Origin of the sequence: Roseburia sp. AM51-8, assembly GCF_003478275.1 — a bacterium.
Lineage (GTDB): Bacteria > Bacillota > Clostridia > Lachnospirales > Lachnospiraceae > Pararoseburia > Pararoseburia lenta.
The window spans coordinates 1-57,671 of the sequence record NZ_QUEY01000007.1 but is presented as its reverse complement, the minus strand read 5'-3'; the positions used below and the strand labels follow the sequence as shown (position 1 = coordinate 57,671).

Genomic DNA, 57,671 nt, shown 5'->3' with positions numbered 1-57,671 from the left:
GGCGATCGAAAAGAGGACGCAGGAAGTGCAGGCATATTTGCAGGAGATACAAAAGTGTCTGTGGTAAACAGAAGAAATAAGAGGTGATCTTGCGATGAGAGTGATGGATCTGACAGAGCGGATCGAAAAAGAGATCCCGCGCGAGCAGGCGCTGGATTGGGACAATGTAGGACTTTTGGTCGGAGATAAGGAACAGGAAATCCACAAGGGCTATGTGGCACTGGATCTGACCGATGCAGTCCTAGAACACGCGATAGATTGTGGGGCAGATATGATCCTGACCCACCATCCGCTGATCTTTGACGGCATCAAGCGTGTGAATGCAGATGATTTTATCGGCAGGCGGATCCTGGCACTGGCACAGCACGGCATTGCTTATTATGCCATGCATACCAATTTTGATGTCTGTGTCATGGGTCAGATCGCGGCAGAGCAGTTAGGGCTTATGGATATCGAGGCTTTGGAAGTCACCTCGCCGGAGGATGGCAGGGGCATCGGTTGTCTGGGCAAATTGACGCAGGCGGTCAGTCTTTATGATCTGGCAGAGCGTGTGCGGGATGCCTTTGGACTCTCCCATGTCAAGGTCTTTGGCGATAAGGATCGGATGGTGCAGAGTATCGCCATGTGTCCGGGTTCCGGCAAGAGTGAGATCGGTCTGGCAATAGAAAAAGGAGCAGATGCCTACATTACCGGGGATATCGACCATCATTCCGGGATCGATGCCGTGGCAGACGGACTTTCTATCATTGATGCCGGACATTATGGGATCGAGCACATTTACATGGAATATATGAAGAACTGGCTTGCAAAGGAGGCGGCAGAATTAGAGGTCGTCACAGAGCCTTTTGCAGAGCCTTTTTGGATCGTTACGAGGTGAGAGATATGCAGAAAATCAATGTATGCGTGCAGGGAAAAACTTACCAATATGAAAAAGGCACGACTTTTTTACACTTGGCGCAGGCGTGGCAGGATCAGTATGAGGATGCGATCATCCTGGCTGTCTTTAACAACAAGTTGATCGAACTGGGACAGGTCATACCGGGGGATGGCGACATTGCTTTTCTTACGACCAAGGATAAGAATGGCAGACGCGCCTATCGCAGAAGTGTTGTCTTTTTGATGCAGCGTGCCTTGCAGCAGCTGTATCCGGATGGGACAGAAATTTTGCATGTGGAACATTCTCTGGGAGCAGGCTATTATTGCCGGATGGAGGGCAGGAAGGTCATAGACTCTGCATGGCTGGAGAATTTGAAAAAGGAAATGCTTGCTCTGGTAGAAAAAAATCTTACGATCGAAAAAAAGACCATGAAGACCGAGGATGCCAGAAAACTTTTTGCCAAGTGCGGTATGCAGGATAAGGAACGCCTGATGCATTATCGCTCCAGTTCCAACTGCAATGTCTATGAATTAGATGGCTGTCTGGATTATTTTTACGGCTACATGGCACCAAATACCGGCATGTTGTCCTACTTTGCCCTTTATCCTTACGAGGAAGGCTTTATTTTGCAGTTCCCGGACAAGGTGACGACAGAGGTTGCGCCTTTTGCTCCGGCAAACAAACTCTTTCATGTCATGCAGGCATCCGAGCAGTGGGGCGCAGATATGGGGATTCCTACCGTTGGCGCTTTAAACGATGCTGTCTGTGCAGGAAAGACCAGAGAAATCATCCTGTCGCAGGAAGCCTACATGGAGCGCTGCATCGGTGCGCTGGCAGAGCGTATCGTGGCAGACCCTGACAAAAAGTTTGTCATGATCGCCGGTCCGTCATCTTCCGGTAAGACGACCTTTTCCCACCGTCTGTCGGCACAACTGCGTGCCCTTGGTGTGACACCGCATCCGATTCCACTGGATGACTACTATCTGGATCGGGATCAGATTCCTTTGGATGAGTTCGGGCAAAAGGATTTTGAGTGCATTGAGGGCTTGGATGTGGGGCAGTTCAATGAGGACATGGTGCGCCTTTTAAAGGGTGAGCGTGTGCTTCTGCCGACCTTTAATTTCAAGACCGGTAAGCGTGAATACAAGGATCACTATATGCAGTTGGGCAAACGCGATATTCTGGTGATCGAGGGCATCCATGGACTGAACGAAAAGATGTCCGAATCTTTGCCGAAAGAGAGCAAGTTCAAGATCTACATAAGTGCCTTGACCCAGTTAAATATCGACGAGCACAACCCGCTCTCGACGACCGACGGCAGATTGATCCGCCGTATCGTAAGGGATGCCAGAACCAGAGGCACCAGCGCAAAAGAGACCATTGCTATGTGGGATTCTGTGCGCCGTGGTGAGGAAAAGAACATTTTTCCATTCCAGGAACAGGCAGATGAGATGTTCAATTCCGCGCTCATCTATGAGATGGCAGTGCTAAAGATCTATGCCATGCCGCAGCTTTTGGCGATCGATCAAGACTGCCCGGAATATGCCGAGGCAAAGCGCCTGATCAAATTGCTGGATTATTTTCTGGGGATGCCAGCGGACGATATCTGCAACAATTCCTTAGTGCGGGAATTTATCGGTGGAAGTTGTTTTAACGTTTAAAATAAGATATACTAATTTCATAAAAAAGAAGTAAGATAAGTAATCGCGGCTGCAAATGCTGAAAGGCAGCAGGTGAGGAAAGTCCGGGCTTCACAGGGCAGGATGCCGGATAACGTCCGGTGGAGGTGACTCCAAGGAAAGTGCAACAGAAATATACCGCTGCGGGATTTCCCGTCAGTAAGGGTGGAAAGGTGGTGTAAGAGACCACCGCTTTGCTGGTAACAGCAAGGGTCCCTGTAAACCCCATCCGAAGCAAGACCGAATGGAAACGTATGTGGCCCGCTAGTTTCAGGTTGGTCGCTTGAGGCGATTGGCGACAGTCGTCCTAGATAGATGATTACTCCAGACATAACCCGGCTCATCGTCTTGCTTCTTTTTTGTTATTTATAAGAGATTACATTTGGGGATTGAGATAATTCCCATTCATGTGTATAATTTCAATATATTATTGTGTAGTTTTTACATTCTTGTAGGATTGAGGGGTACTATGAGAGTTGAACGTAAGAGAATGGGGATATGCTCCTTGCAGAAGGAGCAGTGACAGCAGAACAGATCGACGAGGCCTTAGAGGCTTCCAAGCGTGAGGGATCAAGTTAGGGGAAAGTCTGGTCAGACTGGGCTATGTAACGGAGGATACCATTGCGCAGGCGCTGTCCAACCAATTAAAGATCGAACGAGTGCATCTCGCGGAAGAATTTGTTGACGATAGTTTTGTCAAGATGATTCCGGGGGATGTTTTGCGTCGTTACATTATGATCCCGCTCTGCTATGAAAAGGACAATGTCAACCGTGTGCGGGTGGCAATGTCAGATCCTATGGATATGAGAGCCATGGATGAGTTTCAGATCATTACCGGATTGCAGTTAGACCCTGTGATCGCGACGCGTTATGAGATGGAGACAGCACTTGACCGTTATTATGCGGATGCGGATACGGCAAAGGTGCTGGAGAGGTACAAGCGGGAGCATCAGGAGTTAGAAAAGACAGATGAAGCCAACAATACACAGGTGGACAATTCGCCTGTGGTTCTTTTGGTACGTTCTTTGATGCAGCAGGCGGCAAGACAGCATGCCAGTGATATCCATATCGAAGCCATGGAACGAGTGGTACGTGTCAGATTTCGTATCGATGGTGTCTTATATGAGCGCTTCCGTTATGATATCGAGATGCTGCCGGCGATCGTTGCCCGCATCAAGATCATCAGTGGCATGGATATTTCATAAAAGCGTAAGTCGCAAGATGGACGTGTGTCTATGACTGTGGATCACAATGAATTTGATGTCCGTGTGTCTATTTTGCCGACCGTCTATGGCAAAAAATGTGTTATGCGTCTGGCGCAGACCAATGTTTTGACAAAGGATAAGAGCGAACTCGGACTTCGCGGCAGAGCTATCGAGACATTCAACAATCTTCTTAAAAATCCCAATGGTATATTGCTGGTTATCGGACCGACCGGAAGTGGTAAGACAACGACGCTTTATACTGTATTAAATGAATTAAATACACAGGAAGTGAATATCATCACAGTAGAGGATCCGGTGGAGGCAAATCTTGCAGGGGTCAATCAGGTACAGGTCAATCCTAAGGCTGACCTGACTTTTGCCAATGCCCTGCGTTCTATTTTGCGACAGGATCCGGATATCATCATGATCGGTGAGATCCGTGATGGCGAGACTGCCAAGATCGCCGTGCAGGCATCAATCACAGGACACCTGGTAGTCTCTACTTTGCATACCAACAGTTCGGCGGGAAGTATTGTCCGTCTGATGGATATGGGCGTGGAAAATTATCTTTTGGCGGATGCCATTTTTGGTGTTATCGCCCAGCGCCTGGTCAGAAAACTCTGTCCGTATTGCAGACGACCACGGCTGGCAACGGAAGCCGAGAGGGAAGTGCTTTCCATGGCGGGGGAAGATCCTGTGACCATCTACGAACCTTGTGGATGTGACAAGTGCTCCCAGACGGGTTATAGTGGACGCCTGGGTGTCTATGAGATCCTGCGCGTGACACCACGGATCAAGGAATTGATCCACGATCGCGCCTCGGCAGATCAGTTACGAGATACTGCGGTAGCGGAAGGTATGGTGACTTTGCGCAGCAATGCAAGACAATTAGTGCTTGAGGGCGTTACGTCCATGAATGAAATGCTGCGGATCACCTATGAGAATGAGTAGGTGAGCCTATGACAGAGTATAACTATATTGCATTAGATAAAACAGGAAAACAGCAAAAAGGTAGTCTGGTAGCGGAGACAGAGCGTTTTGCTTTGGAGCAGTTGCGAAGCGAGGGACTGTATCCGACCCAGTTGCGGAAGTCTACCTTACTGACCAAAGATCTGGATCTGCATATCGGCAGTAAGGTATCGACCAGGGATATCAGTGTCTTTTGCCGACAGTTTGCCAGTATGCTGGCAGCAGGTGTGCCTATCTTGGAAGCACTGAGCATGTTGGAACAGCAGTCCGAAAACAAGCATCTGGTGGAAGCACTGGGGGATGTCCGGCAGGATATCATGAAGGGAGAGACACTTGCTGTTGCCATGCGCAGACAGGCAGAGGTATTCCCGGAACGCAAGCCCTATACGACAGAGGATACGGTCACCATACGCGCCATGGGCATGCCTTTGTTTGACCTGTATTAGAGGAAGATTTGTAATTGCGCAAAGAGGTATGTCTGTGATGGCTTTTTGATGAAATTATAAACTGGACAAGTGATTTGTAAACAGATTCTAAAATCTTTATTAAATCATTTGTCCTTTTATTGACTTTGCCCTGCAAAATGATAGAGTTAATTTTAAGGAAATGATAGAGCAGAGATTTTTTAGGAGTTTCTGGCTTGGAACGGAGTTGTCATGAGAGAAAAATTGGCTCGTTTTATGGTGGGGAGAAATGGCGCAGATGCGCTTTCAAAGTTCTTTTTATATGTAGCACTGGTACTTGTGATCATCACGATGTTTTCACACAATGCCATCATTTATCTGCTTGCGATCGCATCCTTAGTGTATAGTTATTTTCGGATGATGTCACGCAATGTATCCAAGAGATATTATGAAAATCAACAGTATCTTCGTATGACGGATAAGATCCGAGACAAGTTCCGCGGTGCGTCTGCCAAGGCAAAGTACCAAAAGAGCAAGGCTGTCTATGAGAGAGAGCAGAAAAAGATCTACAAGATCTACTATTGTCCGTCCTGCAAGCAGAAGATCCGCGTGCCAAAGGGCAAGGGCAAGATTATGATCACCTGCCCGAAGTGTAAGATGGAATTTGTCAAGCGTACCTAGTGAGGTTGTTTCATGTTTGGATATATCAATGTTAATCGGAAAGAATTAAATGCAGAAGATGAAAAGACATATCAGGCATATTACTGTGGACTCTGCCGCCAGTTAAAGAATGAGGCTGGGATCAAAGGACAGATGCTTTTGAATTACGATATGACTTTTCTTTTGATCCTTTTGACCGGTCTGTATGAGTTGGAGCATGAGGAGATATCTTACCGCTGTGCCGTGCATCCGGCGGCAAAAAAGACAGCCTATATCAATGCGGCGACGGAATATGCGGCAGCCATGGATATCGTGCTCAGTTATCACAGTCTGCAGGATGATTATGAGGATGAGGGCAGCCATATCAAGCAGGCTATGGCAAAGGCTCTTTTGAAGGATTATAAACGCATCAGCATCCGTTATCCGAGACAGGTGCAGGCGGTAGAAGAATATATGAAAAAACTTGCTGTGGCTGAGAAGGCAAAGGAGTCCAATATTGACATCGTAGCGGGCTATACCGGCGAGATGCTGGGACAGATCTTTCAGTGGAAGCAGGATGAGTGGTCCAAGGATCTGGAGAGCATGGGCTTTTATATGGGCAAGTTTATCTATCTTCTGGATGCCTATGAGGATCTGAAACAGGATCAGAAAAAGGGCAATTACAATCCGCTAGCCTATGTGCAGATGGAGTCCAAGGAAGAATATGAGACTTTTTGTCGTTCCACGCTTACCTGTCTGATGGCAGAGTGCGCAAAATCTTTTGAACGTATGCCTATTTTGCAGCATGCAGAGATCCTGCGCAATATTTTATATTCCGGTGTCTGGACAAAGTACGAATACCTGAAATTAAAAGAGAAAAAGACGAAATCATAGAGTTGGAGGAAAATATTTATGTCGGATCCATATAGGGTGTTGGGCGTATCGCGAGATGCATCCGAGGATGAGATCAAGAAAGCATATAGAACACTGAGCCGTAAATATCATCCGGATGCCAATGTCAATAATCCGAATAAGGATCAGGCAGAGGAGATGTTCAAAGAAGTACAGCAGGCCTACGATCAGATCATGAAAGAGCGCCAGCAGGGAGCCAGTTTTGGCGGTTACCAGTATGGCTATGGCGGATTTGACGGACAGGGCGCGCAGAGTAGCAGTTATGGTGGCTATGAGCAGACGCAGGAGTTCAACGAGATGCGTGCCGCAGCCAATTATATCAATAGCAGGCATTTCGCAGAGGCAATGCATGTCCTAAATTCCATGCCGGATTCTGCAAGGGGCGGACGCTGGTATTATTATGCCGCGATCGCCAGCGAGGGACTGGGGAATATGGTGGATGCCAAGGAGTTTGCAAGACGTGCAGTTGCCTTAGAACCGGGCAACTTCCAGTACCGCCAGTATCAGCAGCATCTGGAGTATGGCAGTGACTGGTATGAGACACGCGGTTCTGCTTATGAGAGACCATATGCCGGTGTTACACGGTGGTGTTTCAATATGTTCCTTTTGAATATTTTTTGCAATCTCTGTTGCTTTGGACCGAGATGCATGTAAAAAAGCGAAGTCAGGTGCTGACTTCGCTTTTTCTTTTTATTTATTTTCCGTTATATTTCTCTTCACAATATTTACAACGATATACCTCGTGTTCTTCGTCGGTCAGAATAAAGATCTGATCTAATTCCTGTTCGATCGAAGTAATGCATCTTGGGTTCTTGCAGGAGATCACGTTCTTGATCTGACGAGGAAGGGTCAGAACCTTTTTATCTACGATCTTATCGCCTTGAATGACATTGACCGTGATATTGTGATCGATATAACCAAGGATATCAAGATCTAAGGCATCGATCGGACATTCTACTTTGATGATGTCCTTTTTTCCCATTTTGTTGCTTTTGGCATTCATGATGATGGCAACGGTGCAATCAAACTGATCTAAGTGCAGATCATGATAGATCTTCATGCTCATGCCTGCCTGAATGTGATCGAGAACAAATCCCTCGTGAATTCCACTGATATTTAACATGATCCCACCTCCAATAATGTATAGATAAGTGCCATTCGGATATAGACGGCGAATTGTGCCTGCTTAAAATAGGCTGCCCTTGGATCATCATCGACTTCCACAGAAATCTCATTGACTCGTGGCAGTGGATGCAGGACGATCATATCCTCTTTGGCAAGAGCCATCTTATCGGCATTTAAGATATAGAAATCTTTCATGCGCAGATAGTCTTCCTCGTTGAAGAAACGTTCCCTCTGCACGCGGGTCATATAGAGAATGTCGAGTTCCGGCATGGCATCTTCCAGTTTTTCAACCTCTACATATGGAATGTGTTTTTTGTCTAAGACATCTTCACGGATATAACTTGGAACACGCAGTTCCTCCGGTGAGATCAATACAAATTTAATATTGGGATAGCGTACCAGTGCATTGATCAGAGAGTGCACGGTTCGTCCAAATTTTAAGTCGCCACATAAGCCAATGGTCAGATTATCCAGTCTTCCATGTAAAGAACGAATGGTATATAAATCTGCTAATGTCTGTGTGGGATGTTGGTGACCACCATCACCGGCGTTGATAACGGGAATACTGGAATGAGAGGAGGCTACTAAAGGAGCACCTTCCTTGGGATGACGCATTGCACAAATATCTGCGTAACTAGAAATAACACGAATGGTGTCGGAAACACTTTCGCCTTTGGAAGCGGAAGAAGAATCAGCACTGGCAAAACCAAGAGTGGAACCACCAAGGTTGAGCATGGCTGCTTCAAAACTTAAACGAGTACGAGTGCTTGGCTCGTAGAAACAAGTGGCCAGTTTTTTGCCATGACAGGAATCCGCATATTTGTCGGGATGCTGTCTCATGTCATCGGCCAGATCCATTAGTTGCTCGATTTCCTCTGTTGAAAAATCCAGAGGGTTCATAAGATGACGCATAACAAACCTCCGTTTTTGGTATTTTTTCTATCATATAATAGCGGACTGCAAAATTCAACTCATAAGTGATTTTCAGACTATTCAGACGATAAGAAGGGCTGGCGCAGAGGGCGCGTTGGACAGGGCATAGAGGGGGCGGTGGGGCGGCGCCTCTGAACATCTGTCAGGGACGGACACATCCTGACGGCAGTCGAAGCTGTGCAAGAGACAGATGGGCATCAAACAACTGCCTCTTTAAGAGTCACGACGAATTTGCTCCTGATTTTTCACAGCCAGCCCCTGCACCGCCCCACCACTCCCTCTATGCCCTGTCCCCCTCCCCATCCTCCTCCGCGCCAGCCCTTCACACACCAAAGCCAAAGGGACACTCCCCGTGGCAAAAGAAACGTCCCTCTAGCACATTTGGTCTGAATTTGCTATACTAAAGGTTATGAAAAAATCAGTGGAAAGCGGAAAGGAAATAGATATGAAGTGTGTTAGAAATTTACTGGAAAAACTGGATTATAAACTGCTACAGGGAAATCTGGATCAGGAGATTTCAAGCCTTGTTTATGATTCCAGAAAAGTAGAAAAGGATGCCATGTTTGTCTGCGTAAAAGGAGCCGCAGTGGATGGGCATGCGTTTGCGAAAGAAGTGGTGGAAAAAGGAGCCAGTGTCCTTGTGGTCTCAGAAGATGTAGAGGTCGGAGCGGACGCGACGGTCATCAAAGTGGCAGATACCAGAGAGGCACTTGCTTATCTGGCAGCAGCATATTTTGACCACCCGGCAGACACCTTAAAGGTCATCGGTATCACAGGAACCAAGGGAAAGACGACGACCACCTACATGGTCAAGTCCATCATGGAAAATGCAGGTTTTAAAGTTGGTCTGATCGGTACCATCGAAGCCATCATCGGGGATGAAAAGATCCCTGCCAATAATACGACACCGGAATCCTATGTGGTGCAGGAGTATTTCCGCAAGATGCTGGATGCCGGCTGTGATTATGCGGTCATGGAAGTATCTTCCCAGGGACTTATGATGCATCGCGTGGATGGCTTTACCTTTGATGTCGGCATCTTTACCAATATCGAACCGGATCATATCGGACCAAATGAGCATGCATCTTTTGAGGAATATCTGCAGTGCAAGTCCCTGCTTTTCCAGAAGTGCCGTTTGGGTATTGTCAATGCGGATGATGCCCATGTGGAGGCTATTTTAAAGAACCACACCTGTCAGGTGCAGACCTACGGATTTTCAGAAAATGCAGACATTCGTGCAACCGATATGAAATTGGTGCGAAAGGGCGGTCACCTAGGCGTTGCTTATCATGTGAGCGGTCTTTTGGAGGGGGATATCGAGACCAGTGTACCGGGACGCTTTAGTGTTTATAACTCTCTGACGGCAGTGGCTATCTGCAATCATTACGGGGTGGATATGGAAGTCATGAAAAAGGCACTTTTGAATGCTTCTGTCAAAGGACGTATCGAACTGGTGCATGTATCCGATGACTTTACGCTGATGATCGACTACGCCCACAATGCCATGAGTCTGGAAAGCCTGCTTACGACCTTAAAAGAATACGAACCGGGCAGACTGGTATGTCTCTTTGGCTGCGGCGGCAACCGTTCCAAATTGCGTCGGTACGAGATGGGCGAGGTGTCCGGCAAGTTGGCAGATCTTACGATCATCACATCCGATAATCCGCGTTTTGAAGAACCGCAGGCGATCATCGATGACATTAAGACCGGTATCGGCAAAACCGATGGCAAATATATCGAGATCATTGACCGGAAAGAAGCCATCCGCTATGCGATCTCACACGGACAGCCGGGGGATATCATTGTCTTAGCTGGCAAGGGACACGAAGATTATCAGGAGATCAAGGGCAAAAAGTACCCGATGGATGAACGTGTTCTGATCGCGGAAGTATTGGAAGAATTAGGCTGGACAAAATAATTTTTACAGAAGGAAAGACAGATGTTGTATGGTGACGTGATAATCGACATATCACTGGAAAAACTGGATAAGACCTTTCAATATGAGATTCCGGAACATTTGCGGGAAACCGTACAGATTGGAAGTCGTGTCGTGATCCCCTTTGGCAATGGCAAAAGGCGCATTACGGGATATGTGGTCGATATGTCCACGGAGCCAAAGATTGATGCCGGGCGGATCAAACCCATCCTTGGTGTGTCAAAGGACAGCATTGCCGTGGAATCGCAGTTGATTGCGCTGGCTGCCTGGATCCGCCGCAATTATGGATGCACCATGAACCAGGCATTAAAGACGGTCATCCCCATCAAGAAAAAAGAGGCAGGCAAGGAAAAAAAGACGGTCACCTTTCTTCTGACGCAGGAGCAGGCGCGGGACGAACTCTCTACCTTGCTTGCCAGAAAAAGGCATAGTCAGGCAAAGGAGAAACTTTTGCGGACTTTGATGGAAAGGTCTACCCTGCCATGGGAGGACATCACAGGCAAAATGCAGATACCGGCGACCGTCATCCGTGATTTTGAAAAAAATGGCTGGGTGCGGATCGACGCCGAGCGTGCCTATCGAAATCCTGTGCCCATGACTTTGGAAAAGGAAAGACCGATCGTCCTCAGTCCGGCGCAAAGTGAAGCTGTTTCGCGTATCACGCAGGATATGGAAGCAGGCAGGCTGGGAACCTATCTTTTGTATGGGGTAACCGGCAGCGGAAAAACGCAGGTCTATATGGAACTCATTGCAAAGACTCTGGCGGACGGAAAAAGTGCCATTGTCCTGATCCCGGAGATTGCACTGACCTATCAGACCCTGATGCGTTTTTATCAGCGCTTTGGCAATCAGGTGTCGATCATGAATTCCCGCATGTCGCCGGGAGAGCGTTTTGACCAGTACGAGCGGGCAAAAAAAGGAGATATCCGCATTATGATAGGCCCGCGGAGTGCTTTGTTCACACCTTTTTCCGATTTAGGGATTATCATTATAGATGAGGAACACGAACCTTCCTATAAGAGTGAGACCGTTCCAAGGTATCATGCAAGGGAGACGGCGATCGCCAGGGCAAAGATGCAGGGGGCGAGCGTGGTCTTGGGATCCGCGACACCATCGGTGGAGTCTTTCGCCAAGGCAAAAAGTGGGGAATATACCCTTTTGACTTTGCCGGATCGTATATCGGGACGGACGCTGCCGACCTGTGAGATCGTTGACCTGCGTGCGGAACTGCGGCAGGGCAACCGTTCGATCCTATCGCGCAGATTACAGGAACTGATGGCAGACCGTCTGCAGAAAAAAGAGCAGATCATGCTTTTTGTCAACAGGAGAGGGCTGGCAGGCTTCGTTTCTTGCAGAGCCTGTGGGCATGTGATAAAATGTCCCCATTGTGACGTTTCACTGAGTCTGCACCGCGGGGATGTCCTGCGCTGTCACTATTGTGGCTATGAGACGAGAAAACCGGTGGTCTGTCCGTCCTGTGGCTCCAAATATATCGGCGGCTTTAAGGCGGGCACGCAAAAGTTTGAGGAGGTCGTCAGACAGACCTTTCCGATGGCGTGCGTTCTGCGTATGGATACGGATACGACACGCGGAAAGAACGGACATCAGGAGATCCTGGATGCCTTTCGCAGAGGGCAGGCGGATATTTTGATCGGGACGCAGATGATCGTCAAGGGACATGATTTTCCAAACGTGACCCTGGTCGGTGTGCTGGCAGCAGACCTATCGCTCAATTCCAGCGATTTTCACAGTGGAGAGCGTACCTTTCAACTTTTGACACAGGCAGCAGGCAGAGCGGGCAGGGGCGACATTCCGGGCAATGTCGTGATGCAGACCTACCAGCGACCCATTACAGCATCCTTGCTGCAAAAGATCAGGATTACGAGGCATTTTATGAGGAGGAGATCGCCTACCGCGAGTTGATGGACTATCCACCGGCGGCGCATATGCTTTTGATCCTCATCACTTCCGAAAAGGAAGAAGAGGCTGACCGATGTGCCAAGCACTGGCAGACCTGATCGAAGAAAAGGCACCGCAGATCCGGTGCTTGGGTCCATCCGATGCCGTCGTGGCAAAGGTCAGGGATATATACAAAAAAGTGATCTACTGCAAGCACAAGGACTATGAGCAGTTGATCGAGATAAAAGATCGCATTGCGCAGACCATACAGGCGGATGCGGGATTTGCAAAAGTAATGGTCTGGTTCGATTTTGATCCAATGAATCAGGCGTAATTTTATAGAAAGAGGGATAATTTTATGGCAATCAGACAGATTAGAGTACAGGGAGACGACGTTTTGACAAAGGTATGCCGTCCGGTAAAGGAGATCACACCAAGGATCGCGACCTTGATCGAGGATATGATCGATACCATGTATGAATACGATGGTGTAGGTCTTGCAGCACCGCAGGTGGGCGTTCTGCGCAGGATCGCAGTGATCGATGTAGGGGACGGTCCGATCGTTTTAGTCAACCCGGAAGTGCTTGAGACATCCGGTTCGCAGACAGGAGAGGAAGGCTGTTTATCCCTTCCGGGCAAATCCGGTCAGGTTACCCGTCCGAATTATGCCAAGGTGCATGCTTTCAATGAAAATATGGAAGAATATGAGGTGGAGGGCGAAGAACTTTTAGCCAGAGCCCTTTTACATGAGATCGACCATCTGGACGGACATATGTATACCGAAAAGGTAGAAGGCAATCTGCATGATGTAAATTATGAAGAAGAGGAAGCATAGAGGAGAAGGGGAATGAAAGTTGTTTTTATGGGAACACCGGATTTCGCGGTAGCAACGGTGGATGCATGCAAAGGCAGGACACGAGATCGTCATGGTGGTGACGCAGCCGGATAAGCCAAAGGGCAGAGGCAAGGAGATGCAGTTTCCGGCAGTCAAGACCTGGGCAGTGGAACATGATATTCCGGTCTACCAGCCAAAGCGCATCCGCGAGTCGGAGGCAGTGGAAGTCCTGAAAAAACAGGATGCGGATATTTTTATCGTAGCAGCCTTTGGGCAGATCCTTCCAAAGGAAGTCTTGGAGATCCCACCACTTGGCTGTGTCAACGTGCATGCTTCGCTTTTACCAAAATATCGTGGCGCAGCCCGATCCAATGGGCGGTCATGAATGGCGATGAAGTCAGCGGTGTGACGACCATGCAGATGGGGGTCGGCTTGGATGATGGCGACATGCTTTTAAAAGCGGAAGTCAGACTTGCAGCCGATGAGACTGGTGGAAGCCTCTTTGATAAATTGGCGGTCGTCGGTGGAGAACTTTGTGTTAAGACCATGGAAGGGCTTGCAGCAGGCACGATCACACCGGTTTCGCAGGAGGAAGCGGAAGCGACTCATGTCGGCATGATCAAAAAGAGCATGGGAAATCTTGATTTTACAAGAAGTGCTGTCGAACTGGAGCGCCTGGTCAGAGGCCTGAACCCTTGGCCGAGCGCTTATACCCATCTGGGAAATAAGACACTGAAGATCTGGAAGGCACGCGTGGAGAAAAATATCGTCCCGGATGCCGTGCCGGGACAGGTGGTAGCGGCAGATGCTGATGGCATCGCGGTAGTCACCGGGGACGGACTCTTAGTGATGGAAGAGATCCAGTTGGAGGGCAAAAAACGTATGCCTGTCGCAGATTTCCTGCGAGGCCGCGATATTCCGGCGGGCACGATTCTAGGGGAGCAGGAAAGTATGACGCAGGCATAATTGCTGATACACAATATATTTATTTAAGGAGCAAAATTATGTACGGATATTATGGATTTTACTGGGACCCGACCTATTACCTGGTCGTCATCGGCGCCATCATCTGCCTGATCGCATCAGCGCGGGTCAAAGGAACCTTCAACAGATACAACCGCGTGCGCAGTGCCTCCGGTATGACGGGCGCACAGGCGGCAGAGCACATGCTTCGCAGATCCGGTATTTATGATGTGACGGTGCAGCATGTATCCGGCAATCTGACGGATCATTACGATCCGCGCAACAAGACCTTGAACTTATCCGATCCGGTCTATAATTCTACCAGTGTGGCAGCCATCGGCGTGGCGGCGCATGAGTGCGGGCATGCCATCCAGCACCAGCGCAACTACTTTCCATTGACTTTGCGCAGTGCCATTGTCCCGGTAGCAAATTTAGGATCCACCCTGTCCTGGCCACTTATCATCATCGGACTGCTCTTTAACAGCCGTATGGGGCAGACCCTGATCATGGCAGGCGTAATCGCATTTTCTCTGGCAGTTTTGTTCCAGTTGGTGACACTTCCGGTCGAATTTAATGCGTCTGCGAGAGCACTTCGCTTTTTAAATGATACAGGCATGTTATCCCATGAGGAACTCAAAGGAACGAAAAAGGTCTTAAAAGCAGCAGCACTGACCTACGTTGCAAGTGCAGCAGCAGCAATCCTGCAACTCTTACGACTCCTGCTCCTGTTTGGAGGAAATAGACGCGATGACTGATCCAAATCAAAGAGAAATCATTGTCGCCATCTTAGAAGAAGTACTGGAAGAAGGAAAATATTCCCATCTGGTACTGGGGGCGACCTTGGAAAAATATCAATATCTGTCTAAACAGCAGCGTGCTTTTATCACGCGTGTGACGCAGGGGACCATTGAGCGGCTTTTACAGATCGATGCCATTCTAGGACAGTTTGTAAAAAAGCCTAAAGTGCCAAAGATGAAACCGCTCATCCGGACAGTCCTTCGCAGCAGTGTCTACCAGATCGTTTTTATGGATGGTGTGCCGGATGCGGCGGTCTGCAACGAAGCCGTCCGTATCGTGAAAAATCACGGACTGGGCGGACTTTCCGGTTTTGTCAATGGTGTGTTGCGCAATATTTCAAGAAACAAGGATAGCATCACTTACAAGGATCTTTCAGAAGCCTATTCCATGCCACAATGGATCATTGATGCGTGGGAAGAACAGTTTGGCGGGGAGACCACAAAGCAGATCCTAGAGGAATTGTTAGAGGAAAAGAAAACCTGTATCCGTGTCAATACCGGCAATATCTCTGTGGAAGAGTTGACAAAAAATCTGCGGGCGCAGGGGATCACGGTAGAGCCTTGCGAGGAGATCCCATATGCCCTTTATATCAGTGGCTATGACTATCTGCGCGGTATCCCGGAATTTCTTGCCGGAGATTTTTATATCCAGGATTTTTCCTCTATGATGGTGGCACACAGTGCCGGTATTCAGCAAGGGGATCATGTGATCGATGTCTGTGCGGCACCCGGTGGTAAGAGTCTGCACGCGGCAGAACTTTTGGCGGGCACGGGACTTGTGGAAGCAAGGGATCTTTCGGATCACAAGGTTTCCCTTTTGGAAGAAAATATCAGGCGTATGGGGCTTGCCAATATTCGGGCAGAAAAATGGGATGCGACCATCTTAAACGAAGAATCCATCGGGCAGGCGGATGTCGTGATCTGCGATGCGCCTTGCTCCGGGCTTGGTGTTGTGGCAAAAAAGCCGGACATCAAGTACCACATGACAAAAGAGACCCAGAAGGAACTGGCGATATTGCAGCGTCAGATCCTAGATGTGGTCTGCGCTTATGTCAAGGCAGGCGGGACGCTTATGTATTCGACCTGTACGATCTCGTCTCAGGAAAACGAGGATAATGTGACATGGTTTTTAGAGAAGCACCCGGACTTTTCTTTGGAAACAGAAAAACAGTTTTTGCCAAAAGCAGGTAAGCAGGACGGTTTCTTTTTGGCAAAGATGAAAAAGAGATAGGAAGAAAGATGGAAGAAAAAAGAGATATCAAGTCTTTATCATATGAGGAAGTCTTGACCTTTGCAGAAGAACTGGGAGAAAAGAAATTCCGCGGCAAACAGTTGTATGAATGGATGCATGTACATAATGTGGCATCTTATGATGAGATGACAAATCTGCCAAAGAAATTCCGGGAAGTTTTAAAAGAGCAGACGACCTATACGGCATTGGAACAGATCGATTGTCAGATTTCAAGGGAAGACGGTACGCGCAAGTATCTCTTTGCTCTAGCGGACGGCAATATGGTAGAAAGCGTTCTGATGCGCTATCACCATGGAAATTCGGTCTGTGTTTCCTCACAGGTGGGCTGTCGCATGGGCTGCCGCTTTTGTGCATCGACTCTGGATGGGCTGGTCAGAAACCTGACACCATCGGAGATCCTAGATCAGATCTATGCCATTGAGCGGGATACAGGGGAAAAGGTTTCTAATATCGTTGTGATGGGGACCGGAGAACCTATGGATAATTACGACAACCTCATACGTTTTATCCATCTGCTGACCGATAAACATGGTAAAAATCTAAGTCAGCGCAATATCACGGTCTCTACCTGTGGCATCGTGCCAAATATGCGCCGTCTGGCGGAGGAAGGTCTGCAGATCACACTGGCATTATCTCTGCATGCACCAAACCAGAAAAAGCGTCTGGAACTCATGCCGGTTGCCAATAAATACGATATCCATGAGGCGGTGGATGCCTGCCGCTACTATTTTGAAAAGACCGGGCGACGCGTGACCTTTGAGTACAGCCTGGTGGGTGGTGTCAATGACAGCGAGGAAGATGCTGCGGAGTTGTGTGCGCTGACAGAGGGGATCAACTGCCATATCAATCTGATCCCGGTCAACCCGATCAAGGAGCGGGACTATGTGCAGTCGGGCAAGCGGGCGATCGAGACCTTTAAAAACAAACTTGAAATATACGGGAAAAATGTTACTATTAGAAGGGAAATGGGCAGAGATATTGATGGAGCCTGTGGACAATTAAGACATAGACATATTTCCGAGACATAAGAAAGGTAAAATACATGAACTATTCTGTTTTGACGGATATTGGACATATGCGTTCGCAAAATCAGGATGCAGTGTTTGCCACGGAAGAGACCATTGGCTCTTTACCGAATCTCTTTGTGGTCGCCGATGGAATGGGCGGTCACAAGGCAGGAGAATACGCATCCAGCCAGGCAATCGCACTGGCAAAACGTGAGATCGCGTCCGATACGGGATCTGAACCGGTTCAGATTATCAATCAGGGAATTACAGCAGCAAACAAGAGCATATACGAGGAAGCGACACAGGATGAGGACAAATATGGCATGGGTACGACCATGGTTGTAGCAACGCTTTTGGAAGATCATCTTTGTGTGGCAAATGTTGGTGACAGCAGGCTTTATGTATATAGGGACGGACAGTTGAGCCAGATCACGCAGGATCATTCCGTGGTCGGAGAGATGGTGCGCAAGGGCGAGATGCCAAAGGAAGAAGCCAGAAGCCATCCAAAGCGCAATCTGATCACAAGAGCAGTTGGCGCGGAGGCAGAGGTTCGTGTTGATTTCTTTGATGAGACCCTGCAGGCTGGAGATCTGGTACTTATGTGTACGGATGGACTGACATCTATGGTCGAGGAGAGCGAGATCGAAGAGGTCTTGGCGGGATCCGGTCAGGTGGCAGATAAAGTAGCAAAATTGGTCGATCTGGCGAACGATCATGGTGGTAAAGATAACATTACGGTAATAGTAATAGAACCATTTTCTGATGAGGTGTAAAAATGTTGACAAAAGGAAATTATATAGCAGATCGTTATGAGATCTTAGATAAAATCGGTACCGGCGGCATGTCCGATGTCTATAAGGCAAAGGATCATATCTTAGGTAGAGAAGTAGCAGTAAAAGTACTCAAGCAGGAGTTCGCAGAGGATGTTACCTTTGTGACAAAGTTCCGCTCAGAAGCACAGTCAGCGGCAGGATTGGAACATGCCAATATTGTCAACATTTATGATGTCGGCAGTGAAAATGGCATGTACTATATCGTTATGGAATATGTCGAGGGTATCACCCTAAAGACCTATATCGAGAAAAAGGGACAACTCAATTTTAAAGAGGCGATCAGCATCGCCATTCAGGTAGGTCGCGGTATTGAGGCAGCCCACAATAAGGGCATTATCCATAGGGATATCAAGCCACAGAATATCATTATCTCCACGGAAGGTAAGGTCAAGGTTACTGATTTTGGTATCGCGAGGGCCACCACTTCCAACACCATTCATGCGGATGTGATGGGATCTGTGCATTATGCATCACCGGAGCAGGCGAGAAATGGTTATGTGGACGGCAAGAGCGACATCTATTCTCTGGGTATCGTTATGTATGAAATGGTGACCGGACGTGTACCGTTTGACGGAGATACCACCGTTGCCGTAGCCTTGCAGCATTTACAGGAAGAAATGGTCGCACCGAGTGCATATGCACCGGAACTGCCGATCAGTTTAGAAAAGATCATTTTAAAATGTACCATGAAGAGCCCGGATCGCAGATACGCTACGATCGAGGATCTCCTTTTGGATCTGAAAAAAGCACTTGTCAGCCCGAATGAGGATTTTGTGACGATTGGTTCCGCAGATGATGTGGAAAAGACCCGCGTGATCTCACCGGAGGAGCAGGAGCAGATCCGGGAAGGACTTGCCGAGGGCGAGGAAGCCGATGAGGACGAACTTTTAGAGGATGAGGAAGACGAGGAAGAAGATGGTCCGGTCAATCCAAAACTCGATAAGGCGATCACCATTATGGGAATTGCGGCAGCCGTTATCATCATTGCCATTGTGATCTATATTGTGGGCAGTTTCTTTGGACTTTTCCATTTTGGAACCAAGAAGAGCGACAGCGATAAGGACAGCAAGACACAGGCAGAGCAGGTAGAAATGATCGATGTTTTGGGCATGACCGAGGATGAGGCAGTTGCAGCCTTAAAGAAGGCAGGCATTTCTTACGAGATCGTTTATGAGTCTTCCGACGATGCAGAGGAAGGCGAAGTCATCAAGCAGAGTGCTGATGAGGGCGACAAGGTCTCTACTACAGAAAAGGTCAAGATCACCGTTTGCAAAGAGGGAGATCTTGAAATACCAAGCGTGGTAGGCATGAACGGCGATGCAGCCATTCAGACCTTAAAAGATAAAGGATTTAAGGCAAACCGTACCTTTGAATACAGTTCTGATGTAGCAGAGGGGCAGGTTATCAGCCAGACACCGACCGGTGTTGGTAAAAAGGGTGATACTGTGACGATCGTTGTCAGTGCAGGCATCCAGTCCGTACAGGTACCGTCCCTGACCAATAAGACACAGCAGGAAGCAGCCAATGAACTTGCAAGTGTCGGCTTACAGGTTGGAAATGTGACAACCGAATACAGTGATAATTATGCGGCAGGCAGAGTTATCCGTCAGGGTATTACACAGGGCAAGACGGTAGATGCCGGAACCTCAGTTGATCTGGTTATCAGTGACGGCAAAAAACCGGAGTATTACAGTTATTCCGGCAGCGTCAGCAATACACATGATGTACCGGTATCCGTTGTCTTAAAGGATGCGGAAGGCGTTGCCATTGCGTCATGGGATCTGCAGGCAAAACAGTCACTCAATATTAGTGCTAAGGATATCGCGACTTCTTCCGGTACGATCGAGATTACCGGAGACGGTGTGAGCGAGACCAAGACAGTCACATTTACAAAGCAGTAAGGAAAGTATGACAGGCAGGATAGTAAAAGGAATTTCCGGATTCTACTACGTTTTCGTAGCAGGATCCGGAATTTATGAATGTAAGGCAAAAGGTGCCTTCCGAAAACAAGGGTTAAAGCCTCTGGTTGGCGATCAGGTAGAAATCGATGTGCTGGATGAGGCAGAACATCTGGGAAATGTAGTCAGGATCTTACCGCGCAAAAATGCCCTGATCCGTCCGGCAGTTGCCAATGTCGATCAGGCACTTGTTATTTTTGCGACCGATTCTCCAAAACCCAATCTCAACCTTTTGGACCGCTTTTTGGTCATGATGGCTTATCAGGATGTGCCGGTGCAGATCTGCTTTAACAAAGAAGATCTGGGAAGCCGGGCGGACAAGCAGGTCTTAAAGGAGACCTATGAACTGGCAGGCTATCCGGTACATTTTACCCAGGCGATCACCGGGGAGGGCAGAGAGGAGATCAGGACACTCTTGCAGGGCAAGACGACTACGGTGGCAGGACCGTCCGGTGTTGGCAAGTCGTCGCTGATCAATGGATTGCAGGATCATACCCTGATGGAGACCGGTGCCATCAGCCAGAAGATCGGGCGTGGAAAACACACGACCAGACACAGTGAACTGATCCCCATTGGCGGGGATTCCTTTATCATGGATACACCGGGCTTTAGTTCCATGTATGTACCGGAGATCGAGGCAGGGGGGCTATGGGAATGTTTCCCCGAATTTGTGCCACATGAACCGGAATGTCGTTTTCAGGCTGCGCCCATATAGGAGAGCCGGATTGCGGGATCAAAGAGGCGGTAGCACGCAGGCAGATCGCGCAGAGCCGCTATGACAATTACAAGTTATTGTATGAAGAACTCGTTCAGGCAAGAAAATATTAGTGCCTGGCGGAAACAGAGTAAACAGGAGAGAATCATGAATTGTTTGTCACCTTCGATTTTATCTGCAGATTATGGTAAATTGGCAGAGGAGATAGAGAGAATTGATGAGGCGGGAGCACAGTATATCCACATTGATGTCATGGATGGTATGTTTGTGCCAAACATCACACTTGGCGCACCGGTGGTCAAGTCTTTGCGTAAATACACAGACCGCATTTTAGATGTGCACCTGATGATCGAAGAACCTGATCGCTATGTGGAGGATTTTGCCAAGGCAGGAGCCGATATCATTACGGTGCATGCGGAGGCCTGCCGCCATTTGGATCGTACGGTAGCGCATATCAAGGAACTGGGGACCATGGCAGGCGTTGCGATCAATCCGGCAACACCGATCGAGGTTTTGCGCCATGTCATAGATCAGGTAGATATGGTTCTGATCATGACGGTAAATCCGGGCTATGGCGGACAGAAACTGATCCCATATACCCTGGAGAAGGTGACAGAACTGCGTCGCATCTTAGGAGAGCGTGGCATCAAACTTGACATTGAGGTGGATGGTGGCATTACCTTGGATAATGTCGATCAGGCACTTATTGCCGGTGCCAACATCATTGTGGCTGGCAGTGCCGTATTTTCCGGGGATGCAGCAGCCAATGTAGAAGCATTTTTGACGCATATGTAGACCACAGGGACGTTCCTTTTGGCTTATGGAGTGTCCCGAATGGCTTGGTAGTATAGAGGTTACAGCATGAAAAACGAAGAAGTAACACTGATTTTGGCAGGGGGTAATTTATCCCTGCCTTTTTTGGAAAATGTCATAAAAGAATATGCGGGGGCTACGATCATCGCTGCGGACAGAGGTCTGGAAGCCTGCATGAAATTGCAGATTGAGCCGGACTATGTCATAGGAGATTTTGATTCACTGGATGAGCAGGTCAAGGATGCCTTTCTGGCAGACCGTCGCAATGTAACAAAACTCAATCCCATAAAGGATGATACAGATTCGGAAGCGGCGCTGCATCTGGCGTTTGAAAAGACAAAGGGTGATATCTTTCTTTTGGGAGGAACCGGAACCAGACTGGATCATGTGCTTGGCAATATTGCCATTTTAGGACAGGGCTTTGTACAGGATCGCCATATTTTTCTTTTGGATGAACATAACCGGATCCGTCTGATCCAGAAGGAGTGCCGGATCAAAAAGGAAGAACAGTATGGAAAATATGTATCCGTGGTTTCTTTTTGCGGCGTTGCAAGAGGTGTAAGCGAGAGCGGCGTATTCTATCCGCTGGATCATGTAGATCTGCAGCCGTTTACATCCTTAGGCATCAGTAATGAGATCGTGGACGAGGAAGCCGTGATCACGGTGGAGGATGGAACGCTGATTGTGATTGAGTCCAAGGATTGAGCACGGAGACAGGCACAGATAAGGACAAACGGATAGGTGCCTGCCCATTTGTCCTTATCTGCGCCTGTCTCAGAAAGCCAAAAGGGACGCTCCTTATGGCAAAAGGAACGTCCCTGACGTCAGCCGAGTGTGACCTCGACCTGATATTCTTTTTTACCTCTTACATAAGGAATGACATTGCCTGCAAATTCCTGTCCATCGACACGCAGACTGACCACACCTTTTTCTACCTGTTTCGGATTTCTCACCTGAATATGGTAGGTTCCTTCACGGAACTTTCTCGTTAGTTCAAAATCCCCAAAATCATGCGGAATACACGGATTTACCGATAAGCCTCATGGGTTGGCAGAAGCCCTAAGATATGTTGGGATATGTTGACAAAAGTCCAGGCAGCCGTTCCGGTCAGCCAACTGTTCTTTGCTTCTCCAAAGAAGGCGGCATCGCGTCCGGCGATCATCTGTGAGTAAACATAAGGCTCTGTCCGGTGTATCTCACTGAATTCCTCCACATAGGCAGGGCAGGTCTTTTGGTAGATCTCAAAAGCACGGTCGCCCCTGCCGATCACGGTCTCGGAAATGGAAACCCATGGGTTGTTATGACAGAAAATACCCGCATTTTCCTTATATCCCGGTGGATAAGAAGTGATCTCGCCCAGTTCCAGATGATATCTGGTGTAGGCAGGCTGGAGCAGGACGATACCGTATTTGGTGTCCAGTCGTTCCTTGACAGAATCCAGCGCTTCTTTGGCAAGACCTTCCTTGACGCCGACACCGGCGAGTGGACAGAAGCCCTGTGTCTCGATATAGATCTGTCCTTCCTCACATTCATGGGAGCCGACCTTCTGCCCGTGGGCATCATAGGCACGCAGGAACCATTTGCCATCCCAGCCATCCTTTAAGATGGCATCATAGATCTTGGCAACTTCTTTCTCTGCCCGCGTGGCCTCGGACGTATTCCCGGTCAGCCGGCATAACTTGGCATAGGCATTTCCGTATTTGACAAACATGGCTGCAATAAAGACAGATTCCGCTACCGGTCCCTCACTTGGACCAAAGGTCTGGAAGGATTCACCCGGATGTGCGGAAAAGCAGTTTAAATTCAGGCAATCGTTCCAGTCGGCACGCCCGATCAGAGGCAGTCCGTGAGGACCCTTATGGTTTACGATATAGTCAAAAGACCGGTGCAGATGTTCCATGAGTGGCGCGGCAAGACTGACATCATTATCAAATGGCACGGCTTCGTCTAAGATGGAAAAATCGCCTGTCTCGCGGATATAGGCATCTGTTCCAGCGATCAGCCAGAGGGGATCATCATTAAAACCACTGCCAATATCGGAATTTCCTTTTTTGGTCAGCGGCTGATACTGGTGGTAGGCACTGCCGTCGATAAATTGTGTTGCGGCAATGTCTAAGATACGCTCTCTGGCACGCTCCGGTATGAGATGGACAAAACCAAGCAGATCCTGACAGGAATCGCGGAAGCCCATACCGCGTCCGATACCGGATTCGTAGTAGGAGGCAGAGCGTGACATATTAAAGGTCACCATACACTGATACTGGTTCCAGATATTGACCATGCGATCGACTTTTTCATTGGAAGATATGACATGATATTTGGATAGCAGGTCTTCCCAATAGGCAGCCAGGGCGGATAGAGCCTGCTCCACCTGTGCATCGGTCTGGTATTTGGCAAGGATCTCTTTCGCCGGTTTCTTATTGATGATGCCGGGCGCAGACCATTTCTCCGCAAGGGGATTTTCGGCATAGCCCAGAACAAAGATCAGCGATTTTTCCTGACCCGGAGCAAGGGTCAGATCGATCTGGTGGCAGGCAATCGGAGACCAGCCGCTTGCTACGGAATTGGAGCAGGCGCCTTTTTCTACAACTTGTGGATGGTCATTGCCCCGGTAAGCACCAAGAAAGGCATCCCGGCTGGTATCAAATCCGTCGATCGGTGCATTGACCCCATAAAAAGCAAAGTGATCGCGGCGCTCGCGGTACTCGGTCTTATGGTAGATGACCGAATCTTCAATCTCGACTTCGCCGATACTCAAATTTCTCTGGAAGTTCTTCATATCGTCATCCGCATTCCAAAGACACCATTCCACATAAGAAAAGAGGGAAAAAGTCTTAGGCGCATCGCCATCATTTTTTAAATGCAGCCACTGGATCTCACAGTTATCTTCCAAAGGAATAAAGAAGAGAACCGATGCCTGCAGGTTCTTCTTTTTCCCGGTAAAACGGCTATAGCCCAGGCCGTGGCAACATTCGTAAAAATCTAGGTCCGTCTTGGTCGGCTGCCAGCCTGGATTCCAGATGCAGTCCCCATCTTTGATATAAAAGTATTTGCCGTTAGTATCGCAAGGTACGTCGTTATAGCGGTAGCGAGTCAGGCGCAGGAGTCTGGCATCCCGATAAAAGGTATAGCCGCCGCAGGTATTGGATATGAGGGAGAAAAATTCCCGGTTTCCCAGATAATTGATCCAGGGAAGTGGTGTTTTCGGTGTAGTGATCACATATTCCTTATGTTGATCATCAAAGTAACCAAATTTCATAATAACCTCCGATTTTTAACTATAAAATTGAATGAAGGTGGTGCAAAGAATTTAAGAAATACCTGGTAAGCGCTGCACCATACTGAAAACGATTAAGAGACTGAAAATAATGGAATATTTATTCTTGAGTCAGATTATAATGTATAAAACTTGGAAAATCAACAGGAAATCAACGAAAATACTACGAAAACCACAGGCTTTTTATGGGCTTTCCTTATATAAAATAATTACGAAAATGTAGTTTCGTAAAAATGGGCAAAACAAAAGTCCTTAAACTGTGAAACCTTGCCAAAAATAGGTGAAAACATCAAAAAAGGCTTGCAGACCATATCAAATTGATGTACATTCAACTTACGAAAACGATTAAGAAATTTTTCTTCAAAACAAATTACAAAGTCGAGAGGAGAAAGGATGGTATCACTCAAGGATATTGCAAAGGCTTGTCAGGTTTCCGTGGCAACCGTCAGCAAGGCACTCAACGATCACAATGATATCAGTGCTGAGACAAAGGAACGGATTCGGCAGGTGGCAAAAGACATGGGATATTTTCCAAACTCTGCGGCAAAGGCACTCAAGACAAATCGTACTTATAATATCGGTGTTTTGTTTGTCGATGAAGCACGTAGCGGTTTGACACACAATTACTTTTCACATGTGCTTGACAGTTTCAAGCAGACAGCGGAGCAGCAGGGCTATGATATGACTTTTATCAACTGTTGCAAGACCCGTCCCAACCGCATGACCTATCTGGAACATGCCAGATACCGTGGATTTGATGGCGTGGTGATCGCCTGTATCGATTTTAACGACCCGGAAGTGATAGAACTTGTAAAAAGCAACATTCCGGTAGTGACGATCGATCACCTTTTCCACAATCGCATCGCCATCATGTCGGACAATGCAAAGGGCATGGAAGACCTCTTTTCCTATGTATATGAAAGAGGACATCGGAAGATCGCTTATATCCATGGCGCAGATTCCGCAGTTACCCAGAGCCGCTTATCTACCTTTTACCGGATGGGGGAGCAAAAGGGCTTATCCATCCCGGATGCTTACATCAAGGAAGCGGCATACCGCAACGCGGATGAGGCATATGAAAGAACCAGAGAACTTCTGGCATTGGAGGATCGACCGACCTGCATCTTATATCAGGATGATTTCGCCAGTTTCGGCGGTATCAAGGCAATCCGACAGGCTGGACTCAAGATCCCACAGGACATTTCCGTAGCCGGTTATGACGGTATACGGATCGCCTATCAGTTGGAGCCGCAGTTGACGACCTTAAAGCAGGACACGGACAGCATTGGACGGTTGGCAGCAGAGCAGTTGATCAGTCTGATCGAGGAACCAAAGACGACGCTGATCCGTCCATACATTGTCGAAGGCTATGTGGAAAAAGGACAGTCCGTAAGGGACATCAATCATACCTAGTGCACAATTACAGTGGCGATGACTACTGTGGTTAGCAATAAATATTTATATGTAATGTATTTAAAAAGGAGGAAAACGAAATGAAAAAGAGAAAAGTGTTAGCGATGTTGTTGGCATTTGCCATGACGTTTTCGTTGGCAGCCTGTGGAAGTTCTGGGGGGAACGACGATCAGGCAAACAGTGATGCAAACACGGAGAGTGATTCCGATGAGGATGCCATTCCGGATAATGAGATCACAGGTGATCCGAGTGCAAAAGATGCTTTTGTTGTCTGGGCGTGGAACACAGATTTTACGACTTTGCAGGACCTTTTAGTAGAAAAATACCCGGATCTCAAGGATAGACTGGTATTTGTAAACTGCGGTGGTTCCAGTTACTATCAGGACAAGATCGATGCTTTGTTAGACGATCCGAGCAACGAACTTTATCCTGACATGATGCTTTTGGAAGTTGGTTATGTGCAGAAATATGTGCAGTCTGATTATCTGATGAGCCTTAAGGATCTCGGCATCACAGATGCTGATACAGCAGACCAGTTCTCTTACAATATCGAACTTGGTTCTGACAAGGATGGCGTTCAGAAGGCTTCTTTCTGGCAGGCAACACCTGGATGTATCCAGATCCGTGCTGATCTTGCAGAAAAGTACTTGGGAACGACCGATCAGGCAGAACTTGAGAAGACCTTCTCTAGTTGGGATTCTATCTTAGAAGCAGCAAGAAAAGTCAATGATGCTTCCGGCGGAAAAGTAAAACTCTTCTCCGGCTATGATGATCTGAAGTACATCTTCTTAAATGGTGCTCGTACCGTTGGCTGGTATGATGACAATGATGTGATCCAGATGGATCCTGCCATGGAAGAATACATGGAATACTCAAAGACCTTATATGATGAAGATCTTACCTTTAATACTACTATGTGGGGGACAGACTGGGCAGCATTAAAAGATGGCGATGGCGAGAAGTCAGAAGCATGTATCGCATTTGCAGGATGCCCATGGTACACCTATTGGAGCCTGACTGATACATGGGATAAGAACACCATCCTTGTAGACGCACCGGTTCAGTTCTATTGGGGCGGTACCGGACTTGCAGCAACCGCAAAATGTGCTGATACAGACGTTGCAGCAGAGATCATCAAGTCCTGCACTTGTGACAAGGACTTCATGACAAGCATTTATGAAGCAAATGGTGACTTTGTAAACAACCAGAAGGCTATCTCTGATATCGTAGCAAACAATTTAAAGGGTGCTTCTACCTTTAGCCTTTACGGCGACCAGAACATTCCGGAATTCTTCTCGACAAGAGGACAGAATGTAGATGTATCTTTGGTTACAGCAGAAGATATGACGATCAATGAGACCCTGTTCCCGGCAGCAGTTACCGCATATGCGACCGGCGAATCTGATAAGGACACTGCCATCAAGGACTTCAAGGCAGCCGTACATGACACATATTCTTATTTGAAAGTAGAGTAATAAAAATCCTTTGCCCGGAGCAGGACTTGGGCTCCGGGCAATCATTTTAAATGAGGTGAAAACCATATGAAAGCAGGAAAAAAAGAAACAAAACCAAAGACGGTCAGTTATGGGAAGTATGGTTATCTCTTTATTGCACCGTTCTTTATCGTATATCTGGTTTTCTCCCTGTGGCCGCTGATCAATACCTTCTATTACAGCATGTTTGAGTACACCACCAGAAATCTGCGGACAACGATCACTTTTACAGGACTTCAGAATTATCTGAATGTGCTGGGTATTGCAGATGGTGAACAGGGATATTTCCTAAAATACCTGGGCAATACGCTTCGTCTGTGGTTGTTAAACTTTGTACCCCAGATCTTACTGAGCCTTTTGGCAGCCGCATGGCTGACCAATAATCGTGCAAAATTAAAGGCAAGAGGCTTTTACAAGGTTGTTCTTTACATGCCGAATATTATTACAGCGGCATCTATTTCCCTTCTCTTTTGTGCCCTCTTAAGCAAGTATGGTCCGATCATGTCGACACTGCGCAGTCTGGGTTGGATCTCACAAAATGCGGATATTATGATGAGCAAGTGGGGAACCGGCATATCCATTTCCATGATCCAGGTCTGGATGTGGTATGGCAATACTATGTTACTTCTGATTGCAGGTATCATAGGTATCAGTCCTGATATTTACGAAGCCGCCGAGTTGGATGGGGCGACAGGCAGACAGCAGTTCTTTTCGATTACCCTTCCGCTGTTAAAGCCGGTCATGTTGTATGTACTTGTGACATCAGCCATCGGTGGACTTCAGTTATTCGATATTCCGGCACTCTTTAATGTAGGGCAGGGCACAGGCTATGTGGGAGGACCAAACGATACTTCAACAACTGTGACCATGTACATTATGAGACTGCACAATACAGATACCGGAAGGGCGGCGGCAGTATCCGTACTTCTCTTTATCTGTACCCTGATCATTAGTTTGATCTTCTTCCGCGTCATGCAGACATCCGATGCATATGGCGGAGGCGGAAAAAAGAAGAAAGGGGGCAAGCGTCATGGAAAGTAATCAGCCATTGCAAAATAAGACAAAAGCCGTACGCAGGCAGAAGATCTTTCGGAACATCATTATGATCCTGCTTTGTCTGATCAGTTTGATCCCATTTTATCTGATGTTCGTCAATGCAACACGCACGTCGACCCAGGTACAGAGCGGTATATCACTTCTCTTTGGATCAAATTTAAAAAACAATATCGCAAATTTCGACAAATCCCAACAGGGTCTTGGTGTTACAGTCTTACAAAGCATGTTCAATTCCTTTAAGGTGGCTGTTCCATTTACCGTATTGTCCGTATATTTTTCTTCTATGACAGCATACGGCATCCACAACTACTCCTTTAAAGGTCGCAAAGCAGCATGGGCATTTATCATGGGTGTCATGATGGTGCCGACGCAGGTTTTTGCCATTGGTTTCTACCAGTTCATGATGAAACTGAATCTGCTGGATACATATTGGCCGCTGATCATCCCGGGTATTACTACTCCGGCGGTCGTATTCTTTATGAAGCAGTACATGGAGGGAGCGCTTTCCCCGGAACTGGTAGAGGCGGCCCGCATCGACGGTTGCGGTGAGATCCGTATCTTTAACACGATCGTCGTACCTTTGATGAAACCGGCGATCGCAACACAAGCGATCTTCCAGTTTGTGGCTAGTTGGAACAATCTGTTCATGCCGACACTGATCATCAGCAGTTCTGAGAAAAAGACACTGACCATGTTTGTGCAGATGCTGACAAGCGAATCCTTCCGTACCGACTATGGTGTTGTATTCTTGGGACTCTCCATTACAATCTTGCCAATGCTTGTGATGTACTTCCTCTTATCCAGATTTATCGTGGAGGGCGTATCACTCGGTGGCGTAAAGGGGTAAAAGAAATGTTGAATTTTACATCTGAGAACAAAATTATATGGATCTTGGGAAAGATTGGGCAGTTTGTGCTGCTCAATTTTCTCGTGCTTTTGGGCTGTATCCCGATCGTGACGATCGGGGCATCGCTCAGCGCCGGGGCACGTTGTATGAAAAAAATGAAAGAGCCGGAGGGCGGTATTTTGACTTTAGAGTTTTTCCATGCCTTTGCCGCTGACGTTAAGCAGGCGACCGGTGCGTGGCTGGTCCTTGCTAGCGTCATGGTCTTGGGCGCTGGGGATATATATTATGCCATCAGGATCGCAGAGCCTGTCAATATGTTCTTTTTATTCTTTGGCGGCATGCTTTTCTTTGTGGCAGTCAGTATGCTCTTTTGGATTTTCCCACTGGTAGCAAACTATGACAACCGGGTCAAAGGGCATCTGACCAATGCTTTTTTGTTTGCTTTTGGCAAACTGCCGGCGACCCTTTTGCTCTGGTGTATCTGGGGCAGCCCTGTCATTTTATGTTATTTTAGACCGGTCTTTACCAGCCTGGTCGGCTATATCATTGTTTTCTTTGGCGTGGCACTGCAGCTTTGGCTCTCTCATCTGATTTGGGATCATACACTTTGCCGGGAAGAGACTCTGGAAGTTCACAGCGTTGGCAGATAAGGTGTGATGTCGTAACCGGAAGCAAAGTCAATAAATTTGGAAGTACGAAGGGGCGTGAAAGAGAAGACGGTATCCTGCATGCAGGTCCGATCATCCGTCCGCTGGGTGATGAAAAATACGAAATGGTATCGGTTGGACCGACCACCTCTATGCGTATGGAAAAATTCGAGTACGAATTTGTCAAAGAGACAGGCGTGCGTGTTATTGTCGGTAAAGGAAAGACTCTTGTGCAGGTGTGCACAGGAGTTTTTCTGTTTTACAAATCTCATCTTTTCGTTTATCTTAGAGGAAGAAAAAACAGAACCAAGGGGACACTCCTTGTGGCAAAAGGAACGTCCCTTATGGCAAGGAGAGCGTATGATCGAGATCACAGACCTGCATATTCCACAACTGGATATGTATATAGATAAGAAGGAAGCACAATTATTACATTATTTTGAGCCGGATCCGGGTCTTTTTATCGCGGAGAGCCCCAATGTGATCCTGCGTGCTTTAGAGGCCGGCTATGAGCCGATTTCTATTTTGATGGAAAAAAGACAGGTGGAGAAAAAAGCAGGGGAAGTCCTGAAAAAAGTGGGCGATATCCCGATCTATGTGGCAGACCTTTCTGTGCTGACACAGATCACCGGTTTTCAGTTGGCACGGGGTATGCTGTGTGCCATGCGGCGCAAGCCCATGCCGACGGTGGAGAGCATCTGTCAGGGGAAAAGACGTATCGCCATTTTAGAAGAAGTCGTCAATCCGACCAATGTCGGCGCCATCTTCCGGTCGGCGGCAGCCCTTGGCATGGATGGCATCCTTTTGACCCATGGCTGTGCAGATCCTTTGTATCGCAGAGCCTGCCGGGTCAGCATGGGAACGGTCTTTCAGATTCCTTGGACCTATCTTTCCAAAGAGGCGTGGTATGAAGAGACGGGGCATCTGTTGCAGCAGATGGGTTATAAGACAGTCGCCATGGCATTAAAAGAGGATTCTTATGCCGTGGATGATCCAAAACTGCTTGCGGAAGAACGTCTGGCAGTGGTGCTGGGAAGGGAAGGCGATGGGCTGGCAAAGGAAACGATCGCTGATTGTGACTACACGGTCTGCATTCCCATGATGCATGGCGTGGACTCCTTAAACGTGGCGGCAGCCAGTGCAGTGGCTTTCTGGGAACTGGGAAAAACCGGTGCGGATCAAAAAAATGTATAAATTTCGACAAAAAGTGGTGGAAAAATGACGCAGATTTTCGTACAATAGCAATGTATGGAAATTTGAGACATTTTGTATATAGGAAAGGATTTGTTGCTTTATGGGATTTAAATATGCAGATCAAGAAGAACAGTTAAAGAGAGCCAATCGCTTTTTGGTATCCGGATATCTTATTTTTTACGCAATCTTAATGATCATTATGTGGGCATGCTATTTCGTAGGCATCCGCTCTAAGGGGCTGACCATGATGGTTTCCGGTATTGTTTTGGTATCCTGTATTGCCATCTTTTTACTGTCCAGAAAGTTTTTGACATCCCAGAAATTAAAAATGATGGCATTGCCATTTTTGCTTGTTGTCTGCTATGTGACAGGATTTGCCTTTACACAGGGATTTATCCAGTTGCTTGGAATCTTCCCTTTGGTAGGATGCGTGCTTTTCTTTGACAAGAAGTTTTCACTCATCAGTGGGATTGCTTATGCAGTTATGGAAGTGCTCGTGACTACGGCCAAGATCGTACAGCATATCAATCTTGAGGGGGATTCTGCCTTAAATCAGATCTTTGTCCTGGTGATCTGTCTGGTACTTTTGGTATTGCTTTATTGCGTTACCAGCATTGCGGAGCAGTTTAATAAAGATACTTTAGGCGAAGTACATGAAAAGAATACCAAGATGCAGACCATGCTTGACGATGTGATTGGCGTGGCTACTGAGGTGCGCAAGGGTACGGAAAGTGCCATGGATATCGTCAATGACCTCAATGGTTCTTCCGAGGTCGTAAACGGTGCAATGAAGAATATTTCGGAAAGTACCTTGTCGACCGCAGAAAATATCCAGACACAGACGACCATGACTGCCAATATCCAGCAGTCGATAGAAGATACTTTGACAAGTTCTGAGACTATGGTAGAGATCGCCAAACAGTCCGATCAGATCAACCGGCAGTCTATGGATGTGATGAATCGCTTGAAGGAGCAGTCTCAGGTAATCTCCAATACGAATCAGGATGTGGCAAAGGCGATGGAAGCCTTACAGGCCAAGACGGAAGAAGTACGAAATATCGCGGATACTATTCTTGGAATTTCTTCCCAGACCAATCTTTTGGCATTGAATGCCTCCATTGAGAGTGCCAGAGCCGGTGAGGCTGGCAGGGGATTTGCTGTGGTTGCGGATGAGATCCGCCAGTTGGCAGAGCGTACCAAGCAGGAGACAGAAGAGATCAGCAAGATCTCTGATGATCTGACAGAGAATGCGACCCGGGCAGCCAATGCGGTTTCCCAGTCTGTTAGCGCAACGGATGCACAGGACGTCATGATCACAGAAGCATCCGAGAGTTTTGAGGCGATGAATGATAATGTGACAGAATTGATTACCCATATCGAAAATATCGATGATCGTCTGAGCAGACTTTCCGAAGCCAACAATCAGATCGTAGATAACATTACCAACCTATCAGCAACGACCGAGGAAGTGACCGCATCTTCCAACCAGGCAGCTGAACTTTCCAATGCCAATATGGAAAATGCGGAGAGCGCGAAGAATCAACTGACAGGTGTATTGGATGTGTCACATCAGTTGGATAAATATTTGTAAAATAGGTAACAACAGGCTAATAGATTAGGAATGTGAAAGAAGATTTGGACCGGCGAGAGTTGGTCCTTTTTTCAATTGCGTCATTATGAATTTTATTTCGTCATTTTTGGTAAAATGACGAAATTGGACTTGGAAATCTAACCGCCTACTGTGTATGGTAGAGATATTTACTGATCTGACAGTATGGATGGGAATCAAGAAGATTATCGACCAGATAAATGCTAATGTAGTAGCGTAAATGATATCCTCCCTCCCCCAAAAAAAAGAAAGAAATGTACATTCCTCCCTAAATGTGATAGACTAAATATTGCTGTATCAGGGCTTTTAAGAAGCATGACAACGGAAAAGATTTTAATAAAATCAATACTTTTCAAAGGAGAAATATAAATTATGAAACTAGGAATCGTCGGACTGCCGAACGTAGGCAAGTCTACTTTATTTAATTCGCTGACCAAGGCAGGCGCACTTGCAGCCAACTACCCATTCGCAACGATTGACCCAAATGTGGGCGTGGTCAGTGTGCCGGATGAGAGACTGAAAAAACTGGCAGATCTTTACCAATCAAAAAAGGTGACACCGGCTGTTATTGAATTTGTCGATATTGCGGGCCTTGTAAAGGGAGCCAGCAAGGGAGAGGGACTTGGCAACCAGTTCCTTGCCAACATCCGTGAATGTGATGCGATCGTACATGTAGTACGTTGCTTTGAAGATACCAATATCGTGCATGTGGATGGAAGCATTGATCCGCTCCGTGATATTGAGACCATCAATCTGGAACTTCTTTTCTCCGATTTGGAGATTTTGGAGAGAAGATATGCAAAGACTTCCAAGGCTGCCCGTATGGACAAGTCTTTACAAAAGGAAGCCGCTATGCAGGAACGTCTGAAAGAGCATATGGAAGCAGGTAATTCTGCTCGCACTTTTGAACTTCTGGATGAGGATGAGGAAGCCTACTTCAAGGAGTATGGACTTCTTACTGCAAAGCCGGTCATCTATGCTGCCAATGTATCCGAGGATGAGGTGGCAAACGACGGCGCAGACAACGCAGGTGTTGCAGCCGTTCGTGAGTTCGCGGCAAAAGAAGGAAGTGAAGTCTTTGTGATCTGTGCGGAGATCGAGCAGGAGATCGCAGAACTGGATGATGACGAAAAAGCGATGTTCTTAGAGGAACTCGGCATGAAGGAATCCGGTCTGGATAAACTGATCAAGGCTAGTTATTCTTTATTGGGCTTGATCTCTTATCTGACTTCCGGCGAGGATGAGACACGTGCATGGACCATCACCAAGGGAACCAAGGCTCCGCAGGCAGCAGGAAAGATCCATACCGACTTTGAGCGTGGCTTTATCAAGGCTGAGGTCGTAAACTTCCAGGATCTTTTAGATTGCGGCAGCACTGCAGCAGCCAAGGAAAAGGGTCTGGTGCGTGTAGAGGGCAAGGAATATGTCGTACAGGATGGCGATGTGATCCTTTTCCGCTTCAATGTATAATTTCAAGGTGTGACTTATCAACTTCTACATATACTGTAGAAAGCCTTATTTTGTGGTGGACTGCCATGCTTTTGTGTGAATTACAGACAAAAGATGTGATCAATGTATGCACAGCCAAATGCCTGGGACGTGTGATGGATCTGGAGATCGATGAAAAAAGAGGCTGTATCTGCACCCTGATCGTACCATCCAAAGGAAAGATCTGCGGCTTCTTTTTACATGAGTGTGAATACTGGATCCCCTGGTGCCAGGTCTGCCGTATCGGCTCGGATATGATCCTGGTGGATGTCAATGAAAAGGAAGTCATGCACAAACCATAAGACATGTCGAAAATAGTGCGAATTGCTTGACAATTCATACAAAATCCGTGTAATATAAATCTATATATTGTGGTTTAGGCGAAGCGGATTCGCTAAGAAATGGAGGGAAGGCATGAAGTGTCCTTTTTGTAGTAGTGAGAATACCAGAGTAATTGATTCCAGACCGGCAGATGACAACAATTCTATCCGCCGCCGTCGTATGTGTGATGAATGTGGCAAGCGTTTTACGACCTATGAAAAGGTAGAGACGATCCCTTTGATCGTGATCAAGAAAGACAACAACCGTGAGCAGTATGATCGTGCCAAGATCGAGGCCGGTGTGCTCAGAGCCTGCCATAAGCGTCCGATTTCTGCCAACGACATCAACAAACTGATCGATGAAGTGGAAACAGAGATTTTCTCCAGAGAGGAAAAGGAGATCCCGAGTGACGAGATTGGCGAGATCGTTATGGATAAGATCAAGGATCTGGATGATGTTGCTTATGTCAGATTTGCCTCTGTTTACCGTGAGTTTAAAGATGTCAATACATTTATGAGTGAATTAAAGAAAATGTTAGACAAATAAAAGGGTTAAGATTTTTTTACATGATCCGATATATTTTGTGTAAGGAACAAGAAGTTTTCGTGAGAGCGAAATTAGGAGTATAAGATGAATATATCAGGTATCCGACCAGCCGTTGGATTTTATGATTATAACAGCATAAAGCAAGTCGAGAGTGTACCGGTCGCATCCCAGTCTATTTATATAGATGGTACGACCAAGGTATCCGGCAATGTCGCCGAGGCAGGCACACAGCAGGATGCATCAGCCAGAAGCAGACAGACCTTTGGAGCATACGACTATGCCAGCCAGTACGAGCCGAAGGCAACCTATGATCTCAAGGGCGCTGACAGCGATATCCGATCATTGGATGTGGCAAAGGCAGTCTCTGATATGCAAAAGGATGAATTGATCCATCAGTATCAGTACTTTGTAGGTCAGGATCTGGCAGTGGAAGCATCCCAGACACCATCTATGCGCGGCGCAGAAGACTTCTCACTCTAGGACAGAAAGACAGATTACATAGAGATTCTCATTTGTGGATGAGGATCTCTTTTTGTTTTATGGAAAATTCCCTTTTACTCATTTTTTCATGCGGGAAAACATTGTCTTTTACAGGTAATTTGCCTATAATTAAATTGGTATATTTTTCAACAACAGAAAGAGGTATAAGAAGATGAGAATAAAGGCAGAAGATACATTTGCGATCGTCATTGATTATCAGGAAAAGATCTTGCCGGCAATGAGCGGGCAGGAGGAACTGCTCCGCAAGAGCCAGATCTTACTGGGCGGCTTGAAGGCACTGGAAGTACCAATGATCCTTACCACACAGTATGCCAAGGGACTGGGCAATAATATCCCGGTGATCACAGATGCCATGGGTGTGACAGAGGCGATCGACAAGAATACTTTCAGCGTATATGACAATGAGAGCGTCCGACAGGCCATCCCGCATGGCAAAAAGAATGTCATCCTGTGCGGTATCGAGGCGCATATCTGTGTCTTACAATCTTTGATGGATCTGCAGGCAGCAGGCTATCAGACCATTCTGGTGGCAGACTGTGTAGCCAGCAGAAGCGACAGAGATCTGGCATTTGCCTATGAGAGAGCAAAGCAGGAAGGTGCGATCATCACGAGCGCAGAAGCCATCCTTTACGAATTGGCAGGATCTTCCAAGCATCCTGCATTTAAGACGATCTCTGCCTTAGTAAAATAAAAAGAAATGATGAATGGAGAAAAGAAATGAAAATAGGAATTGGAAACGATCATGCAGCAGTTGCTATGAAAAATGAGATCAAGGCATACTTGGAGGAATTGGGACACGAGGTTGTAGACTTTGGTATCTCCAAGGAGGAAAGTTGCGATTATCCGGTATATGGAGAAGCCGTGGGACGCGCTGTTGTATCCGGTCAGGTGGAATGTGGCGTACTTATTTGCGGTACCGGTGTTGGGATTTCCATTGCAGCCAATAAGGTGCCGGGCGTGCGTGCAGCAGTATGTTCCGATACGACAACAGCCCGTCTGGTAAAAGAACACAACAATGCTAATATCATTGCTTTTGGTGCCCGCATCGTTGGTATCGAAGTGGCAAAAGATATTGTCAAAACATATTTAGATGCAGAGTTTCAGGGCGGACGCCATGAAAAGCGTATCGCTATGATCCACGATATCGAGAATAAAAGATAAGGAAATATAGCCTATGCCAAAGATGATTTATCTGGGAATCTTGTTTGTGCTGACACTTCTGGTGGTAGCATTCGCCGGTATGATCCGGGAAAAACAGGATCGGGTCAGTAAAAGCATATTTACACTTTTTGTTGCAGTCGTTGTTGCCGTTGTAGCCAATGGCATCTTTATCATGACAGATGAGAAAGCAATCGCTACGGTTTCTCACTCTGTCTTTTTGGCATGCATTGACTGGCTGCTCTTGTTCATGCTCCGCTATGTCTATTTTTACACGGACAATGAGGAAAAACAGGTCAAATGGATGACACCGTGTTACCTCGTGGCTGGTCTGGAAACGGTTAGTATGCTGCTCAATCCTTGGCTGCATCATGTCTTTATCTTAAAGGAGGCTTTTTCAAAGTCTTACGGGGCATATTTTTATCCGACAGGTTATTCCGGTATTTTTTATGTGCATCTGGCTTATTGTTATGGATTGGTTGCCTGGATCGTGCTTCTGTTGATGGTAAAGATCCGCCATACGGCGCGTTTGTACCGCAAGAAATATACATCCATCCTGGTGTCTTTTCTGGCAATCATCATATGTGATGCAATCGGACTGGCGCTCAATCTGCCAATCGATATTTCCCTGATCTTTTATGGGGCAGCGGCACTGATCATCTGCTTTTTTACCGAGTTTTATGTGCCACAGGCTATGCGTGACAAGATCCTTGCCAATGCGGTACAGATCGCAGAGATGGGCGTAGGCTGTTTTGACATCAGTGGAAAATGTATCTATGTCAATCGGCGTGGAAAGGACATGTTTTACCGCTACAAGCATCTTGCCCTGGACGAGGATTTAAGCGTTGCAGAGCAGTATTTTGAGGGCTGGCTCAAGCGGCATTGGAAAGAGGAATGTAGCGAGCAGGTCTATATGGAGCATTTTGAGGCAGATGATAAGACCTTCAATTATGAGTTTACCGTACAGCGTCTGACGGACGAGGAAGATGTATTCTTGGGCTATTTTATTACCTGTATTGACCGGACGGAAGAGACGGAGAAATACAGGGAAGAACATTTTCGTGCAACGCATGACCTTTTGACAGGTATCTATAACGAGCAGTATTTTGAGGAAAGGGTGACAGAGACCCTGCGCACGGCGGGCAAGCCTTACGTCATGATCACTTCCGATATCAAGGATTTCAAATTGATCAATGATATGTTGGGAACCCAGCGCGGTGATGAGATCCTCAAGATGCATGCGTACTTTTTCCGGGAGCGTGCCAAGGAAGATGATCTTTATTGCCGTCTGAACGAAGATCAGTTTGCCTTTTGTATGCCCAAAGAGCGTTTTACGGAAGAACTTTTCTTAGATGTCATGGATCGTCTGGTCGACACCTTTGCAAACGAATACTTCCACTTGCAGATCTATATGGGCGTTTATGAGATAACGGATGTGACAGAGCCTGTTTTTGTCATGGTGGATAAATGTAATCTGGCGATCAACACGATCAAGGGAGATTATGCAAGGCGTGTGGCATATTTCGATGATGCCCTTTTGCAAAAAAAACTGGAGAAGAACCTGATCATCAATGAATTTGAGCAGGCATTGGAACTGGGGCAGATCCGGATCTATCTACAGGCACAGACGAGAAGAGACGGCAGTCTGCTTGGGGCAGAGGCACTTGCCAGATGGATCCATCCGATCAAGGGACTGATCGCACCGGATGAATTTATACCGGTCTTAGAGTCGGCAGGTCTGGTACACAAGTTAGACCTTTATGTATGGGATTTAGCCGCCAGACAGTTGGCAATCTGGCGGGATCAGGGACGGGATGATCTGTATCTTTCGGTTAATATTTCCGTGCAGGATCAATATTATCTGGATGTTTATGATGTCTTTACCCGTCTGGTCGAAAAATATGATCTCGACCCACACAAGTTAAAACTAGAGATCACGGAAACGCTCTTTGTGACGGAAATGGAAAATCACAGATATATGCTGGAAAGATTGCAGGCGTATGGATTTGAGATCGAGATCGACGATTTCGGCAGTGGCTATTCTTCTTTGAATATCTTAAAGGATATCAAGGCGGATGTGATCAAGATCGACATGGAATTTTTACAGGAAACGGTCAATGTCGACCGGAGCTGGTCGATCTTATCGGCGCTGATCCGCCTGATCGGGCAGTTACATATGGATGTGATCACAGAGGGTGTTGAGACAGAGGAACAGGTGGAAGCATTGGCGCAGATGGGATGTCAGCATTTCCAGGGATATTATTTCTGCCGCCCGATGCCGGTAGACCAGTTCGAGAAAAAATATCGTATCTGAGAGTTATGAAAAGAAAAATATCGTATGTGGACGAAAAGTTATCGAAATTTTGATAATTTTCGCTATTTTTTATATATGAAGAAAAAGCAATTATGGTAAACTTGGCACGGAAAACATTAAGATAGGAAACTTATGGAGGCATGAGAGATGGAAAAGAGGTCAAAGGATACAAAAAATACGACAAAGAATAACAAGAAAAAAATGTCGGGAATGATGGCAAAGATCGTTACACCGGTTGCGGCAATGGCATTGGTGACACTGGTTACCGTTTCGGGGCTGCGCATGGCAGTACAAAACCTGTATAATCAGGGAATGATGATTTCGGAGCAGATTGTATCCTGTGTGGATGCAGCAGGTGCGTTAGATACGGATTACACAAAGATGCAGAGTTATACCTCAAATGTAATTCATGAGCCGAGCGAACAGACCATAGGTGGATACTCAGATGCACTCGATCAGGCCTATGGACGTATGGTCAAAAACATCGAAGTATTCAAAAAATACGCAAATTCTAGCAAGGAAAAAGAAACGGTTTTGGATCTGCATGAGAAGTTAAAGGGTATGTATGACTATCAGCAGGCGCAGATGCAGAATGCTGTTTATGGCACAGAGATCCCGGGAGAAGTATTGGCGGCAGAGAGTGGATACAATACGGGTATTTTATCTGATATTTCGGAACTGGAGAAGATGATACAGGCGGATGAAAAAGAGGCGAAGGCAGCCTTGAAGCAGGCAAAGATCCTGTCTAATATAGTGATCGCCGGTTCGATCGCCTTTACGGTACTGATCTTTATTATTGTTGTATTGATCAGCGTGCGACTGATCGTGACACCGGTCAAGAAATCTTCCAAGGAACTTGGCGATATGGTGGATGAGGTCAACAATGCAGCAGCCGATCTGACCAAGCGAATTTCAGTCAACCAGAAGGACGAGATCGGTAGTCTGGTCGAGGGCGTCAATACTTTTATCGAGGCATTGCAGAATGTGATCGCCAAGATCCGCGACTCTTCCGTACATTTGAATTCTACCTTTGCGGCAGTGACTGACAGCGTGACATCCGTCAATGGCAATGCGACGGATATTTCTGCCGTCATGGAAGAACTTTCTGCAACCATGGAGGAAGTTTCTGCAACATTGGCAAACGTCAATGAGCGTGTGGAAAAGGCAGGAACGGGCATGGATCGAATTTCCGAACAGAGCGAACATATACTGACCTATGCGACCGAGATGCAGGATCGTGCGACACAGTTGGAAGATACGGCAGTTTCCAACAAGGATACGACTTCTGCCATGATCCAGGAGATCCTTGGGACCTTGCAGCAGGCGATCGAGAATAGCAGGAGCGTAGAAGAAGTCAATGCGCTGACGGATGAGATCTTAAACATTTCTTCCCAGACCAATCTTTTGGCACTCAATGCTTCCATCGAGGCGGCAAGAGCCGGAGAGGCAGGCAAGGGCTTTGCGGTTGTCGCAGATGAGATCCGTGTCTTGGCAGACAGCAGCAGAGAAACGGCGGGCAACATCCAGCAGATCAATGCTAAGGTTGTTGCAGCGGTAGGAGATCTGGCAAAGAACTCTGAAAATATTGTTACCTATATTAATGAAAATATCTTGAAAGATTATGACGGATTCGTAGAGTCCGGTCATAAATATCGCGCAGATGCTGATTATATCAATGAAGTGATGACATCCTTTACGGAGTCCGTCGATCATTTGCGCCAGACCATGGATGAGGTCGTAGAAAACGTAAATGATGTATCCACCGCGGTAGAACAGGGCGCAGAGGGCGTGACCAACGCGGCAGAAAATACATCACAGTTGGTAGGCGAGATGGATACCATCATGAAGGAGATCGACGAAAGTAATAACATTATTTCCGAACTTTCGACCCAGACAAACCGCTTTATCAACGTCTGATCGTACTAATACTTGAAATATGTGGCAAGATATATTAAAATATAGAGCATAAGTGGGCTCGGGTCCATAGAGTATTAAGGAGGAAGAAAGAATGATTTCAGCTGGCGATTTTAGAAATGGCGTTACCATCGAATTGGAAGGCAACGTTTACCAGATCATCGAATTTCAACATGTTAAGCCTGGTAAGGGTGCGGCATTTGTTCGTACAAAGTTAAAGAATATCAAAAACGGTGGTGTTGTAGAAAAGACATTCCGTCCGACAGAGAAGTGTCCACAGGCACACATCGATCGTAAGGATATGCAGTATCTTTACAATGATGGAGATCTCTACTACTTCATGGACGTAGAGAATTATGAGCAGATCGCGCTCAGCACAGATGATATCGGTGATGCATTAAAGTTCGTTAAGGAAAATGAAATGGTTAAGGTATGCTCTCACAAGGGAAGCGTATTTGCAGTAGAACCACCACTTTTCGTAGAACTTGAGATCACAGAGACAGAACCGGGATTCAAGGGAGACACAGCAACAGGTGCTACAAAGCCTGCTACCGTTGAGACAGGAGCAACTGTTTATGTACCTTTGTTCGTTGAGCAGAACGATGTGATCAAGATCGACACCAGAACAGGGGAATACTTATCAAGAGTATAAGTAGAGACTAGACGTATGGATTTCAAGAAATTACCTTTTTCACAAATGTTACAGGACCGCAGGGTGTTTGGCATTTTTGATGATGTATTTCAACAAGGAACTTGGCTGAATGTTTCAGCACTTTTAGCCAGTGAATCATGTATTGAGGATGCTTACGCAGATGGCACGATTCCGAGCGAGACTTTAGATCTGATCGTGGAGCGCTTGGAAGATCTGCAAGCGTAGACTCATATTACAGGACGAAGACAGGATGTATCGAGAGATACATCCTGTTTGATATACATTACAGACCCAAAGGAGTTACCAATGAAGATATCTATCATAAACGGGGATGGCACGACCACCTATGTAGAAAATATGACTCCGGTTACCAGCCTTGAGGAATTTTCCGATTCCCTGACCAGTGCAACCCAAGCCTTAAATGATAGTCAGACAGAGACAAACGCGACTTTTGCCGGGACAAGTCTTACGGTACCGACAGATCTGATGAGCATTTTTGAAGAAGCAGCCGATACCTATGGCGTGGATGTCAATCTTTTGACTGCCATAGCCAAGCAGGAATCCAATTTTACAGCAGATGCCACGAGTTCCAGTGGCGCTATGGGCATTATGCAGCTCATGCCTGCCACTGCGCAGGGGCTTGGCGTATCGAATGCCTATGATCCATATCAAAACATCATGGGCGGTGCAAAATATATCAGTCAGTTGCTTTCCCGCTATGACGGGGACGTATCACTTGCGCTTGCCGCATACAATGCCGGCAGTGGGAATGTAGCAAAATATGGCGGTATTCCACCTTTTGCCGAGACACAGAATTATGTTTCAAAAGTGCTTGGTTATTATCAGAATGGAGTCGACATTCCGTCACAGACCAGCAGTGCACAGGCAAGTGCTACAGATACGGAAGGGCTGTCCGTAGATGAAAGGCAGAATATTTACCGGCAGATGCTCAGTCTGACCAATCAACTGATCTTAGATAAATTAGAAGCCTAAAGAAATAGCATATAGAAAAAAGACATCAGATCAACTGATGTCTTTTTTTAAAGCTAGCGACGAGAGTTGAACTCGTGACCTCCTCACTACCAATGAGGTGCGCTACCACCTGTGCCACGCCAGCTTGTCGTTTACCGACCTGTATAATATACTATAAAGCCATGAGCGTGTCAAGAGACTTTTTGCAATAATGTTTTGACCTTTTTGTTTGGGGGAATTGCGCAGGCTGGCATAGAATGATAAGATACAAAAAGAAAGTCTTGGAGGAAAGATATGCGGATCGGGATCAGTGCAGGCGTAGGAAAAAACAAAACAATCAGAGATGCCTTGCAGGAGCAGGGACTGAGTCTGGATTATGTCTGTGGCGGAATCGGCAGATGCGGAAAATGTGCGGTGCGCGTCATTTCCGGGCATGTGCCTGTTACAGGGGCCGACCGGGCATTTTTTTCAAAAGAGGCATTAGAGCAGGGCTGGCGTCTTGCCTGTCAGATGCAGGTGGCAGATGATATAGAGATAGAAGTGGCAGAGGATCTGGTCTGTCAAAAAGAAGCCGGCATACAGGTCGCTGGTCTTTATCCACAGGATGAAAAAACAGATCAGGGGGTGCCAACAAAGGCTGCCTATGGCATTGCTATTGACCTGGGAACGACTACGATCGGCTTTTCCCTGGTCGATCTTGCTACAGGACAGGTCGAGTCATGTCTAAGCCGCATGAATTCCCAGCGGATCTACGGAGCGGATGTCTTGTCCCGTATTCAGAGTGCAAATGAGGGACATGGGGATGACCTGCGCCGGTACGCAGAATCGGGTCTGACGCAGGGGATCAAAGACCTTTGCAAAAACCGGATACAAGTGTCTGATATCCGGCATATCGTCATTGCCGGCAATACGACCATGTGCCATCTGCTGCGGGGCTATTCCTGTCAGACCTTGGGCGTGTCTCCTTTTCAACCGGTCAGCATCAAACAGGAAGATTTTGTGCAAAAGGGGATCGCGGTAACGATCCTGCCGGGGGCATCCGCTTTTGTCGGAGGAGACATCATATCCGGTATCTATGGGATCCGGGAGCATATGGATGCTGACGAGCCATGGATGCTTTTGGATTTCGGAACCAACGGAGAGATGGTCCTTTGGACGGGAGAGGAGTATTTTGCCACGGCGGCTGCGGCTGGACCGGCATTTGAGGGCGGGAATATTTCCTGCGGCTGTGCCAGTATTCCGGGGGCGATCAGCAGCGTTATGATCGCCGGACGCAACTCGCATACCAGGACGATCGGCGGCCTCCCGGCGATCGGTATCTGTGGCAGTGGGATTTTGGAGGCGGTCAGCGGCATGAAAAAGGGGGGATCGTGGACGAAAACGGCACCTTTGCGGCGGATATCCCGGAGGATGGATTTGCCCTAAATACGCCGGGCAGTCAGGAAAAGATCTCTTTGACACAGGAAGACATCCGGCAGTTTCAGATGGCAAAAGCGGCGATCGCGTGGGCAGAAGACCCTGTTAAAAGAGGCTGGTATGGAGGCTTGGCAGGTAAAAAAGGTATATCTGGCAGGCGGCATGGGTACCTTTTTAAATGTGCGCGCAGCGGTAGAGACCGGTCTGGTGGAAAAAAGTTTTTTGCCGGTGGCAAAAGCCGGAGGGAATACTTCTTTACAGGGGGCAGTTTCCTATCTGAAAAAGACCGGACAGGAGCAGATTTTAGAAAAGGATAAATTAAAGGAAATCACGGAGAAAATGCAGGTTCTTATGCTTGCGGATATGCCGGACTTTGCGGATGCCTACATTTCGCATATGGCATTGACAGAGTTTAAGGCATGAGGCACAATAGGTGCGGTAACTTTGGCAGAGCATAGGATGTAAAATAGACGACAAGGTGGGACCGAAGATGGATACCAGAGAAATTCTTGAACAACTACAGAAGGAACAGATCACTTTGGATCAGGCAGATCACCTGCTGCGCAGGCAGCCTTACGAGGAACTGGGCTATGCGAAGTTGGATATGCACCGGAAAGTACGGTCGGGCTGTGCGGAAGTGATCTTTTGCCAGGGGAAGGCAGACGATCATCTGCTTTCCATTTTTTCACACTTGTATGAAGCAGATGGCGAAGTCTTTGGTACGCGGGCAAATGAGCACCAGTATGCCCTGATCCGGGAAAAGTTTCCTCAGGTTTCCTATGATGACAAGTCTCACATCATAAAGATTGAAAAAGAGGACAAAACGCACATTGGCAGCATAGCGGTATGCACAGCGGGGACGGCAGATATCCCGGTAGCGGAGGAAGCGGCGCAGACGGCAGAATATTTCGGTTCCCATGTCGAGCGTATCTATGATGTCGGAGTCAGCGGCATCCACAGATTATTTTCCCAGTTGGATCTCATACAGTCAGCAAATTGTGTGATCGCGGTAGCGGGCATGGAAGGGGCGCTTGCCAGCGTTTTGGGTGGACTTGTAGACAAGCCGGTCATTGCCGTGCCGACCTCGGTCGGTTATGGTGCCTGTATGGAAGGGCTGTCGGCGCTGCTTACTATGATGACCTCCTGTGCCAACGGGATCGCGGTCGTCAATATTGATAATGGATATGGGGCAGGCTATATTGCTAACCAGATCAATCATTTGGCAAAATAGGACAGAAAAAAGGAGACATAGAATGGGAAAGCAGTTATATTTTGAGTGCGCAAGTGGTATCAGCGGGGATATGGCAGTGGCGGCACTGCTAGATCTGGGTGCATCGGAGGCACAACTGCAAGAGACACTTGCGACGCTTCCAATCACGGAAGCATATGAGATCAGGATCAGCCGGGTCAAAAAGTCGGGCTTGGATACCTGCGATTTTGATGTAATTCTGCCAAAAGATCTGGATACCCACGATCACGACATGGCATATCTGTATGGACATCTGCAGGAAAAAAATACTGCCCATGAACACCATACACACCGCGGACCTAAAGAGATCGCAGCCATCTTTGATGCATCTGCCATGACGACAGGTGCAAAAGAGACCGCCCACCGCATTTTAGATATTTTGACAGATGCGGAGGCAAAAGCACATGGCATCGCGCGTAACCAGGTGCATTTTCATGAAGTGGGGGCTGTGGACTCCATCGTGGATATTGCAGCCTTTGCCATTTGCTTTGACGCTTTATGCCGGAAATACGCAGTGAAGGACTGCATCGTAAAAGAGATCACGGAGGGCTGCGGCACGGTACGCTGTCAGCATGGGATCTTACCGATCCCGGTTCCGGCAGTTGTCAATATTGCGGCAGCCGGAGGACTTCGTCTGCACATGACACAAGTAGCAGGAGAACTGGTCACGCCGACAGGGGCAGCCATAGCAGCAGCCGTAAAAACAAAAGACCAACTGCCTGCATCCTGTCAGATAGAGGCTGTTGGTCTTGGCGCAGGGAAGCGTGTCTATGAGACAGCCGGCTTCCTGCGGGTATTTTTGTTGGATGATTAAAAACTCATGGTCTCGCCGTTGATCTTGGCTTCCTCATCCTCTTCCATAGGAATGACGAGGCAGCGCTTGCCATCGACGAAAGCCGTATGTATTTCTTCGACTTTCTCCGGTGTGACCTTTACGACAACGTCAATGTCGGTGCCGTCAGATGTGATGACACCGGCATCTTCTAATTTCTTGGTAAGATCTACGACTTTTTCCTGTAATTGTTTTTTCTCAACGCGGACTTCGTTGTTCTTGATCGCCTTGGCGTCCAAGAGTTCCTGTGCGTCCGGCAGGGTGTCCTCAAAGAAAGACTCATAGGAAGCCGTGATCTTTTCTGCCTTTGGCTCGGAAATGCCGGCATCGGTCAGGATCTCTGTGATCATCTCCCCATCCAGAAGGATCGGTTCATCCTTATCGACTTTTTCTTTTTCTACTAAGATAAAATCATTCAGATTTTGCTGCACATCAAGGACGGTGTCCTTGGTCTCTTCGTCATCCGGCCCCAAGGTCTGTACGACCATGTTTTCAAAGGCATCGCGCTTCTGGGTCGCAGTGCGTTTTGTCCCGCAGCCAAGTCCGTTTGCCCAGAATTCCGCATGCGGTTCCTTGGCATTTTTTGTATAAACTAAGGTAGAGTGGATATCTGTGGCACGTCCGTTAAAGGCAGGAAAAAGAAAAGCGGTATCCGTAGGACCAACAACCCAGTCCCGGATTCTGGCACCGATGCGGTGCTCGCCTTCCAAATAGCCCAGCCCCGGCTTTGACAGAGCAACCGGACAGATACAGCAAAGCAGGTATTCGTAGACTTCGTCCGACTCGTCCATTGCCAGTTCATCCGTTCCCTTGAGAGGAACATCATAGACATCATAATATAAGGTGATGAGATAATTGCCGACATAATCATAAGAATCAATAATAAGATCATAATAGGTGTCGAGCAGGGCATCATCCTCTAACTTGCTGGCACGCAGAGCCATCAGGATCTGCTGCCTGCCGCCAACGGCTTCCTCATCGATCGGAAACTCGAGTTCCAAAAGATTATTTCCAAGGGTACCGGAGAGTGCTTTTCCGGCGATCTCCAAGTATTTGTAGAACTCGTCCTCCTCCAGATTTAAGAATTTCTGGGAAAAGGTGACTAATTTATTCTTTTCAGCATCGACATAGCAGCCGCACATGTGCTGAATGGTGCAACTTTCTTTTTTTAACCGACGTTTGATCTCTGCAACTTCTTTTTTATTCATAATGCATTCCTTTCCAAATTTGTGAGCACTTCTTATTATATCGAAAAAAAGAAGTCGTGCAACACCTTGATTTTCACACTTTAGTGAGGTAAAATAAGGAATAGTTTTGTACGATAGATTTTGGAGGAATTAGGAAAATGATCAACATTAGAGATTTACATCATAACTACAAAGATTATGATGGCAAGGTCGTCACCATTGGAGGATGGGTTCGCAGTATCCGTGATTCAAAGACATTTGGATTCATGGTCGTAAATGACGGTACTTTCTTTGAGCCTGTGCAGGTGGTTTACGCAGATAAATTAGACAACTTTGAGACCATCTGCAAGTTGAATGTAGGTGCAGCCGTGATCGTGACTGGTCAGGTCAAGGTTACACCGGAGATGAAGCAGCCATTTGAGATCCATGCCGATGAAGTCGTGATCGAGGGCGAGTCTACACCGGATTATCCATTGCAGAAAAAGCGTCATTCTTTTGAGTATTTGAGAACCATCAGCCATTTACGCCCGAGAACCAATACTTTTCAGGCAGTTTTTCGTGTGCGTTCTCTGACAGCATATGCTATCCACAAGTTTTTCCAGGAGAGAGATTTTGTCTATGTGCACACACCACTCATTACCGGTAGTGACTGTGAGGGCGCAGGCGAGATGTTCCAGGTCACCACTATGGATCTAAGCAATGTGCCGACTAAGGATGGCAAGGTGGATTATTCACAGGATTTCTTTGGTAAGCCGACCAACCTTACTGTGAGTGGACAGTTAAATGGTGAGACTTATGCCATGGCATTTAAGAATATCTATACTTTTGGACCGACTTTCAGAGCGGAGAATTCCAACACGACCCGTCATGCAGCAGAGTTCTGGATGATCGAGCCGGAGATCGCTTTTGCAGATCTGACAGACGATATGATGCTTGCTGAGAGCATGTTAAAATATGTGATCTCTTATGTGCTGGAGCATGCACCGGAAGAGATGGCTTTCTTCAACCAGTTCGTTGACAAGGGACTGATCGAGCGTCTGGAGCATGTGGTTAATTCTGATTTTGGACGCATCACTTATACAGATGCGATCACAGAATTGGAAAAGCACAACGATGAATTTGACTATAAGGTATATTGGGGATGCGATTTGCAGACAGAGCATGAACGCTATCTGACCGAAAAGATCTTCAAGCGTCCGGTCTTTGTGACCGATTATCCAAAGGAGATCAAGGCCTTTTATATGAAATTAAATGAGGACGGAAAGACTGTTGCTGCCATGGATTGTCTGGTACCGGGTATCGGCGAGATCATCGGCGGTAGCCAGAGAGAAGATGATTATGAGGTCTTAAAGAACCGTATGGCTGAGTGTGGTCTGAAGGAAGAAGATTATGAGTTCTATCTGGATCTTCGTAAGTATGGATCCGCACGTCATGCCGGATTTGGTCTTGGATTTGAGAGATGCGTTATGTATCTGACCGGAATGGGCAACATCCGTGACGTGATCCCGTTCCCAAGAACCGTAGGAAACTGCGATCTATAATTTTGGCAGTGACTGTGCATATGCGAAAGCGTGTGCACAGTTTGAATTGTGGAAGGGAAGGAAGATAGAAATGAGCAAAATGTATATCCCGGAGGATTATGTGCCGGCTCTGAATTTAAAAGAGACACAGATCGCAATCAAAGAGGTCAAGGATTTCTTTCAGAGACAGATCACGGCAGAACTCAACCTGCATCGTGTATCTGCACCGCTTTTTGTCACACCGGAATCCGGTCTGAATGACAACTTAAATGGTGTGGAGCGTCCGGTTGCCTTTGGTATCAAGGAGCAGGATGACCGCGAGGTCGAGGTCGTACATTCTTTGGCAAAATGGAAGAGAATGGCACTGGGGCGTTATGGCTTTTCTGTAGGGGAAGGCTTATATACGGATATGAACGCCATCCGTCGTGATGAGGATACCGACAATATCCATTCCATCTATGTCGATCAGTGGGATTGGGAAAAGATCATCACCAAAGACCAGCGCAATGTACAAACTTTGCAAAGCGTTGTTAAGTCTGTATATGATGCTCTCCGCGTGACGGAAAAGTACATGGCAAACAAATATGATTACATAGAATGCATTTTGCCGGAACAGATCTTCTTTATCACTTCGCAGGAACTGGAGGATATGTATCCGGACAATACGCCAAAGGAGAGAGAGTACAAGATCTGCAAACTGCATGGTGCGGTCTTTATCTCACAGATCGGTGGCAAACTGGCATCCGGGGAAAAGCATGATGGACGTGCGCCGGATTATGATGACTGGTCCTTAAACGGCGACATTCTGGTCTACTATCCGATGACGGATATTGCACTGGAATTATCCTCTATGGGTATCCGTGTGGATGAGGATTCGCTCGTCAGCCAGTTGGAATTGGCTGGCTGCAAAGAGCGCCTGGAATTGCCTTTCCAGAAAGCCGTATACGAGAAAAAACTGCCTTATACCATTGGTGGAGGTATCGGACAGTCCCGTATCTGTATGTTCTTCCTGCGCAAGGCACACATCGGCGAGGTACAGGTATCTGTATGGCCACAGGAAGATATCGATTATGCCAAGAGCAGAGGTGTTATTATTTTATAGAAAGCATGGGGAAAGACTATGAGCAAAAAAATTCGCAGTGAAGAGATGGACCGCCTTTTGGAAGGTATCCTTCTTTTGAAAGACAAGGAAGAAGCATATCAGTTCTTTGAGGATTTATGTACGGTCAATGAAATGGTATCTTTGTGCCAGCGTTTTTCTGTTGCGGCAATGCTTCGTCAGGAAAAGACCTATCTGGACATTGCTGAGCAGACAGGGGCATCTACAGCGACGATCAGCCGCGTGAACCGTGCCCTCAATTATGGCAATGACGGTTACGATATGGTGTTGCGCCGTCTGGAAGAAGCAGGAGAGTAAAAGATGCAGTCAGAAATGCGAAAATCGCTGAATTTGATATTGAAGCAGTTCTCAGAACTTGATTATGTGCACCCGGAAGACATACCCAACATTGATCTATATGTCGATCAGGTCACGACCTTTATCGAGTCGCAGTTGTCGTCCTTAAAGCGTGATGAGGATGAAAAGATCCTGACCAAGACCATGATCAACAATTACACCAAGAATCATGTCTTGCCGTCACCGGACAAGAAGAAGTATTCCAAGGATCATGTGTTGACGCTGATCCTGATCTACTATCTCAAGAGTTTTCTGTCGATCAAGGATATCCAGACCCTCTTGGAGCCGATCACAGACAAATACTTTGGCACGGAGTCAGAACTGTCTTTTTATGAATTGTACGAAGAACTGGTGGCGCAGGGCAATGGACAGTCCAAGGCATTGATCAAGGATGTGATCGCCAAATATAATGCCATGCAAAATGCTTTTTCCGATGCGCCGGAGGAAGATCAGGAGTTCTTGCGTAACTTTGGTTTTATCTGTATGCTGAGTTTTGATGTCTATATCAAAAAGATGATGATCGAGACTTTGATCGATTTTAACAGTCAGCAGAGAAAAGCGGCAGCCGATCAGGTGAAGGAGAAAAAGGATAAATCATAAATCAGGCAATGCATAAGCCCGGAGATCATATGACCTCCGGGCTTATTTTATCATACATATCTTAGGTTAAAAATAGTGACTAATTATTGACGGTAACCGGTGAATAATAGAAATGGGTCGTTGCCATATTCAGTGTCAGTGTAGCCCCACCGTTCTTGGTGCCTGTTACGTCATATGCGCCCCAGACATCGGCACGATTGTAACTTTCGCAATGTGCACCAAGCAGGTTGGTGCCGTAGTTGCCGCTCTCCTTATTGAGTCCGGCAGACTGCCAAACGATATTGGTAAAGGTCGTCAAACTGAGATATGGTACCGGATCGGATGTGTCACCCAGACGTTTTACGGTGCCTTCTCTCTGGAAACCGTTGATCAAAGGAGAACCAAAGGTCACGGTGTTTAAGACATTGTAGTTCTTTTTGATGGTGCTGTCCGCAGCAACCTGCTGTGCGACCATACCGCCTAAACTGTGTCCGGTAACGACAAGGTTGGACCCCTTTGGAACGTTGGAAACGATAGCGTTTCTGACATTCTGGATGTATTTGTTGTCCTGCTCAAAGCCGACCAGAAGATCTGTCCAGTAACCGGTGGACTGATTTTTGACATCAGTATCCGTACCGGATAAGGCGATGACATAGACTGCCTTGGATGACTTTTTGCCAAACCATTTCTTTGTTGTCAAAGTGCCCTGTGTGATGGAGAAAGGTCCCTGATGCTGTGGCTGGTTACATGCATAACCCAACTGCACGAAACGGGAAAGTTCGGATGCATTGGTGTAGGTGTAAGTACCACGGGATGCCAACTGCTGATAGGTGGCATTAACGAGAGCCGTGTTGGAATCGGAAGCGAATACCGTGCCGCCGAATGCCATGGCAAGAACGAGTGACAGTGCCAGAATACGTCTGACTTTTGTAAATCTTTTCATGATTAACCCCCTTACATGAAATGTGATGATCGCTGACTTACGGACGGCGATCATGTTTCAATAAAAACCCTATACACATATTGTAGAATGGAAACTCTTTTGCAACAACAGGTTTATCGACAAAAAAGTCACCAAAATTTGAAATCCTAATTTATAAAAAATGATGGTAAAAAAGTGGGGAGTGAATCTGGGACTGACTTATGGTATAATGCTAAAGAATGTTGAAAAATCAAGGAAAATCGGAAACTTTGCAACAGGTGTTGCAAAAAATTATTATAGGAGAAATGGCATGAATACATACGATTCGTTAAATGAACAGCAGAAACTGGGCGTTTTTACTACAGAAGGACCGGTGCTAATTTTAGCAGGTGCTGGCTCGGGCAAGACCAGAGTTTTGACCCACCGTGTGGCATATCTGATCGAGGAAAAAGGTGTCGCACCATATCATATTATGGCGATCACTTTTACCAACAAGGCAGCGGGCGAGATGCGTGAGCGTATTGATTCCATGATCGGCATGGGATCGGAGAGTATCTGGGTATCGACTTTCCATTCTTCTTGTGTACGGATCCTACGTCGGTTCGCGGATCGTCTTGGCTATGATAATTCATTTACCATTTATGATACGGATGATTCCAAGACCCTGATGAAGGATATATGCAAACGTCTGGAGATCGACACGAAGATGTATAAGGAAAAAACATTTTTGAATGTCATTTCTTCTGCCAAGAATGAATTGATCTCACCGGAGGAATTTGCACAAAATGCGATCGGCGATTTCAATAAGACCAGACAGGCACAGGTTTATCGTGAATATCAGGCGAGACTAAAGGCAAACAATGCCATGGATTTGATGATCTGATCATGAAGACGGTGGAACTTTTGAAATTTGACACAGAAGTGCGCAATTTTTATCAGGAAAAGTTTCAATATATTATGGTGGATGAATACCAGGATACCAATACGGCGCAGTTTGAGTTGGTGCGGCTTTTAGCATCCGGCAGGGAAAATCTCTGCGTTGTCGGTGATGATGACCAGTCCATTTACAAGTTCCGTGGGGCAAATATTTACAATATTTTAAATTTTGAAAAACATTATCCCAATGCGACTGTCATCAAACTGGAGCAGAATTATCGGTCGACAGCAAATATCTTAAATGCGGCAAACGGCGTGATCGCCAACAATCGGGGGCGTAAAGAAAAGCGGCTCTGGACAGAGTCCGGGGATGGAGAAAAGATCTATTTCCAGCAGTTTGACAGTGCCTATGAGGAAGCAGATTTTATCGCGAGAGATATTGCAGCTCGCGTGCGCCGCAGTGAATACCAGTATGGGGATTGTGCGATCCTCTATCGTACCAACGGACAGTCCCGTATGCTGGAAGAAAAACTCATCATGTCGGGCATCCCTTACAAGATCGTTGGCGGGGTTAATTTCTATGCCAGACGCGAGGTCAAGGATCTTTTGAGTTATATGAAGGTGGTCGATAATGCGCAGGATGATCTGGCAGTCCAGCGTATCATCAATGTGCCAAAGCGTGGCATTGGGGCGACCAGCATCGGCAAGGCGAGCGATTATGCCTATCGGATGGGACTCAATCTTTTTGAGGCGCTTGAGCGGGCGGAGGAGATCCCGACTTTAGGACGTGCCGCAGGAAAGATCGCACCTTTTGTAGATCTGATCCATCACTTCCGTAAGGTGTGTGCCAATGAGGGGCTGTCAGCACTTTTACAGGAGATCATAACAGAGACCGGCTATGTCGAGGAACTGAAAGTGGAAGGCACGGACGAGGCACAGGCGCGTATCGAAAATATCGACGAATTGATCACCAAGGTGGTGTCCTATGAGCAGGAGACAGATGAGCCGACCCTGAGTGGATTTTTAGAGGAAGTGGCTCTGGTTGCGGATATCGACTCTCTGGATGACGACGGATCTTATGTGGTCCTTATGACACTGCACAGTGCCAAGGGATTGGAGTTCCCGAATGTCTATCTTTCCGGCATGGAGGATGGTCTTTTCCCGTCCTATATGAGCATCACGGCGGATAATAGCGACGAGGAGATCGAGGAGGAAAGACGGCTTTGTTATGTGGGTATCACCAGAGCAAAGGAGCGTCTGACCATTACCGGGGCGCGGATGCGTATGATGCGTGGCGAAACGCAGTATCATGGCATTTCGCGATTTGTAAAGGAAATCCCGGAAGATTTGATCCAGGGAAATACCTGGGAACCAAAGCCAAAGGATGATTTCCTTAGTGAGCGCCCGATGAGCAACCGGCAAAAAATGCGCAATATGAAAAAAACACCGCTGGCGGCGCAGACTTATCAGGCAGCCAAGGATTTTGGCACAAAGATCCAGAAAAATTCGCTGGATTATGGCGAGGGAGACCGCGTGAAACATGTCAAATTTGGCGAGGGAACCGTAGTACAGATCAACGATGGCGGTCGTGACTTTGAGGTGACGGTCGAGTTTGACGGAGCAGGACGTAAAAAAATGTTTGCATCCTTTGCAAAATTACAAAAAGTGTAAGTGTTTTTCTGTGGTAATTGGGCAGAATAAATGCTATACTATGAGCAAATATAGTTGACACATTCATAGCAGGAGGAGAAGCCTTATGATGAAAAAAGAAGATGTAATGGAATTGATCGATATGACAAAGTTGACAAACATGATCAATGGTCTTAAGGACAAGGAGATCGTGGTAAAAGAAAAGCATACCATCAACTGGAAAAAGGTTGCCTGTGTGGTTGGTGTGATCGCCGCAGTGGCTGGGGTTGCCTATGCGATCTATCGTTATTTCAAGAAGGACTATGAAGATGAATTCATGGATGATTTTGATGATTGGGATGACGATGAAGATCTTTTTGAAGATGATGCAGAAGAAGATGTAGAGGATTTAGAGGAAGAGTAATAGAGTGAAAAAAGGTCAACAGGTAGAAGGCGTTGTTACTCGGGTGGATTTCCCCAATAAGGGAATCGTGCAGACGGATGACGGTGATCTGATCACCGTCAAGAATGTGCTTGAGGGACAACGCATTCTTTGTGTAATAAAGAAAACAAGAAAAGGAAAAGCGGAAGGAAGACTGTTAGAAGTTGTCAAAAAATCACCATTGGAGATGGATGTACCTGCTTGCAAACATTTCGACCAATGTGGAGGATGTTCTTATCAGACGATTCCTTACGAAGAACAAGTTGCATTAAAAGGCAGACAGATTAAGCGTTTATTAGAACCTGTTTTGCCGGAGAACAGTTTTGATGACTTATTTGAAGGTGTGATACCGAGCCCAAATCAGTTTGCGTATCGTAATAAGATGGAATTCTCTTTTGGCGATGCTTATTTTAACGGACCGCTTTCACTGGGGATGCATAAGCGTGGTAGTTTTTATGATATTGTGACCGTGGATGGTTGTCAGATCATCGATGAAGATATGCGTTGTGTACTGATGGAGACACTGGCATATTTTCAGGAACGAGGAGCCAATTACTATCACAAGATGCGCCATGAAGGTTATCTGCGTCATCTTTTGGTGCGCAAGGCGGCAAAAACAGGAGAGATTTTAGTGGATCTTGTGACAAGTTCGGATGCACGTTTTTTGCAGAAGGATGCAACAGAACCGGCAACAGAGGTGCAGGCAGATGCGTTAGAGGCACTTGAGTCAGAACTTTTACAGGGATGGAGCAAGCGCTTACAGGAAGTTTCCTATGATGGAAAACTTACAGGCGTATTACATACACGTAACGATCGCCCTGCGGATGTAGTAGAGGATCAGGGAACAAGGGTATTGTTTGGACAGGCATATTTTTATGAGGAGTTGTTGGGGCTTCGTTTCCGTATTACACCGTTTTCATTTTTTCAGACAAATTCACTTGGGGCTGAAAAATTATACGAGACGGCGCGAGATTTTATTACTGCAGAAAACGCAGATATTCTGGAAGGAAAGACCGTTTATGATCTCTACTCTGGCACAGGAACGATTGCCCAGATTTTGGCACCAGTGTCAGGGCATGTGATCGGTGTTGAAATTGTGGAGGAGTCCGTTGAGGCAGCAAAGAAAAATGCTCTGGAAAATGGTCTGACAAACTGTGATTTTATTGCAGGGGATGTCTTAAAGGTGATCGATGAGATCGAGGAGAAACCGGATTACATTGTGCTTGATCCACCAAGAGATGGTATCCATCCCAAGGCACTGGACAAGATCATTGCCTATGGTGTGGACTCCATGATCTATATTTCCTGCAAGCCGACCAGCCTCGCAAGAGATTTGGAAGTCTTACAGGCGAGCGGATATCAGGTCAAGCGGATCTGCTGTTGCGACATGTTTGCCGGCACGCCGCATGTGGAGACGGTAGTCTTGATGTCAAGGAAATAAAATCAAGTGCCAGAAAGTGGTGTATTTCCAGGCTTTTTCGGAAGTTGGGATTAGAAGCCTGACTCCTGAAAAAGCCCGGTTTTCTTATATGGAAACATATCTACTGCAAAATGTGTGTTAGGTTGTAACCTCGGATTAGATGTCGCGATTTGGGACAGTGGATTAGATGTCAGGCATTTCGGGATGCTTTTGGGAAAATGAAAACGGATGACAACCAATCCGGCAACTCGACCATTTTGGGTGGTTGTAGGCAGTAGATTAGATGTGAAGGAAAAATTCGGTAACAGTTAGAGGAAAAGGCAATCCAAATGAAGAAGGCGGGGCATATCAACAAGCAATCAGTATTCTATATGCTGTTGCATACACATTAAAAATGAGTTACAAGACCGATTATAAAATTAAAGGCTTTTTTGAATATGTTGTTCCGCCATTGGAAGGTTTTTGGTGGCAGGATGATGTCGTGGGTGTAGATTATACAAATAAATCTGCTTTTAACTGGATTTCTGTTATTCGTTTGCCTGATTTCATTTCTAAAGCTGATTTTGACTGGGCGATAGAAACAGCAATGAAAAAGAAGAAAATTGATTGTTCGTCAGCAGAGTATCTTACGATTGATGAAGGATTATGCGTTCAAATTATGCACATAGGTTCTTTTGATAATGAGCCAGCAACCGTTGATCTTATGGATACTTATATAGAACAAAATGGGTATGTCAATGATATTAACAAAGATAGATTGCACCACGAGATTTATATGTCTGATGCAAGAAAGGTTGCTCCAGAGAAATGGAAAACTGTAATTAGACATCCAATTAAGAAAGCATAAAATCGTGATTTATAAAGGAGAATATTGATGAAACTATTTTTATGTTCGCACTTTTCAAGTGTAGGAAGTCTGATAAAGGAAGAAATTGAAAATAAGAAAGTCGCATTTATTCCAACAGCTTCACTGCGTGAAGGCTACACCGG

The 57,671-nt window shown here is 46.8% G+C and carries 48 protein-coding genes, 1 tRNA gene, 1 other RNA gene and 9 pseudogenes (1 of these 59 running past the window's edge); 53 read left to right on the top strand and 6 right to left on the bottom strand.

What is annotated here, in order from left to right; all coding sequences use genetic code 11:
- The 9 genes and pseudogenes from DW996_RS12070 to DW996_RS12030 all read left to right on the top strand — a co-directional run.
- Positions 1-67, top strand: partial view of a tRNA (adenine(22)-N(1))-methyltransferase gene (locus DW996_RS12070; protein WP_118535994.1) — the end only. 641 nt of this gene lie to the left of the window's left edge; only the last 67 of its 708 coding nucleotides appear in the window; its start codon lies beyond the left edge, outside the window; the stop codon is at positions 65-67.
- A gap of 27 nt (positions 68-94) precedes the next feature.
- On the top strand, positions 95-877 hold the full coding sequence (locus tag DW996_RS12065; protein ID WP_118535992.1) for a Nif3-like dinuclear metal center hexameric protein: 783 nt from the start codon (positions 95-97) through the stop codon (positions 875-877).
- 5 nt (positions 878-882) lie between these two features.
- Positions 883-2,538 (top strand): nucleoside kinase, encoded by a 1,656-nt coding sequence (locus DW996_RS12060; protein WP_118535990.1) that lies wholly within the window; start codon positions 883-885, stop codon positions 2,536-2,538.
- Between the two features lie 27 nt (positions 2,539-2,565).
- Positions 2,566-2,915: RNase P RNA component class A (gene rnpB, locus DW996_RS12055), an RNA gene on the top strand.
- Positions 2,916-3,257: 342 nt separating this feature from the next.
- A pseudogene (locus tag DW996_RS12050) lies at positions 3,258-4,712 on the top strand (GspE/PulE family protein).
- Positions 4,713-4,720: 8 nt separating this feature from the next.
- Entirely contained in the window at positions 4,721-5,176 is a 456-nt protein-coding gene (locus DW996_RS12045) for a type II secretion system F family protein (protein ID WP_118535988.1), read from the top strand.
- 210 nt (positions 5,177-5,386) lie between these two features.
- On the top strand, positions 5,387-5,815 hold the full coding sequence (locus DW996_RS12040; RefSeq protein WP_118535986.1) for a BRcat domain-containing protein: 429 nt from the start codon (positions 5,387-5,389) through the stop codon (positions 5,813-5,815).
- 12 nt (positions 5,816-5,827) lie between these two features.
- Positions 5,828-6,667 (top strand): DUF5685 family protein, encoded by an 840-nt coding sequence (locus DW996_RS12035; RefSeq protein WP_118535984.1) that lies wholly within the window; start codon positions 5,828-5,830, stop codon positions 6,665-6,667.
- An 18-nt stretch (positions 6,668-6,685) separates the two neighbouring features.
- On the top strand, positions 6,686-7,339 hold the full coding sequence (locus DW996_RS12030; protein ID WP_118535982.1) for a DnaJ domain-containing protein: 654 nt from the start codon (positions 6,686-6,688) through the stop codon (positions 7,337-7,339).
- Between the two features lie 40 nt (positions 7,340-7,379).
- Here DW996_RS12030 and DW996_RS12025 read toward each other — a convergent pair whose 3' ends face one another.
- Together DW996_RS12025 and pyrB are read right to left on the bottom strand one after the other, a co-directional pair.
- A complete protein-coding gene (locus DW996_RS12025) occupies positions 7,380-7,808 on the bottom strand; it encodes an aspartate carbamoyltransferase regulatory subunit (RefSeq protein WP_118535980.1) in 429 nt (142 codons plus the stop codon).
- A complete protein-coding gene (pyrB, locus tag DW996_RS12020; protein WP_118281823.1) occupies positions 7,802-8,722 on the bottom strand; it encodes an aspartate carbamoyltransferase in 921 nt (306 codons plus the stop codon). Before pyrB ends, DW996_RS12025 begins: the two co-directional genes overlap by 7 nt.
- A gap of 466 nt (positions 8,723-9,188) precedes the next feature.
- Between pyrB and DW996_RS12015 the strand changes: the two genes are divergently transcribed.
- The 12 genes and pseudogenes from DW996_RS12015 (at position 9,189) to DW996_RS11960 (ending at position 22,456) form a co-directional block, all read left to right on the top strand.
- Positions 9,189-10,661: a UDP-N-acetylmuramoyl-L-alanyl-D-glutamate--2,6-diaminopimelate ligase gene (locus DW996_RS12015; RefSeq protein WP_118535978.1), complete on the top strand. Its 1,473-nt coding sequence runs from the start codon at positions 9,189-9,191 to the stop codon at positions 10,659-10,661.
- A gap of 21 nt (positions 10,662-10,682) precedes the next feature.
- A pseudogene (gene priA, locus DW996_RS12010) lies at positions 10,683-12,912 on the top strand (replication restart helicase PriA).
- A 24-nt stretch (positions 12,913-12,936) separates the two neighbouring features.
- Positions 12,937-13,413: a peptide deformylase gene (gene def, locus DW996_RS12005; RefSeq protein WP_118281825.1), complete on the top strand. Its 477-nt coding sequence runs from the start codon at positions 12,937-12,939 to the stop codon at positions 13,411-13,413.
- Between the two features lie 12 nt (positions 13,414-13,425).
- Positions 13,426-14,379 (top strand): annotated as a pseudogene (gene fmt, locus DW996_RS14950) (methionyl-tRNA formyltransferase).
- Between the two features lie 38 nt (positions 14,380-14,417).
- Positions 14,418-15,131, top strand: coding sequence for a zinc metallopeptidase (locus DW996_RS11995; RefSeq protein ID WP_178010095.1), 714 nt, complete (start codon positions 14,418-14,420; stop codon positions 15,129-15,131).
- Positions 15,124-16,404 (top strand): 16S rRNA (cytosine(967)-C(5))-methyltransferase RsmB, encoded by a 1,281-nt coding sequence (gene rsmB, locus DW996_RS11990; RefSeq protein WP_118535976.1) that lies wholly within the window; start codon positions 15,124-15,126, stop codon positions 16,402-16,404. Before DW996_RS11995 ends, rsmB begins: the two co-directional genes overlap by 8 nt.
- An 8-nt stretch (positions 16,405-16,412) precedes the next feature.
- A complete protein-coding gene (gene rlmN / locus DW996_RS11985) occupies positions 16,413-17,453 on the top strand; it encodes a 23S rRNA (adenine(2503)-C(2))-methyltransferase RlmN (RefSeq protein WP_118535974.1) in 1,041 nt (346 codons plus the stop codon).
- Between the two features lie 14 nt (positions 17,454-17,467).
- Complete coding sequence (locus DW996_RS11980) at positions 17,468-18,205, top strand: Stp1/IreP family PP2C-type Ser/Thr phosphatase (RefSeq protein WP_118535972.1); 738 nt, start codon at positions 17,468-17,470, stop codon at positions 18,203-18,205.
- 2 nt (positions 18,206-18,207) lie between these two features.
- A complete protein-coding gene (gene pknB, locus DW996_RS11975; protein WP_118535970.1) occupies positions 18,208-20,166 on the top strand; it encodes a Stk1 family PASTA domain-containing Ser/Thr kinase in 1,959 nt (652 codons plus the stop codon).
- A gap of 7 nt (positions 20,167-20,173) precedes the next feature.
- Positions 20,174-21,051, top strand: a pseudogene (gene rsgA, locus DW996_RS11970) (ribosome small subunit-dependent GTPase A).
- A 34-nt stretch (positions 21,052-21,085) separates the two neighbouring features.
- Positions 21,086-21,733 (top strand): ribulose-phosphate 3-epimerase, encoded by a 648-nt coding sequence (gene rpe, locus DW996_RS11965; protein WP_118281833.1) that lies wholly within the window; start codon positions 21,086-21,088, stop codon positions 21,731-21,733.
- A 66-nt stretch (positions 21,734-21,799) separates the two neighbouring features.
- On the top strand, positions 21,800-22,456 hold the full coding sequence (locus DW996_RS11960; protein ID WP_118535968.1) for a thiamine diphosphokinase: 657 nt from the start codon (positions 21,800-21,802) through the stop codon (positions 22,454-22,456).
- Positions 22,457-22,575: 119 nt separating this feature from the next.
- Here DW996_RS11960 and DW996_RS11955 read toward each other — a convergent pair.
- A pseudogene (locus tag DW996_RS11955) lies at positions 22,576-25,010 on the bottom strand (GH36-type glycosyl hydrolase domain-containing protein).
- A gap of 411 nt (positions 25,011-25,421) precedes the next feature.
- Here DW996_RS11955 and DW996_RS11950 point away from each other — a divergent pair.
- The 19 genes and pseudogenes from DW996_RS11950 to DW996_RS13500 all read left to right on the top strand — a co-directional run bounded on the left by DW996_RS11950 (position 25,422) and on the right by DW996_RS13500 (position 43,174).
- Entirely contained in the window at positions 25,422-26,441 is a 1,020-nt protein-coding gene (locus DW996_RS11950; protein ID WP_118535966.1) for a LacI family DNA-binding transcriptional regulator, read from the top strand.
- An 80-nt stretch (positions 26,442-26,521) separates the two neighbouring features.
- On the top strand, positions 26,522-27,916 hold the full coding sequence (locus tag DW996_RS11945; RefSeq protein ID WP_118535964.1) for a hypothetical protein: 1,395 nt from the start codon (positions 26,522-26,524) through the stop codon (positions 27,914-27,916).
- Between the two features lie 66 nt (positions 27,917-27,982).
- Positions 27,983-28,975 carry a carbohydrate ABC transporter permease gene (locus tag DW996_RS11940; protein WP_118281838.1) on the top strand — a complete coding sequence of 331 codons (993 nt, stop codon included), beginning with the start codon at positions 27,983-27,985 and terminating at the stop codon, positions 28,973-28,975.
- A complete protein-coding gene (locus DW996_RS11935; RefSeq protein WP_118281839.1) occupies positions 28,965-29,837 on the top strand; it encodes a carbohydrate ABC transporter permease in 873 nt (290 codons plus the stop codon). The genes DW996_RS11940 and DW996_RS11935 overlap by 11 nt, the downstream gene beginning before the upstream one ends.
- A gap of 5 nt (positions 29,838-29,842) precedes the next feature.
- Positions 29,843-30,487, top strand: a complete 645-nt coding sequence (locus DW996_RS11930) for a DUF624 domain-containing protein (RefSeq protein WP_118535962.1) — start codon at positions 29,843-29,845, stop codon at positions 30,485-30,487.
- A gap of 68 nt (positions 30,488-30,555) precedes the next feature.
- Positions 30,556-30,897: pseudogene (locus tag DW996_RS13675) on the top strand (fumarate hydratase C-terminal domain-containing protein); the annotation flags it as partial.
- Positions 30,845-31,678 (top strand): TrmH family RNA methyltransferase, encoded by an 834-nt coding sequence (locus DW996_RS11920; RefSeq protein WP_118535960.1) that lies wholly within the window; start codon positions 30,845-30,847, stop codon positions 31,676-31,678. The pseudogene DW996_RS13675 and the gene DW996_RS11920, both read left to right, overlap by 53 nt.
- A 100-nt stretch (positions 31,679-31,778) precedes the next feature.
- Positions 31,779-33,269: a methyl-accepting chemotaxis protein gene (locus tag DW996_RS11915; RefSeq protein WP_118535958.1), complete on the top strand. Its 1,491-nt coding sequence runs from the start codon at positions 31,779-31,781 to the stop codon at positions 33,267-33,269.
- A gap of 390 nt (positions 33,270-33,659) precedes the next feature.
- Positions 33,660-34,757, top strand: coding sequence for a redox-regulated ATPase YchF (gene ychF / locus DW996_RS11910; protein WP_118281842.1), 1,098 nt, complete (start codon positions 33,660-33,662; stop codon positions 34,755-34,757).
- 65 nt (positions 34,758-34,822) lie between these two features.
- Positions 34,823-35,077, top strand: a complete 255-nt coding sequence (locus DW996_RS11905) for a YlmC/YmxH family sporulation protein (protein ID WP_118281843.1) — start codon at positions 34,823-34,825, stop codon at positions 35,075-35,077.
- Between the two features lie 112 nt (positions 35,078-35,189).
- Positions 35,190-35,642 (top strand): transcriptional regulator NrdR, encoded by a 453-nt coding sequence (nrdR, locus tag DW996_RS11900; protein ID WP_118281844.1) that lies wholly within the window; start codon positions 35,190-35,192, stop codon positions 35,640-35,642.
- Positions 35,643-35,726: 84 nt separating this feature from the next.
- Positions 35,727-36,122 (top strand): hypothetical protein, encoded by a 396-nt coding sequence (locus DW996_RS11895; RefSeq protein ID WP_118535956.1) that lies wholly within the window; start codon positions 35,727-35,729, stop codon positions 36,120-36,122.
- A 172-nt stretch (positions 36,123-36,294) separates the two neighbouring features.
- Complete coding sequence (locus tag DW996_RS11890) at positions 36,295-36,834, top strand: isochorismatase family protein (protein ID WP_118535954.1); 540 nt, start codon at positions 36,295-36,297, stop codon at positions 36,832-36,834.
- A 26-nt stretch (positions 36,835-36,860) separates the two neighbouring features.
- Positions 36,861-37,304, top strand: coding sequence for a ribose 5-phosphate isomerase B (gene rpiB, locus DW996_RS11885; protein ID WP_118535952.1), 444 nt, complete (start codon positions 36,861-36,863; stop codon positions 37,302-37,304).
- Between the two features lie 13 nt (positions 37,305-37,317).
- On the top strand, positions 37,318-39,615 hold the full coding sequence (locus DW996_RS11880; protein WP_118535950.1) for a GGDEF domain-containing protein: 2,298 nt from the start codon (positions 37,318-37,320) through the stop codon (positions 39,613-39,615).
- A 147-nt stretch (positions 39,616-39,762) separates the two neighbouring features.
- The gene (locus DW996_RS11875) at positions 39,763-41,532 is read left to right on the top strand and encodes a methyl-accepting chemotaxis protein (protein WP_118535948.1); all 1,770 of its coding nucleotides are present in this window, start codon (positions 39,763-39,765) and stop codon (positions 41,530-41,532) included.
- A 91-nt stretch (positions 41,533-41,623) separates the two neighbouring features.
- On the top strand, positions 41,624-42,181 hold the full coding sequence (gene efp, locus DW996_RS11870; protein ID WP_118281850.1) for an elongation factor P: 558 nt from the start codon (positions 41,624-41,626) through the stop codon (positions 42,179-42,181).
- A 15-nt stretch (positions 42,182-42,196) separates the two neighbouring features.
- Positions 42,197-42,406 carry a hypothetical protein gene (locus DW996_RS11865; protein WP_118281851.1) on the top strand — a complete coding sequence of 70 codons (210 nt, stop codon included), beginning with the start codon at positions 42,197-42,199 and terminating at the stop codon, positions 42,404-42,406.
- Positions 42,407-42,487: 81 nt separating this feature from the next.
- The gene (locus DW996_RS13500; protein WP_118281852.1) at positions 42,488-43,174 is read left to right on the top strand and encodes a lytic transglycosylase domain-containing protein; all 687 of its coding nucleotides are present in this window, start codon (positions 42,488-42,490) and stop codon (positions 43,172-43,174) included.
- A 51-nt stretch (positions 43,175-43,225) separates the two neighbouring features.
- On the opposite strand, the gene DW996_RS11855 is transcribed toward DW996_RS13500, so the two are convergent.
- Positions 43,226-43,298: transfer RNA gene (locus DW996_RS11855), tRNA-Thr, on the bottom strand.
- Between the two features lie 149 nt (positions 43,299-43,447).
- Here DW996_RS11855 and DW996_RS11850 point away from each other — a divergent pair.
- The 4 genes from DW996_RS11850 to DW996_RS11835 all read left to right on the top strand — a co-directional run bounded on the left by DW996_RS11850 (position 43,448) and on the right by DW996_RS11835 (position 46,632).
- Positions 43,448-44,578 (top strand): ASKHA domain-containing protein, encoded by a 1,131-nt coding sequence (locus DW996_RS11850; RefSeq protein WP_118535946.1) that lies wholly within the window; start codon positions 43,448-43,450, stop codon positions 44,576-44,578.
- 93 nt (positions 44,579-44,671) lie between these two features.
- Positions 44,672-44,992 (top strand): ASKHA domain-containing protein, encoded by a 321-nt coding sequence (locus DW996_RS14585; protein ID WP_330428967.1) that lies wholly within the window; start codon positions 44,672-44,674, stop codon positions 44,990-44,992.
- Between the two features lie 67 nt (positions 44,993-45,059).
- On the top strand, positions 45,060-45,800 hold the full coding sequence (gene larB / locus DW996_RS11840; RefSeq protein WP_118281854.1) for a nickel pincer cofactor biosynthesis protein LarB: 741 nt from the start codon (positions 45,060-45,062) through the stop codon (positions 45,798-45,800).
- A 22-nt stretch (positions 45,801-45,822) separates the two neighbouring features.
- Positions 45,823-46,632: a LarC family nickel insertion protein gene (locus DW996_RS11835; protein ID WP_118535942.1), complete on the top strand. Its 810-nt coding sequence runs from the start codon at positions 45,823-45,825 to the stop codon at positions 46,630-46,632.
- Here DW996_RS11835 and DW996_RS11830 read toward each other — a convergent pair.
- Positions 46,629-47,858, bottom strand: coding sequence for a DUF4317 domain-containing protein (locus tag DW996_RS11830; protein WP_118535940.1), 1,230 nt, complete (start codon positions 47,856-47,858; stop codon positions 46,629-46,631). The two genes, DW996_RS11835 and DW996_RS11830, sit on opposite strands and share 4 nt — an antisense overlap.
- A 137-nt stretch (positions 47,859-47,995) precedes the next feature.
- Here DW996_RS11830 and asnS point away from each other — a divergent pair, with 137 nt between their 5' ends.
- The 4 genes from asnS (at position 47,996) to DW996_RS11810 (ending at position 51,413) form a co-directional block, all read left to right on the top strand.
- The gene (gene asnS, locus DW996_RS11825) at positions 47,996-49,378 is read left to right on the top strand and encodes an asparagine--tRNA ligase (RefSeq protein ID WP_118535938.1); all 1,383 of its coding nucleotides are present in this window, start codon (positions 47,996-47,998) and stop codon (positions 49,376-49,378) included.
- 70 nt (positions 49,379-49,448) lie between these two features.
- On the top strand, positions 49,449-50,459 hold the full coding sequence (asnA, locus tag DW996_RS11820) for an aspartate--ammonia ligase (RefSeq protein WP_118281858.1): 1,011 nt from the start codon (positions 49,449-49,451) through the stop codon (positions 50,457-50,459).
- An 18-nt stretch (positions 50,460-50,477) separates the two neighbouring features.
- Positions 50,478-50,774, top strand: a complete 297-nt coding sequence (locus DW996_RS11815) for a YerC/YecD family TrpR-related protein (RefSeq protein WP_118281859.1) — start codon at positions 50,478-50,480, stop codon at positions 50,772-50,774.
- A gap of 3 nt (positions 50,775-50,777) precedes the next feature.
- Positions 50,778-51,413, top strand: a complete 636-nt coding sequence (locus DW996_RS11810) for a DUF1836 domain-containing protein (RefSeq protein ID WP_118535936.1) — start codon at positions 50,778-50,780, stop codon at positions 51,411-51,413.
- Positions 51,414-51,492: 79 nt separating this feature from the next.
- Here DW996_RS11810 and DW996_RS11805 read toward each other — a convergent pair whose 3' ends face one another.
- Positions 51,493-52,335 carry a lipase family protein gene (locus DW996_RS11805; protein WP_158575326.1) on the bottom strand — a complete coding sequence of 281 codons (843 nt, stop codon included), beginning with the start codon at positions 52,333-52,335 and terminating at the stop codon, positions 51,493-51,495.
- A gap of 289 nt (positions 52,336-52,624) precedes the next feature.
- Here DW996_RS11805 and pcrA point away from each other — a divergent pair.
- The 5 genes and pseudogenes from pcrA to DW996_RS11780 all read left to right on the top strand — a co-directional run.
- Positions 52,625-54,861, top strand: a pseudogene (gene pcrA / locus DW996_RS11800) (DNA helicase PcrA).
- 85 nt (positions 54,862-54,946) lie between these two features.
- Positions 54,947-55,243 carry a hypothetical protein gene (locus DW996_RS11795; protein WP_118281863.1) on the top strand — a complete coding sequence of 99 codons (297 nt, stop codon included), beginning with the start codon at positions 54,947-54,949 and terminating at the stop codon, positions 55,241-55,243.
- A 4-nt stretch (positions 55,244-55,247) separates the two neighbouring features.
- Positions 55,248-56,702 (top strand): 23S rRNA (uracil(1939)-C(5))-methyltransferase RlmD, encoded by a 1,455-nt coding sequence (gene rlmD / locus DW996_RS11790; protein ID WP_118535932.1) that lies wholly within the window; start codon positions 55,248-55,250, stop codon positions 56,700-56,702.
- A gap of 274 nt (positions 56,703-56,976) precedes the next feature.
- Positions 56,977-57,528, top strand: a pseudogene (locus DW996_RS11785) (GyrI-like domain-containing protein); the annotation flags it as partial.
- A 27-nt stretch (positions 57,529-57,555) separates the two neighbouring features.
- Positions 57,556-57,671 (top strand): annotated as a pseudogene (locus DW996_RS11780) (Type 1 glutamine amidotransferase-like domain-containing protein); the annotation flags it as partial.

Bases quoted from the DNA above. Each gene is read 5' to 3' on its own strand.
- DW996_RS12065 (WP_118535992.1), top strand. From the start codon at position 95: ATGAGAGTGATGGATCTGACAGAGCGGATCGAAAAAGAGATCCCGCGC.
- DW996_RS12060 (WP_118535990.1), top strand. From the start codon at position 883: ATGCAGAAAATCAATGTATGCGTGCAGGGAAAAACTTACCAATATGAA.
- DW996_RS12045 (WP_118535988.1), top strand. From the start codon at position 4,721: ATGACAGAGTATAACTATATTGCATTAGATAAAACAGGAAAACAGCAA.
- DW996_RS12040 (WP_118535986.1), top strand. From the start codon at position 5,387: ATGAGAGAAAAATTGGCTCGTTTTATGGTGGGGAGAAATGGCGCAGAT.
- DW996_RS12035 (WP_118535984.1), top strand. From the start codon at position 5,828: ATGTTTGGATATATCAATGTTAATCGGAAAGAATTAAATGCAGAAGAT.
- DW996_RS12030 (WP_118535982.1), top strand. From the start codon at position 6,686: ATGTCGGATCCATATAGGGTGTTGGGCGTATCGCGAGATGCATCCGAG.
- DW996_RS12025 (WP_118535980.1), bottom strand. From the start codon at position 7,808: ATGTTAAATATCAGTGGAATTCACGAGGGATTTGTTCTCGATCACATT.
- pyrB (WP_118281823.1), bottom strand. From the start codon at position 8,722: ATGCGTCATCTTATGAACCCTCTGGATTTTTCAACAGAGGAAATCGAG.
- DW996_RS12015 (WP_118535978.1), top strand. From the start codon at position 9,189: ATGAAGTGTGTTAGAAATTTACTGGAAAAACTGGATTATAAACTGCTA.
- def (WP_118281825.1), top strand. From the start codon at position 12,937: ATGGCAATCAGACAGATTAGAGTACAGGGAGACGACGTTTTGACAAAG.
- DW996_RS11995 (WP_178010095.1), top strand. From the start codon at position 14,418: ATGTACGGATATTATGGATTTTACTGGGACCCGACCTATTACCTGGTC.
- rsmB (WP_118535976.1), top strand. From the start codon at position 15,124: ATGACTGATCCAAATCAAAGAGAAATCATTGTCGCCATCTTAGAAGAA.
- rlmN (WP_118535974.1), top strand. From the start codon at position 16,413: ATGGAAGAAAAAAGAGATATCAAGTCTTTATCATATGAGGAAGTCTTG.
- DW996_RS11980 (WP_118535972.1), top strand. From the start codon at position 17,468: ATGAACTATTCTGTTTTGACGGATATTGGACATATGCGTTCGCAAAAT.
- pknB (WP_118535970.1), top strand. From the start codon at position 18,208: ATGTTGACAAAAGGAAATTATATAGCAGATCGTTATGAGATCTTAGAT.
- rpe (WP_118281833.1), top strand. From the start codon at position 21,086: ATGAATTGTTTGTCACCTTCGATTTTATCTGCAGATTATGGTAAATTG.
- DW996_RS11960 (WP_118535968.1), top strand. From the start codon at position 21,800: ATGAAAAACGAAGAAGTAACACTGATTTTGGCAGGGGGTAATTTATCC.
- DW996_RS11950 (WP_118535966.1), top strand. From the start codon at position 25,422: ATGGTATCACTCAAGGATATTGCAAAGGCTTGTCAGGTTTCCGTGGCA.
- DW996_RS11945 (WP_118535964.1), top strand. From the start codon at position 26,522: ATGAAAAAGAGAAAAGTGTTAGCGATGTTGTTGGCATTTGCCATGACG.
- DW996_RS11940 (WP_118281838.1), top strand. From the start codon at position 27,983: ATGAAAGCAGGAAAAAAAGAAACAAAACCAAAGACGGTCAGTTATGGG.
- DW996_RS11935 (WP_118281839.1), top strand. From the start codon at position 28,965: ATGGAAAGTAATCAGCCATTGCAAAATAAGACAAAAGCCGTACGCAGG.
- DW996_RS11930 (WP_118535962.1), top strand. From the start codon at position 29,843: ATGTTGAATTTTACATCTGAGAACAAAATTATATGGATCTTGGGAAAG.
- DW996_RS11920 (WP_118535960.1), top strand. From the start codon at position 30,845: ATGATCGAGATCACAGACCTGCATATTCCACAACTGGATATGTATATA.
- DW996_RS11915 (WP_118535958.1), top strand. From the start codon at position 31,779: ATGGGATTTAAATATGCAGATCAAGAAGAACAGTTAAAGAGAGCCAAT.
- ychF (WP_118281842.1), top strand. From the start codon at position 33,660: ATGAAACTAGGAATCGTCGGACTGCCGAACGTAGGCAAGTCTACTTTA.
- DW996_RS11905 (WP_118281843.1), top strand. From the start codon at position 34,823: ATGCTTTTGTGTGAATTACAGACAAAAGATGTGATCAATGTATGCACA.
- nrdR (WP_118281844.1), top strand. From the start codon at position 35,190: ATGAAGTGTCCTTTTTGTAGTAGTGAGAATACCAGAGTAATTGATTCC.
- DW996_RS11895 (WP_118535956.1), top strand. From the start codon at position 35,727: ATGAATATATCAGGTATCCGACCAGCCGTTGGATTTTATGATTATAAC.
- DW996_RS11890 (WP_118535954.1), top strand. From the start codon at position 36,295: ATGAGAATAAAGGCAGAAGATACATTTGCGATCGTCATTGATTATCAG.
- rpiB (WP_118535952.1), top strand. From the start codon at position 36,861: ATGAAAATAGGAATTGGAAACGATCATGCAGCAGTTGCTATGAAAAAT.
- DW996_RS11880 (WP_118535950.1), top strand. From the start codon at position 37,318: ATGCCAAAGATGATTTATCTGGGAATCTTGTTTGTGCTGACACTTCTG.
- DW996_RS11875 (WP_118535948.1), top strand. From the start codon at position 39,763: ATGGAAAAGAGGTCAAAGGATACAAAAAATACGACAAAGAATAACAAG.
- efp (WP_118281850.1), top strand. From the start codon at position 41,624: ATGATTTCAGCTGGCGATTTTAGAAATGGCGTTACCATCGAATTGGAA.
- DW996_RS11865 (WP_118281851.1), top strand. From the start codon at position 42,197: ATGGATTTCAAGAAATTACCTTTTTCACAAATGTTACAGGACCGCAGG.
- DW996_RS13500 (WP_118281852.1), top strand. From the start codon at position 42,488: ATGAAGATATCTATCATAAACGGGGATGGCACGACCACCTATGTAGAA.
- DW996_RS11850 (WP_118535946.1), top strand. From the start codon at position 43,448: ATGCGGATCGGGATCAGTGCAGGCGTAGGAAAAAACAAAACAATCAGA.
- larB (WP_118281854.1), top strand. From the start codon at position 45,060: ATGGATACCAGAGAAATTCTTGAACAACTACAGAAGGAACAGATCACT.
- DW996_RS11835 (WP_118535942.1), top strand. From the start codon at position 45,823: ATGGGAAAGCAGTTATATTTTGAGTGCGCAAGTGGTATCAGCGGGGAT.
- DW996_RS11830 (WP_118535940.1), bottom strand. From the start codon at position 47,858: ATGAATAAAAAAGAAGTTGCAGAGATCAAACGTCGGTTAAAAAAAGAA.
- asnS (WP_118535938.1), top strand. From the start codon at position 47,996: ATGATCAACATTAGAGATTTACATCATAACTACAAAGATTATGATGGC.
- asnA (WP_118281858.1), top strand. From the start codon at position 49,449: ATGAGCAAAATGTATATCCCGGAGGATTATGTGCCGGCTCTGAATTTA.
- DW996_RS11815 (WP_118281859.1), top strand. From the start codon at position 50,478: ATGAGCAAAAAAATTCGCAGTGAAGAGATGGACCGCCTTTTGGAAGGT.
- DW996_RS11810 (WP_118535936.1), top strand. From the start codon at position 50,778: ATGCAGTCAGAAATGCGAAAATCGCTGAATTTGATATTGAAGCAGTTC.
- DW996_RS11805 (WP_158575326.1), bottom strand. From the start codon at position 52,335: ATGAAAAGATTTACAAAAGTCAGACGTATTCTGGCACTGTCACTCGTT.
- DW996_RS11795 (WP_118281863.1), top strand. From the start codon at position 54,947: ATGATGAAAAAAGAAGATGTAATGGAATTGATCGATATGACAAAGTTG.